This is a genomic window from Ruegeria hyattellae, from assembly GCF_041537925.1.
Classification (GTDB): domain Bacteria; phylum Pseudomonadota; class Alphaproteobacteria; order Rhodobacterales; family Rhodobacteraceae; genus Ruegeria_C.
Genome location: NZ_JBGOSH010000022.1, coordinates 1 through 46,567, shown reverse-complemented (window position 1 = coordinate 46,567; position 46,567 = coordinate 1). Strand labels below are relative to the sequence as shown.

The window sequence follows — 46,567 nt, the reverse complement described above, 5'->3', positions numbered from 1 at the left end:
TCGCCGCCATAGAGCTGGTCCGCCCCCTCGCCGCCTGATAGCGTGTCGGCCCAGCCGTCGCCCCGCAGCGTGTCGGCACCTGCGCCGCCCTCGAGCGTATCGCGGCCATCCTCGCCCTGCAGCAGATCCCGGCCATCACCGCCGTCGAGAAAGTCGTTGCCATTGCTACCGTTCAGCGTGTCATTGCCGCCGAACCCCTCGATGCTGTCATTGCCGGCGCCGCCATCGAAACTGTCGGCACCGTTCGTCCCGGCGATGACATCATTTTCGCTGGAGGAGAAACTCAGCGTGTTCAGCAGGATATCCTTGTTGGGACCAAAGGGGCTTGAGCCGGGGGGAATGCCATAGCTCTGCAGCGCATTGTCCAGGAAATTGTTCCAGGCGCCCAAGGTGTTGAGGTTCGGCAGGGTATCACCGCCGAGGCGGAAGAAATGCGCGGCATCAACGGTGCCATGTGTCGGGTGGTTTACCCCTTCTTCCTCGAGGATCAGGATCGTGGTGGTGCGCGCCACATTGCCTGCGGCCAACCAGTTGATCTGATAGATCTGGCTGTCGGGCCCCTCCGCATCCGGGTCGAGGTTCTGACCGTTGAGGCGCAACTGGCTCAGATCGATATCGATATCCACAAAAAGGTCATCTGGCGCCGTTCCGCCCGGTTCCAGCGGCAGAACAGTGTAGCGCAGCGAATTGGTGCCGCTGGTGGGTACCAGTTGGAGGCTGGCCCCGGTCTGGATGCCGACATCCGTGTCGGTTGCAGCATCGTTGAAAACCGTGAAGCCGGTTGCGGAATAGGTTGTCATAGCAATGTTCTCCCCAGAATATAGTTGCCTTTCCGGTGCCTGCCCGATCGCTGCAGCAAGTTTCTGAAATTGTTTTTTTGCTTGGGCAGGTCGAAGCGGTCAAAAATTATGCTGGGTTAAACTATACGGGCTGACACTGGTCAACGAGTTTGACGTTGACCAGTGTCAGCCCGGTTTGCAGTCGCTCCGGTAGGCTCGACGCTCAGAAGATGAAATCGCCCGCATCCAGCGCACCCTCGGCCACGCCCACGAGCGTCATCGTGTTGCCCAGCCCGTCGCGGATCACCGCCGTCCCGCCTCCCGACAGGTGGTTGGCCTGCAGATCACCGAAACCGGTGATCGAACCCACGCCGCTCAGGTCGATCCGGTCGCCGGCCCCGAAGCCGATCGCCCGATCGGCGCCGGTCGAGAAGACCAGCACATCCGCGTCCGCGCCACCGCGCAGCGTGTCGTTGCCCGCGCCGCCGCGCAGGGTATCGCTACCGTTGCCGCCATAGATCAGATCGTTGCCCGCGCCGCCCCAGAGTTCGTCCCGGCCATCGCTGCCACCCAAAGTGTCATTGCCGCCGCCCGCATAGATCGTGTCATTGCCGCTATTGGCCCAGAGGCCGTCGCCGCCGCCGCCGCCACCGATCGCATCATTGCCGCTGCCGCCGAGGATCACGTCCCGGCCGCTGCCGCCGCCAAGCCGGTCGTCGCTGCTGCCGCCATCGATCCTGTCATTGCCGTCACCGCCCCAAAGCGTGTCCCGACCGTCACCGCCCTCAAGCGTGTCTTGCCCGGCATTGCCGGTCAGTGTGTCGTTGCCGCCCTGACCGACCAGCCGATCATTGCCACCCTGGCCAGTAAGGGTGTTCGCCCCGCCATTGCCATAGAGCACCAGATCCTGCGGCGGCAGGGGGGCGGGATCTCCGCCACCGCCATTGCCGTTGTCAAGCTGCAGCGGTGCGCCGGTGCGGGCGAAGTTCTGGGTCACCATAACCGCGTCCCAGCCATTGTAATTGCCGCGCTCGATGCCGATGCCGATCACTTCGAAATTCGGGTTCAGGATATTGGCACGATGGCCCGGGCTGTTCATCAGCCCCTGATGCAGGTTGGCCACGTCATCGGCGATGCCGGTGGCACCGCGCTCGCTCTGCCAGGCGATGTTCTCGCCCCAGGTCCAGCTGCCGGAGAACTGAAAACCCGCATCCCGCATCCGGTCGCCGGGATCGGATCCGTCCTGTCCCGTATGCGAGAAGAAATCCTGCTCCAGCATGTCCTCGCTGTAATCTTCTGCTGAATCGTTCAGACGCAGCTCCAGCTGCAGCGGGTCGACACCCGCCCTTGCGCGTTCCTGGTTGATCAGGTCCAACATCAACCGTTCGAATGAGTCCGCCTGTGACATTTCAATGCTCCTCTGCCTGCCGTGGGGATGGCATGGGTCACCCGGCCGGCGCAATCGGGCCGGAATTTACGGGAAATATCCCGCTCATATAGGGCGTGGGCTTGGCAGGAATTTGCCGCAAATGCGGCCTCTCTGCCCGGCGGCAGAGGTTTGCGCACAGGGATTGGGAAAAGCGGCCGGAACGCGCCGTGGTCCGGCTCAGTCCGCGCTGAACAGATCGCGGGTAAAGACCTTCTGCACTACATTGGTCAGTTCCGGCGCGTGGCGGTTGGCGATGATCAGGTCGGCCTCGGCCTTGAAGTGATTGAGGTCGCGAATGACGGTCGAGCCGAAGAAGTCGCGCTCTTTCAGCGCCGGTTCATAGACGATGACCTCGATCCCCTTGGCCTTGATCCGTTTCATGATCCCCTGCACCGAGCTTTGCCGGAAATTGTCCGAGCCGGTTTTCATCACCAGCCGGTAGATGCCGACCGTGCTTGGCGCACGGGCGATGATCTGGTCGGCGATGAAATCCTTGCGGGTGCGGTTGGCGGCGACGATGGCCTGCATCAGGTTCTGCGGCACGTTGGCGTAATTGGCCAGCAACTGCTTGCTGTCCTTGGGCAGGCAATAGCCGCCATAGCCGAAAGAGGGGTTGTTGTAATGGGTGCCGATGCGCGGATCCAGCCCGACCCCTTCGATGATCTGGCGCGGGTCCAGGTCATGGGCCAGCGCATAGCTGTCGAGCTCGTTGAAATAGGCCACCCGCATGGCGAGATAGGTATTGGCGAAAAGCTTGACGGCCTCGGCCTCGGACGGCCCGGTGAGCAGGATCGGCACATTCTCGTCCAGCGCGCAATCGGCCAGCAGATCGGCAAATCGCTGACCCCGCGCCGACGGCTCGCCCACCACGATGCGCGACGGGTGCAGGTTGTCATAAAGCGCTCGGCCCTCGCGCAGGAACTCGGGGCTGAACAGGATCCGGTCGGTGCCCAGCCGTTCACACAGATCGCGGGTGAAGCCCACCGGAATGGTCGACTTGATCACGATCAGTGCGTCCGAATTCAGCGCGAGCGCCTGTTCGATCACCGCCTCGACCGTGGAGGTGTCGAAGAAATTGGTGGTCGGATCGTAATTGGTGGGGGTCGCCACGATGATGTAATCGGCCCCGTCAAATGCCTCGGCCGGGTCTGTGGTGGCTTTCAGGTCCAGCTCTTCCTCGGACAGGTACTGTTCCAGTTCCGGGTCGATGATCGGGTTCTGGCGGGCATTGAGCATCGCGACCCGCTCGGCGCTGACATCCAGTGCCGTGACCGCGTGTTTGCGCGACAGCAGGACTGCGTTCGACAGCCCCACATAGCCGATCCCGACGACGGCGATCTTCGATTTACCCATAACTACCCCTCACACACTTCCGCTACGTTCTTGCGGCAAGTCAAAGCACAGACCGGTCTCGTCAACAAGAAGCATCGCCCTTTCGGGCGGGCACTGTTGCGGCTTGTTCCACGGCGGGGCAGGGGCGGGGTCTCTGTTTCAGAATGCGACCGAAAGCCCGAGCCCGGCGCGCAGCCCTTCCTTCATGTCGGCCTTGTCCAGATCAAAGCCCTGATAGGCGACGATCCCGTCCACCCGCAGCCGGTCGAATTGCTTGCCGAGCCCGATCGTGGCCAGCGTACCGCTCTGGCGGTCGGTGCTGAGTCGGTGATCGGGGGCGGAATCGGCGTTGACCAGGTAATGCCCGACGCTCCAGTTGAGGTCGAAATCGGCAAAGTCGTGGCTGACATAAAGATTGGTGGACTGGCCTTCGGTATCGACTGCCGCGCCCAGCACCACGCCCTTGTTGGCGTAGGAATAGGTATTGTTGTTATAGGCCGAGTTTGGCCCGCAGAACCCCGAGCTGGAGGTGTCGGTGCGGGTGTCCACGGTCTCCAGCGTGGCGGTGGTGGGCACGCCGAACAGGCGCGTGTTCAACTCGGCACCGGCCATATAGAAGGTGCAGGAGGGCAACCCGCCCGACTCGTCCTCACCAGCGATCTGGCCATAAAAGCGCAGATTGCTGTCCTGGATATCGAACCCGTAGGACAGGCCCAGCCCGGCCAGCTGGTTGGCCTCTGCCGAGGATCCCGAATTGGTTTTGCCACGCAGCACGTCCCAGAATGTGCTCAGGCTTTGCGAATTCCCCTCGCCGCCCCATTGCGCGGTGCGGATGAACTCGATCTCCAGCCCTTTCGCGGGCCGGATGGCCAGGCGCATCCCCATGAACAGCGCATCATCGGGCTGTCCGGGACCGTCGGTGGTGCCGATCAGGAACTCGCCATCCCAGGGCCCCAGCCATTTCAGCACCGGCACGTCCAGCACGGTGGGGGTGGTCTTGGCGATAGAGACCGCATGCATCGCTGGCGCATTGCGCGACAGGAACAGTGAACTGTAGCGCGACGGCCCCCAGTTGCGCAGCTTCTTGGCGACCCCGATTTCGGCGGTGTCTTGGGCAAAGCTGTAGGCCAGCTCGTAGCGCGGGATGGTGCTGTCGCGGCCATGCTGCAGATGGGCGGCGGTGATGTCGAAATGGAGCTGTCCGAAATCACGCTGATAGCGGATTGCGGCGGAATTGAACGCCAGATCACCATAACGCTCGCTCAGCCCGATAAAGGGATCGGTGATGGCACCACCATAAAAGCTGAGCCCCGGACCCTCTGGCCCCATTTCTTGCTGCGCCCGCGCCGGGTCTGCCACAGCCCCCAGAACCACCAGCGCCGCAGCGGTACCCGCCAGCCAGCGGCATGCCCGTCCGGTTTGCAAAAGGGACGGGGCGGTGGCGCTTTCGCTGCGCGACCGGGTGCTCAACACGCACGGCGTCATCATGGAATATGGCCTGTTTAGGTTGCTGCCTAGGGTTATGGAATCGTTAGATCATAGCCATCACAGAGAATCAATTCAGCGCGGGATCGGGGTCGGTTCGGGGCGGTAAAAGGCGAATAATCGCTAAAGTGGTCCGGGGTTCAAAAGTACAACCTGTAAATCAAAACAGTCATGGGTGTTTTTTGTTCATTATCCACGTATTGGAAATTATAGCAAAAGTTCCACTTTGAGAGGGAACCGCTTGCTTGTTCGGTTCCCGACGCCTTGTTAGGTTCGTGGGACGTTTTTAAGACAAGTTTTTTGTAGTGTGATTGGTTTAGGGGTGCTCGGGGGACATGTGTGCGGTTTATACCGATGTGGAACGATATGACTGTCGTGTAAAAATGGCGGAGCGGCTGGCCTGCACCGCCAATGTCAGCGCGGCGTGTCTGGGGATAGTGGATTTGTCGAGTCGACGTCTGGTGGATGTCTGGGTCGGGCAGGGAAAGACCGGTTCGGCTCTGCCCCTGAGTGACACGGCGGATCTGGTTTCCGACAAGGTGAAGACATTTCTGTCCCAAAAACAGGATCGGCCCGTGCGCCGGGCTGCAAAGGGCGCAAGTGAAACCTGGCTGCGCTCGCACCGTTATCTGATCGGCATTGGCGCGCAGGTGGGAAATTTTGCGCCGATGGCCGCCTTCGTGAACGGTGCGGTCGGATCGGCGAGCCGGCCCGAATTGCAATCTCTGGCGCGGATCGGACTGACCTTTGCCGAGCAATTGCGCAACGAGCGGGCCGGGGCCGACCCGGCAGAAGGCCTGAACGGTCTGCAAGCCCAGATCCCCGATATCATCCTGCGCAGCCTGTCCTTCGGGGTCGCCGTATCGGATGCGGCTGGCGAGCTGCGCTACATGACCAGCCTGGCCGAGACTTGGCTGGCCGAGAATGACGAACTGCACGTGGCGCATGACCGGCTGGCCGCCGGCTTGCCGCAGAACCAGAAGGCGCTGCAGGCCGCGCTGAGCGCGGCTGCCGCGACACCGGGGCAGGTCTCGGTGGTGCAGTTGGGCGGTGCGGAAGCCCTGCCCAAGACGGTCATCGTACTGCCGTTCAGCCAGTCGCCCGGCCTGGCGCTGGTCGTGTTCGGCCATACCCAGGGGGACCGGGCGCTGCGCGATCTGATGCTTGAGACGTTGGGGTTGACCGTGGCCGAGCGGCAATTGGCCAAACAGCTTCTGGCGGGCAAGTCCCTAGCGGCGGCGGCCGAGGAAAACAACCTCACGATCTCTACCGCGCGCAGCTATCTGAAACGGATCTTTGCCAAGACCGGCAGCCACCGGCAGAGCCAGTTCATCACGCTCTATCACCAGTTGATGCCACCGTTGCGGGTTGGCAGCCAGGACACGGCGGAGAAAGCGCCATATTGATTTCCGAAACCGGTTTTGGCCTTGAAGGTTTCTGCGGTATTGCCGATACATTGTCGGCCTGAGCGATAAACCCAAGGATGCAGAGATGCCGCTATCCGATTTCCTGCGTCAACGTCCCTGGACGTCGCGCAGTTTTCTCCTGCCCGCCGAATTGCGCAGCTTTCCGACAATGCTGTCGCCGGAAGAACAGAGAATGCTGGCTTTTCTGGGCGCGGCCATGCCGTTGGAGACAGGGGAGATCGTGGATCTCGGACCGTTCATGGGCGGCTCTACCTCGGCGATTGGGGCCGGGTTGAACATGCGCGCCGACAACACGCGAAAGATCCACAGTTTCGATCTTTTCAGCGCCTCCGAACAGCAGAAGAAGCAATTCCTCTATTCCCGCGGGCACCCACGGCATGAGGGCATGGATATCTATCCCCTGTTTCAGAAACTGACCGATCCCTATCCCGTCATCTCCGCAAAGCAGGACATCCTGAAAGTGAACTGGGATGCTCCGATAGAGCTTCTGTTCATCGACCTCTCAAAGTCCTGGAAGATCAACGATCACCTGATCAAAACCTTCTTTCCCCATCTGGTGGAGGGGGCGATCATGGTGCAGCAGGATTACATGTTCTTCCGCAACCCATGGGTTGCCAGCACGATGTACAAACTGCGGGACCACGTGTCTTATGCTGGTCATACCGAATACAATTCGGTCCTCTTCGAGGTGAACAGGGCGCTTGATGCAGCGGCGCTGGAAGGCTGTCTTGAGGCCCATACCAGCCAGGACGAGATTCTGGCCGCCTTTGATTGGTCCGAACGGTTCTGCCAGACCTATCAAGCGGTCGAAATGCTGGACATGATGCGTTGGGCGGTCCGGAAAAACCACGCCGGGCGGGCGCATGACGATTTCGAAAAATGCGCCTGGCCATCCGTGCTGGGCGAGGCGCGCAGGCGTTGGCACGCGTAAGTCGCGAGACGTTAATCCGGATTGACCGCCGGGGGTTTTGCCAGGGTGGTGCGAAACGCGTCGATCCAGCGGAAGGCGTCCTGCGGCGCCATCATCAGCACCATCAGATCGTCGGGCCGGGCCGCGTGCATCATTTGTTCGACCAGCGCGTCGCTGTCCGGCCCGGTCAGGATCTGGCCATCTGACGCACCTCGCGCGATCAGCGTGGCCCGTGACAGCTGCCGCATCTCTTCTTCCGGGTCGTCGCCGATGAAATAGCCGTATTTCCGGATCACCCTGAGATCGGGCAGCACCGCGATCCGGTCAAAACTCTCCAGCAGATGTACGGCGTTATTTTCAAGCTTGTGCGGGCCGCTATTGCCCAGGATCTGCAGCGCCAAAAAACGCCGCCCGGTTACCGGCAAGGCCCGGACCACCCGGCACAGCTCGGCGACGGCGGGGTCGTTATGGGCATAATCGATCAGCACCGGGCAGGCGAAACCGTCGATCATATTGTAGCGGCCGGGGCTTTTCTCGCGCGTGTTGGCAAAGCTTGCCAGCGCCGTACGGATGGCCTCGCCGGGCAGGCTCTGGGCATCGGCCAGGGCAATGGCGAACATGGCGTTCATCACGTTGAAGCGCAGCAGCCCGCCCATTGTGGCCGGAATGTCAGCCACTTTCATCACCGGGACATGGCGCGGCCCGCGCGCCATCACGATCCAGTCGGCGCCGTCCCGCGTGGTCACGAAAACACCGTCGCCACCCCCCTCCAGATGGGTGGCCAGGGCCGGGGTGGCGGCCTTCATCGCCACCAGGATGCGGCGCGGCGCGGTGGTCATTTCAACCGCCTGCAGGCAGAGCGGGTCCTCGGCATTGACCACCACCGCTGTGCTTGCGTGCCGGATCACGCCGGACTTGAGCCGGGCCATCTCCTCGAGCGTGTCAATGCCGTTCTGGCCCAGATGATCGTTCTGCACATTCAGCAGCGCCGCCACATCATAGCGGTCGCAGGCCTGGCCGAACCGGATCAGCCCCAGCCGCGGCATTTCCAGCACCGCCGCCTCGACCGCCGGGTCGCCCAGCAGCAGTTCCGCCCCCGGCAACCCGCTGAGGTTCTGGGTATCTACCTTGTCCTCGCCGATCCAGGTGCCCACGGTGGTGCAGACCCCGGCGGTCTTGCCGGCCTTCTGCCAGATATGGTGCAGCATCATGGCGGTGGTGCTTTTGCCATTGGTGCCGGTGATGGCGGCGGTCGGGATACGGGCGGGCCGGCCGGCAAAGAGCGCATCCAGCACCTCGCCATTGACGTCGCGATCCGGCGTGCTCAGCCAGTGTGGGCGGAACCCGGGCTGGCCGTTCACCTCGCAGATCGCGCCGCCCCCGTCGCGGTAGCTGACCGAGATATCGGGGCAGAGGAAATCCACCCCGGCAACATCCAGCCCCACCAGCCGCACCGCGCGGATCGCCGCCACCCGGTTGTCGGGATGCACAAGGTCCGTCACATCCACCGCAGTGCCGCCGGTACTGACATTGGCGGTGCGGCGCAGTGGCACGAAACGGCCTGTCTCGGGAATGCTGTCAGGGGCCAGCCCGGCCTCTTTCAGACAGGACAGCGCCTCGTCATCGCGGCGGATTTCGATCAGCAGGCTGCGCGGCGCGCTGCTGCGCCGCGGGTCGGCATTGACCTGGTCGAGCAGCGCATCCACAGTCTGCTTCCCGTCCCCGGTGACCCCGCCGGGGATGCGCCGTGCGGCCATCATCATCCGCCCGTTCACCACCAGCAGCCGGTGATCGTCACCCGGTACGAACGCCTCGACCAGAACGCCCTGATCCTGCAGATCGCTGGCCGCGTGAAAGGCCCGGGTAAGGTCCTGATCCGAGGTGATGCCCACATGCACGCCGCGCCCCTGATCCAGCGCTACCGGCTTCAGCACCACCGGCCAGCCAAGCTCGGCGGCGGCGGCGCGGGCCTGCTCCGGCGTGCGCACAAAGCGTTGCTCGGGCACCGGCAGGGCGGCCTGTTTCAGACGCTGGAGGCTGAAATACTTGTCGCGGGCCAGCTTCTCGGCCAGCGAACCGGTCCGGTCGGTGAAGCTGCTGCGCAGCCGTCGCGCCCGCGCGCCCCAGCCGATCTGCAGCGTCTGCTGGTTCAGCACCGTTACCGGCATGTCGCGATCCATGGCAGCGCGTGCGAACCGCATCGAATTGGGCGCCAGCCCGCCGCGCCGTTCCTGTTCCAGGAACCGGGCCAGGTGTTGCGAAATCTCTGCCTCAGCTGTGTCCGGTGTCAGCAATGCGATCATCAGATCGGTGGCGTTGCGAAAAAGTTGCTGGCGCTGCCAGGGCAGGGCGAGGCGGATCCGGCCGGGGCTTGCTTCCAGCACCTGACCCTTGTGGACCGGCACCCGCGCCCGGAGTTGCAGCAACACGATCAGGGCCGCCGACAGATCGGCCTGCGCCGAGGGGCCGCGCCCGCCGACCAGCAGCGGCGCCACCCAGTCGCGCCCCGCGATATCGGGCATCTCTTCGGCGGGGGCCAGGCCAGGCAGCCCGTCGGGCTGCGCCAGACGCGCCAGCACCGGATCGGGGACCGGAGCGGTGACCTCCAGATCGAGCAGGGCAGTTCTGCCCGCGATGTCATGTTTGCAGCCGTGAAAGAACTGCAGTGACCGGACCTGAAGACATGCCTGCATGTGTCTGCTTTCGATTACAGGGCGAGACGCACGATCAGGATATTTTCCAAGGCTTGCGGCATCAACGCCTAACCGCCACGCAGACTGGCTGGGATCACCGGAAACGGTGCCCTAAAAATACCGCCGATTGTTTCCCGAAGTGATGAGATTTGGCTGAATTACGACAAAGGTGCATTAAATTTTGGCGAAATTTTGGCGAAAATGTTGACGAGTAGCGCCACTCTATTCCTTAATGGCTGTGATGCCTGACGAAGGGGTTTTTGAATCGGGCAGAGTGGTTGGGGAACCAAGAAGTATCTGTGAGTGATGGGAGAATTTCGCCTGTCATTAAGAGTGTTGAGTGTGCTGGTTGAAAAATTTGAAAGCTTTCGGCTGCCTATATTTCATCTCATGCAGTCTTAATCCGGATTGATTCTGGATCCCCCTATACCGAGCCCGCTGTTCGCGGGACGTATTTTGTAATGATGGTGCATACCTAGGGGGAAGCAACAGTGACGAATAATTATCAGGAATACGAGTGGACCGCTTTCACTGAGGCCGATCTTCTGGATCAGGGCGGCAACGGGTCAAGCATTGGATGCGGTGACACATTCACCATGCCAGGAAGCGCCAGCGTCTGCCTGTCCACCAAGGATAACGACTATTTTCTGTCGGGCGACACCTGTAAGGACGAGAACGCCAATGACTGGAGTGGTCAGAAAGCCTATGTCGACGGAGAGGCTGTTGGCGGCCAGATGTATGCCGAAAGCTATCATGTGCTGAAAGGCTCGGACGGTCAGACCTATTACATGATCGAGATTGAGATCGAAGGTCATGACGCCCCGGGTGCAGGCGACGATTATTTCTCGTTCTACGGCAAGGTGCCGCCGGCGGGAACCGAACTGACCGTGGTCAATACCTGCAATGTCCGGGGCAACTGGGTTGACTACAAATGCCTCAGCGCCGGGGACAAGATCGAAACCGGCTCGATCTCGGGCACCGTTTTTTGCGATCAGGATTGCGACGGGATCAATGGCGAGGTCACCGTGATCCCGGGCTGTGATTACACGATCGAAGCCGAAGACATGTACAGCAACGGGTTCAAGGTCGTCTCCGGGGCGCAGGCCTCGGGCGGTGAGCTTGTCAAGCTCTACTGCCCCGGCAGTTACGCTGCGCTTTGCACCACTTTCGACGGGAAAGCTGGTGTGTATGACGTCAAAATCCGCGTGCAGGATGAAAATGACGGGCAGAGCATCATCAAGCTGAAGGTCGACGGCGTGCTCGTCGAGGCGGTGCGCCTCGATGGTGATAGTGATGGGGCTGGCTCGAATAATGGTGGCTTCTCGACCTATGTCATCAAGGATGTCGCGATCGAGCCCGGTGATGATGTGACGCTCAAGGTACGCGGCGATGGGTGCGAGTATGTCCGCATCGACAATATCGTCCTCGAAGGTCAGGACACGCAGGAAATCGTGTCTGAGCCGACAAAGGCCGGTGTCACCATCAAGCTGGTCGATCTGGACGGAAATGTCGTTGCCACGACCGAAACCGATGCGGACGGCAATTATCGTTTCGATGACGTGCCTGTTGGCGATTACAAGATCATGGGCGTCGCGCCGGATGGCACCGAATTCACCATTCAGGACGCGGGATCGGATGACACGATCGACTCCGATGTCGACGAGAATGGCATGTCGGGTGTCATCAGCGTGACCGCTGACAGCGAAAGCGATGTCGATCTGGGCGTCTGCGAGAAACCCGATCCGGGCTCGCTGTCGGGCCGGTATTTCTGCGATACCGACGATGACAACCAAGACAACAACAATGGTGACGAACCGGGGATTGAAGGCGTCGTCGTCATGTTGCTGGATGGTGATGGCGTCCCCACCGGTGCAACAACTGTAACCGACGCCGACGGGAACTACTCTTTCGAAAACCTGGAACCGGGTACGTATGGGGTCAAATTCACCGATCCGGACGGCGTGTTGGACGGCAAGACCCTGATTGATGCCAATGTCGGGGATGATGCCTCGGACAGCGATGCGATCGGCGACACCACCATGTCGGTCATTGAAAATATCGAGGTCGTTGCCAATGCCGATACCGGCGACAACGATGCCGGTGTGCGCAACTCTGACCCGGGGACAGCTGAGCTTGGTGATACGGTTTGGCTGGATATCTTTGGTGACGGCATCCTGAACGACGAGGCGTTCGATCCGTTCTTCTCGGGCCGCGAGCAGGGGGTGCAGGGCGTGACCGTGCATCTGCTGGCACCCGATGGCACGATCCTGGATCAGCAGGTCACCGATGCGGATGGCAAATACCTGTTCACCGGTCTGAAGGCGGGCGACTACAAGGTTGGCTTCATTCTGCCGGCAGGCTTTGCCTTTACTGCGGCCAATCAGGGGGCGGACGACGCCCGCGATTCCGATGCGGTCACCATGGCCGGTGACCCGGACTATGCGATGACCCAGGTGGTCTCGCTGGCCGAAGGCGAATCCAACCTGACGCTTGATGCCGGTCTGCTGCGCTGTGGCCTCATCGAAGGCACCAGCCAGATCGACGAGAACTCGCCCGTTGGCGGTTTCGATCTGTTGGTGGGCTGCGAAACCAATGACACGATCATCGGGTTTTCGGGCGAAGACACGTTGCTCGGCAATGGTGGCGACGATGTCCTGAACGGTGACGCCTATGATGACCGTCTGGAAGGCGGCGATGGCGAAGATGATCTGAATGGCGGGTCCGAAAACGACATCCTCATCGGTGGCGCCGGAAACGACGACATCAACGGCGATGGCGAGGTCGACACTGCGGTCTTCGGCGGCAACTATGCCGATGCGACGATCGAGATCGTGGATCTGTTCACCGGCGAGCTGACGGTCACCTCCGTCGATGGTGTGGACCGGGTGCGCAATGTCGAATTCCTGCAATTCGACGATGTCACGGTTGCGGTCGAGGCGATCCTGCCCGGCGGCACCAGCGACGCGGTTGCCGCACCGGCTCCCGGCGGGTCGGTCAATATCGACGTTCTGGCCAACGACCTGGAACTCAGCGAAGGCACGCTGTCGGTGGCGCAGGTCAATGATGGTGGCTTCGGATCCGTCGTGATCGAGGCGGACGGCACCGTGACTTATTCAGCGGGTGCGAATTTCGACGGCTTCGATTTCTTCACCTATACCGTGACCAACGGCGTGGGCTTCGTCAAAACCGTCGAGGTTCAGGTTGGCGACGTGCCGACGCTTGATCCCGCAGATCCCGATGTGACCGTTCTGGTCGAAGCGCCGGGCGACAATGGGGTCACCTATGATGGGACCGGTGGCAATGACAACATCCTCGGCACACGCGGCGAGGACGTGATCAACGGCAGGGGCGGCGATGATGTCGTCGAAGGCGGTCGCGGTGACGACAATCTGCGCGGCGCCTCCGGCAACGACATGTTGCTTGGCGGCGAAGGCGATGACACCATCAACGCGGACGGCCAGGGCGATGTCGCTCTGGGCGGCATCGGCAACGACGTGCTGAACGGCCAGTTCGACGATGACATCCTGTTCGGCGGTGCCGGAGATGACTTCGTCCGCGGCTTGCAAGGCTCGGATTTCGTGTCCGGCGGTGCGGGCGACGACCGGTTCCAAAGCCCCAATACCGGCGCTGATACGGTCCTCGGCGGTGCGGGAGAAGACGAGTTCGTCTGGTCCGAAGCCACTGATGCCGGTGAGCGTGACTTCCTTGACGGAGAAAGCGGTGTCGACACGCTCGAGATTTCGCTGAACGGCGCTGATGCGCTTGCGGTTCAGGCCGAGATTGATGTCTATCTGGCGATGGTCGATGCCAATGCACCGGCACCGGGCAGCATCAATGATGGCAGCGTGCTGACCGATACGTTCAGCTTCACGACCATCGATTTGGACATCCGCAATATCGAGGATGTGCAACTGATCTGATCTGCAAGGTCCCTCCGGGGCCTTGCCATCCGAACGCAAACAAACATGCCCAGCCGATCCGGCTGGGCATGTTTGTTTTGTTGTGCTCCCGTCCGGAAAATCCGGCCAGGAACGGGCAACCGAGCACGCCGTTCAACGGTGAGAAGATCCCGTGGATGCGTAAGGAGCCGGGGTGTGGACGCGGGGACCTGACAGCGCATTCGCTGCGTGTAGGGGTCGCAACATGACACGGACAGGGGTGTCCAATGTGATCCGCAGGCGGCAAGCCAGGTCGAAAGACCCGCTGGTTGAATCAAGGCGCGAACACGCGGCGCTGGCGGATGTGAACCTGTCGTAGCTCTTCGCGAAATACCTGGCTCACCTATCGCTACCCGAAATCAGAGATTTCAACGCGATGGGCGATGCCGGGTGCCTCAATTTTTTTGCGAAGGGCATTTGGGTCCTGACCTCACGGTCCTGATGCAAGACTGCACGTACTGCCTGAACAGAGAACACCGCCCCTGACGGATCAGGGGCGGTGCCGGGGGACGAGTTCCAGGTCTGTTCGAAAACGGACCGGGTACTCGGTCCTTTCTCGTAAGCCGAATGATTATTCGGCCAACAGGTCCCAATTCAGTGAATCGGCCGCATACCAAACATTCTGGTCGTCATCGAGGTAACGGTCGACAAAGTCCGGAACCGTGGTGTTCGGCAGGGTGTCGCCGGCAAATCCGTCAAGCGGCTTGCGGCCTGCCGGATATTCCGGACGTGTCCCTTCCCAACCCGTGTCCGGGCGATCCGGGTCGCAGCTTTCGACGCTGATGCACTTGTCTTCGAAGTAGATGACACCTTTGCCTTCGCCGAAATCGGTCTTCTCGAGATAGTTCAGAAGCGCCGTATTATAGTCGGCCTCGTTGCCAGGCACATCTTCCGGCGGCAACAGATTCAGACCCAGCTCCGAGAACAGATCCTCGACCACAACCGTGTCACCGGTCAGGTCCGACCTGATCTCGATGTCGTCGCCGTTGACAACCCGGGCTTCCAACTCGCCTTCATGCGCCGTGTGGAACACCAGCCGGTCATTGTTGATGTAGCTGAAGTCCGTCACCAGGTTGTCCTGGCCGAAGCTTGCATAAGCAGCAAGGACTTTGGGACCTGCACAGACCTGATAGCCGAAGACGAAATCGTCGCCATCCGCACCACCGGTCAGAGTGTCAGCACCCTGGTCGGCGATCAGGCAGTCCTCGTTCTTGTTGCCAAAGAGCGCGTCGTTGCCGTCGCCACCCAGCAGGGTGTCGTTGCCCAGACCACCATAGAGGCCACCGAACGGAGCATCCGCCGGTACGGTGTTGCCGCGGAAGTCATCGCCAGCCTGACGGTAACCCGCTTCACCTGCGGTCATGTTGGCATCGTCGCCACCACCACCGAACAGGATGTCATCGCCGCTGCCGCCTTGCAGTTGGTCGGTCCAACCGACCTGCTGTCCCACGGAGAAGAAGACATTGTCGTCATCGCCGAACAGCACGTCATTGCCGCTCTCGCCGCTGACAACGTCTTCGTCCTCGCCGCCGCACAGTGTGTCTTCGCCGCTGCCGCCGCGCACCATGTCGTCACCGGAGCCGCCATCGGCCAGATCATTGCCGGACCCGCCGCCAATATTGTCTTCGCCTTCGCTGCCATGGATATGGTCGTCGCCAGAGCCACCCCAGATGCGGTCGTCGCCGCTGTTGCCGTCAACCGTGTCGTCACCGGCATTGCCACCGACATCGTCATCATCCGCGCCGCCATTGATGTGGTCGCCGTCGCTGCCACCGTTGATGGTGTCATTGCCGGTGCCGCCATCAATCTTGTCGGACGCCAGTTCTGCCGAGGCTTTGCCGCTGGCATTGTCGCCCCAGATCATGTCGTCGCCAGCGCCGCCGTCGATGCAGTCCTGGTTGTCGTTGCCCTGGATGTTGTCGTTGCCTGAGCCACCCGAAATGGAGTCGTCGCCGCTGTTGCCGCGAATGGCGTCATTGCCACCATCACCATAGAGCTCGTCATGACCGCGCTGACCGGCGATGAAGTCGTCATCTTCGCCACCCGAAATCCAGTCATCGTCATCGCCACCGCGCAGCGCGTCCTTACCGGTGCCACCCCACATGGTGTCTTCGCCGGCACCGCCGTTGAGCGCGTCCATGCCCGCATTGCCGGCCATCACGTCGTTGCCGTCTTCGCCGTACATGTCGTCATTGCCTTCACCGCCCGACATGGTGTCGTCGCCGGTTCCGCCAAGCATGTAGTCACGGCCGCCTTGGCCAAACATCAGGTCGGCGCCAGCGCCGCCATACATGCGGTCGTTGTCGTCACCGCCCATGACGCAATCGTCGCCGATTCCGGCATAGATCTTGTCGTCGCCGGCATTGCCCATCAGCAGATCGTTGCCGATTCCGCCGCTCAGCGTATCGTCGCCGCCATTGCCGGCACCCACGTCATTGCCAGCTTCGCCGATCAGACAGTCGTCGCCAGCGATCAGGTCCGAGACCGCACCGTCGCCGAGCATCACGTCGTCGCCGTAGCCGCCACCGATAACGTCATTACCAAGTTCGCCGCGCAGATAGTCGTTGCCGTAATTCCCGAGCAGCGCGTTGTCGTTGCTGTTGCCCAGAATATAGTCGTTGTCCCCCAGACCTTTGGCCTTGTTGAGGCCAGCATTGTCAGGATGCTTCAGGTTGAGATTGTCCGATTGCGGCGTGCCGATCAGGGCGGCGCCAGGAATCGAGTTCCATGCGTTGATTAGTTTCTTAGACATGTTTTACCCCCGGTAAAAAATGAACACTATTGCAATGAACAGGCCGGGCTTATCGGCCCGAATGCAAAACAACGCGTCGGCATAAATTCGCCGAGCGCCTCTCCACTGAGCCATTGATAGGGGAATCCTCGCTACCCCCATTTGGGGGCAATCACAGACGCCAAACCGGAAACAAAGCCGGTGGATTGTCTTTCCGCGGGTCAGGCGCGTGCCTGCGTCGGATTGATGAGGGCCGGGGTTCCCTCTACGGCAAGCATGGGCGGTGATCCAGCCGATTTCAGGAAAGAAAAATGGCAAAACAATGGCGCGGGGCGCCTGGTGGAATGGCGCGCACCGCGCCATGAAGGGCTACCACGGCCAGTCCGCGCCGTCGGTGTCCGGCTGTCATGGGTCTTTTTTGCCCAACCTGCCTGTCAACAGGGTTGCGGCCGAGCCCGCAAACCGAAACATCTCCCGCCGGGTGCTCGAAGGCGGGCAGGCGGCACAGGCTCCGGGTCTTGTTGTGACGCGCAGTTTGTTTCGAAAACCGTTTCATACATTTCCGATTGCACTCTGGTGTCGTATACCCTCGGTCAGATCATAATTTGTTTAGTGAATTGCAATGACCCCGGCGCGCGCTGCATTGATCAAGGACTGTCTTCACGCATCCACAGGGCGGGTCTGTGATGTTTTTCTGTCAGAGCCGAAAAAATACGTGGTCCTCTCTGCCGGAAGGTCGGGATCCAACCTTCTTGTGTCCTTGATAAAGAGCATCCCAAAAAACATTCAGCACGGCGAAATAATCGGCGAATTCCAGTTGCAGAGCATGGCGGTGCGCCGACGCATCAACAAGACCGGTCCCGCAGCATATCTCGACCGCCGGTTAAGCCGCATGACGACCGAGACACTCACCGGTGCCAAGCTGCTCTACAGGCATTTTGAGGATGATTATGGCGAGAAATTCGGCATTCCGGGGACCGGTGGCCTGCTCGATCATCTGCTGTCGAAGGACGAGATCCGAATTGTCCACCTGAGCCGCAGCGACAAGCTGGCGGTCTTGCTTTCCACGCGCCTGGCCTATGAGACGGGGGAATGGGTCGGCGGGTCTTATGGTGACAGAACCGTGCACCTGCCGGTGGATTGGGTGCGCGACCGGTTCGCCTGGCTGGAAGGGTGGGAGGACAGGATTGCCGCGACCTTTCCGGCGCAGCGCGTCCTGCAGATGACCTACGAAGAGCTTGTCTCTGACAAGGCGGGCGAGATGCAGCGCCTTTTCCGGTTCCTCGACGTCCCGGCGGCGCCGGTGTCGTCAAGCATGTCGAAGCAGAACAAACGCCCCAAATCCGAGGTGATCGAGAACTATGCCGAATTGAAAGAGGCATTTTCCGGCACGCCCCATGCCTCTTTGTTCGATGCATGAGGCTGGCCGCCGCGGCCTCATGCGCCCGGCGGCTTTGCATCCGTCCTGCGGGGCCGGGTGTCAGCCGTCCCGGAAGGCCTTGCTGAAATAGCTTGTCAACGGGTTGGCCAGATAGGCCAGCGGCGTGCGATCCTGAGTCCGGATGAAGGCGTCGACGGGCATGCCTGGGATCAGGATCTGTCCTTCGCCCAGCTTGCTCAACTCCTCTTCGGGCAGTTCCAGTTCCACACGATACCACGAGGCCCCGGTCTGATCGTCGACAAAGGAGTCGGGTGAGATCAGGGTCACCGATCCGAACAGATCTGGCGAGTTGCGCTGGTCGAAGGCAGACACGCGCATCACCACTTCCTGTCCCGGATAGACCTGATCCACATGGATCGGATCGATCCGTGCCTCGATGATCAGCGGCCGGTCCTGCGAGACCAGGAACAGCGTCGGGTCGGCGGGCCGGATCACCGATCTGCGGCCGAAGACCTGCAGATCATAGACCACACCCGAGATCGGTGCCCGTATGTCCAGGCGGCTGAGGCGCTCGATGAGAGATCGGCGCTGCTCGGCCAGTTCCAGCTCGTTGAACTGCAGGTCGCGCAGACGGGTGATGGAGCTTTCCCGGCGGGCGGAATAAAGCTGCAGCTCTTCGATCTCCAGCTCTGCGATCCGCTCCAGGGTCTGGGCCCGCTGCGCCACCAGATTGCCGAGCGTGCCAGCCAGTTGCGCCTCTTCGCGCTGCAGGGCCAGAACCCGCGAAGCTTGTGCCAGCCCTTTGTCCAGCAATGTTTGCTGATTGCCCAATTCGCTTTCGATCAGCGCCTGTTGGCGCTTGAGCGCATCCATCTGGGCATCGACGCCCTCGATCTGGTTGTTCATCTGCGTCCGCTGGGCGCGCAGCTGTTCGATTTCCTTGGCCTGGGCTTCGCGGCGGGCCTCGAACAGGCGCACCTGTCCGGCGGCCACCGAGGCGATCTCGGGGCGGCGCTCGACATTTTCCAGCAGCATCCGGTCGAACCGGACCTCGTCGGTGCCATCGCGCTCGGCTTCGAGCCGCCCGCGCCGGGCCATCAGTTCGAACAGTTGCCCTTCGACGATGGTCAGTTCCGATTGCAGCAGCGTGGGATCGAGCTTGACCAGGATGTCATCCTCGGCGACCAGATCGCCCTCTTCGACCAGAACCGCTTCGACCACGCCGCCATCGGGATGCTGGACGACCTGCCGGTTCTTGTCGACGACGACCCGGCCCGAGGCCACCACCGCGCCCGAAATATTGGCCAAGACCCCCCAGGCGCCGAAGCCGCCAATCAGGATGACCAGGGTCAGCACGCCCACCATCAGCGGGCCGGTCGAGGGGAAAATCTTTTTCTTTTTACTCATGTTACACCGGTCGGTTTGTTGGCGGCCTGCTGGATCTGGGCGTGGTTCTTGACCACTTCGGCCAGAACGCGCTCGCGCGGGCCCCAGGCCTTGCGCACGCCGTCTTCCAGCATCAGCAGCATGTCGCATTCCTGAATGGCGGCGGGGCGGTGCGCCATGATCAGCACCGCATGGCCGGCCTCTTTCATCTGACGGATCGCGGTATTGAGCGCGTTCGAGCCTTCGTTGTCGAGATTGGAGTTGGGCTCGTCCAGCACCAGTATCGCCGGGTCACCATACATCGCGCGGGCGAGGCCGATGCGCTGGATCTGGCCGCCGCTCAGCTGGCCGCCGGTGGTGCTGACCTGGGTGTCATAACCGTCAGGCAGTTTCAGGATCATCTCATGGGCGGCTGCCTTCTTGGCCGCGGCCACGATCTTGGCGTCGTCCGGGTTGGTACTCAGCCGGGCGATGTTTTCGGCAATGGTGCCGTCGAAAAGCTGCACGCGCTGCGGCAGGTAGCCGATATATTGGGCCAGCCTTTCGGGATCGTATTGCTCCAACGAGGCGCCATCGAGGCGGATCTTGCCGCCAGCCGGGGCCCAGACCCCGGTCAGCGCGCGCGCCAGTGTCGATTTGCCCGAGCCGCTGGGGCCGATCACGCCGATGGCCTGGCCGGGGGCAACGTCGAAATTCACCAGCCGCAACGAGGCCTGCCGGGCGTTCGGCGGCACCACGGTCAGTTGCTGCACCGCAAGCTTTGCTTTTGGTTTGGGCAGCTCGACGCGGGCGATCTCGGGCGGGATGTCGGATAGCAGTTCGGTCAGGTTTTCCCAGCCGCGCTTGGCGCGCTGCACCATGGTCCACTGCCCCACCACCAGATCGACCGGGGCCAGCGCACGGCCCAGCAGGATCGACCCGGCAATCATCGCGCCCGGGGTCATCTCTCCCTGCAGCACCAGATAGGCACCAAGCGCCAGCATCGCCGATTGCAGAAACAGCCGGAAGGTCTTGGTGGTCACCGAAAAGGTGCCGCCCATATCGCTGGCATGCAGCCCCTGTTCCAGCGCCCTGCCGCGTGCCTTGTGCCAGCGCTCGAAAGCGCTACGCTGCATGCCCAGGCTGCGGATATGCTCGGCCTCGCCGTGCAGGTGCTCGGCCATCCGGTCCGAGGTATAGCTGGCTGCGGTTGATTGCAGCACCGCGCCTTTGGTGGTCAGCTGGTTCAGCACCGTGATCAGGATCAGCAGCGTGCCGCCGCCGATGGCCAGCATGCCCAGCAACGGGTGAAACAACGTGATCCCAAGCAGAAACACCGGTGTCCAGGGAATGTCGAACAGCGCGGCAAAGGTCGGCGAGGCATAAAAGCGCTGCACCGACTCGAGATCCTTGAGCTGGTTCTCGGATTGTTTTTCATCCCGATGCAGCGACGCTTTCATCAGCATGGCGCTGAACACCCGCCGGTCGAGACTGGCCTGAAAACGCGCGCCCATCCGCGCCAGCAGCCGCCCCCGCGACCAGTCCAGCAGCCCCATCGCGAGGAACAGGAAGGCCATCAGGGAAAAGAGCGCCACCAGCGTTTCTTCGGACCGGCTGCCCAGAACCCGGTCATAGATCTGCAACATGAACAGCGGGCCGGTCAGCATCAGCAGGTTCACGAAGACGCTGAAGATTCCTGCGGTCCAGAGCAACCCGCGATTTTCGCGCCGCACATCACGCAGTTCGGCCTGCCCTGCCGCGCGATCAGAATTTCGCATCCGTTTTCTCCATTCCCCAATGCCGTCGGCGCACCGACCGCCCAGCCAAAAATATCATGTTTCGTTATGGCAAATAAACTTTGTGAATCGTCTCAGAAGGGTAGCGGTCGGAACCCATGTCGTCACCATCAGATTGCGCCATGCCGGACGGTTGTTTTTGCGGGATCAGCATATAGAGGGCGCACAGGCGCAAGGCCACCTCATATGGCGGCCAATTCGGGCGGAGATTTGCCGCCTGTCCCCTTCGCCGTAGCGATTGTCGCGGATTTCCGCACAATTGATGCATAAGCGCGCCATTGTGGCGCGGGGGGGCGTGGCGGATCAGGAGGTTTTCGCGGCGGGTTCGGGGGCCTGATAGCCCTCGACCCAGTGCCGGATCAGGGCGCGTGCCCCGATCTCGTCGCCACTGGACAGGGCCTCACGCAGCCCGCGCAGCACGCTGGCGATCTCGATTTCCGACAGGGTCTCCTCGCGGGCGCAGAAAATTTTGGGGTTCCGGGTTCCGGTCAGGTCGCCCGAGAGCGTCAGTTCCTCTTCGATCTTTTCGCCCGGGCGTAATCCGATCACCTCGATCTCGATATCGCCATCGGGGGTCGTGGTGTCGCGCACCGTGTATCCGGCGCTTTCGATTACCTGCCGGGCCAGTTGCATGATCGGCACCGGCTTGCCCATGTCGAGCACGAAGACCTCGCCGCCCTGGGCATCGGCCCCGGCCTGCAGAACAAGCTGCACCGCCTCGGCGATGGTCATGAAATAGCGCTTCACGTTGCGATCGGTCACGGTGACCGGCCCGCCGCGGCTGACCTGTTCCTGAAACAGCGGCACGACCGAGCCGCTGGAGCCCAGCACATTGCCGAACCGCACCATGGTAAAGACGGTCTGCCCGTGCCTTGTGGCCAGATCCTGTACCACCAGTTCGGCCAGCCGTTTCGAGGCACCCATGACATTGGCCGGGCGCACCGCCTTGTCGGACGAGATCAGAATGAAGCGTTCGATCCCCGCCTGCGCCGCCGCCCGCGCCAGGGTCTGGGTGCCCAGCACGTTGTTGGCCAACCCCGGCAGCGGGTTGGCCTCGACCAGGGGCACGTGTTTATAGGCCGCCGCATGCAGCACAACCTGCACCCCATGGTCGTCCAGCACCCGGCTGACCTGGCGCGGGTCGGTCACCGAGCCCAAAACCGGCACGATCTCGATCCCGCCATCCTCGCAGAGCTGGGTCAGTTCCTGATGCACGTTATAGAGCGCCAGTTCGCTCAGCTCATAGAGCACCAGCCGCGTCGGGCGGCAAGACAGCAACTGGCGACACAGTTCCGAGCCGATCGAGCCGCCGGCTCCCGAGACCAGCACCGACCGTCCGGCATAGCTGTTGGAGGCCTCGGCCAGCGTCATGTCCCGTGCCTCGCGCCCCAGAAAAGCCTGCGGGGCAATGGGCGTCAGCTTGTCGACCAGTTCCTCTTCGCCGATCAGCTGCGCGAAAGAGGGCAGGGCCTGCACTTCAAGCCCCATCTTCTGCAGTTGCCGGGCGATCTGGGCCTGCTTTGGCTGGCTCAGTGACGGCATCGCCAGCAGCACGCGGTGAATTTTGCGCCGCTCCACAAGCTCACCGATCCGGGCCGGGGAAAACACCGGCAGCCCCGCCAGCAACACGCCCTGCAGCGAGGCCTTGTCGTCGATGAAGGCGACCGGGGTGATGCTTTCATGGGCGCGCAGGGCCTGCACCAGCTGAGTTCCGGTGGTGCCGGCGCCATAGATCAGCACCCGGCAGCTGTGTTCGCCATGGCGGTAGATCGCGCTGACCACCTGAAACAGGATGGCGCGGGTCGCCACCATGATCAGGAAATAGATCAGGCCGAAAATGACATGGGTGCCCATCGGCACATGCACCGCCGCCACCCAGGTCAGCAAGGCGCTGAGGCAAACCATCGCCACCGCATGCAGCGCGGTCAGCCCGACGGCGTTCTGCTCATAGGCCTTGAGCTTGATGTTGGGCAGCCCCAGCCCGATCGACAGCAATGCCGCACCCGCGATCATATAGGGCAGGACGGGCAGGAACCGGACCAGCGTTTCGAGCGGTGTGCCCGGCAAAGGCTGTACGGCAAAGGTCAGCAGCAGCGCGACCGGGATCAGCAACAGATCGATGGTCAGGAAAATCCTGGCTTTCTGTTTGCGGGTCAGGGAATTCACGAAATCCAGCACTCTAGCGCTCCCGGGACCACTCCGGCCCCCATGAAAACGCTATCGGCTGTTGGTGTGGTATACAACGCATGGTTGCTGTTAATCTTTTGATTTCTACTCGCAAGCCTTCGCACAATATCGCAAGGACCGCCAGTCCCCAAATTAAATTCTGCCAAACCGTGAGCGCAGCAGAAAACCGCTCACGGAAATGTGTGCAGGCCTCTATTTTCCTTGTTATTCAGCGGCCTGGCTGGCGTGAATTGTTTCGGTGAGATAGCGGCTGAGGTCGTCACGCAACTCGTCGCGGGCCAGTGCAAAGGCGACGGTGGCCTGCAGGAAGCCCGATTTCGAGCCGCAATCGAAACGCTGACCGCGGAACCGGTAGCCATAGACCGGGTTGCCGGCCTTGATATCCTCGGCGATCGCGTCGGTCAGCTGGATCTCGCCGCCCGCGCCCTGCTTCATCTTGTTGAGATTGCGCAGCACCGAGGGCTCCAGGATGTAGCGCCCGATCACCGCCAGGTTCGATGGTTCGGTGCCGGGGGCGGGTTTTTCCACCATGCCCCGGGCGCTCACCACCGCGCCCATGTCTTCGGCCACGTCCAGCACACCATAGGAACTGGCCTTCTCGGGTGGCACTTCCATCGCGGCGACCATGTTGCCGCCGGTTTCGCCATAGGCATCGACCATCTGCTGCAGGCAGGGTTTCTCCGCCGCGATCACGTCATCGGGCAGCATCACCGCAAAAGGCTCGTTGCCGATCAGCCGGCGCGCGCACCAGACCGCATGGCCCAGACCCAGCGCCTTGTGCTGCCGGATATAGGCGATGGCGCCACTTTCCATATTGGTCGACTTGAGCGTCTCGAGCAGCTCGTCCTTGCCCTTCTTGCGCAGTTCCTGCTCGAGGATCGGATTGTGGTCGAAATAATCCTCCAGCGCGGATTTGCCGCGTGAGGTGACAAAGATGAACTCCTTGATCCCGGCCGCGCGTGCCTCGTCGATGGCGTATTGCACCAGCGGCCGGTCGACCAGCGTCATGATCTCTTTGGGAACCGATTTCGTCGCGGGCAGAAAACGCGTGCCCAGACCTGCAACGGGAAATATCGCCTTTGTTACCTTCTTACGCATGTAAACCTCAATTCGTCACCATAATCCAAGTTGGCCTCCGGGTGGCTGCCTTGTCGGGCGCAATCTTTTCCGCTCTGCAGCATCAGCGCAATGGGAAATCCCGGTTTTCTTCGAAATCACTGCTCTTTTGCCGATCGCGGCGCCGGATTATCATACTGCGACTATTCAATTCGGTCACCCGGCATTCACTCTGCACACATTGGGAACAAAGTTCCCGCCGCCGAAGCGGGAGACATTGACATGCCAATCCCAAGCCGGAATACAGAGCCAAAAGCAATTCAGGTGTCATAGATTTCATGGATTTTTCGGATAAAAGCGAGCGTTTGCAGTTCCTGAAGGAAAGCGAGGCGCGCTGTCCGATTCCAAATTGGGACAAAGAGCGGCTGGCGCGGCGACGCTGGGTTCTCAAGCACGCAGGAACCGGCGGCGTCGGGGCCGAGATCGGCGTGTTCCGCGGCCAGTTTTCCGCTTTGATCTGCGAAATCGCAAAACCCCGCGCGCTTTACCTTGTTGATCCCTGGACAACGCTGGGAGAAACCTTTGGCTGGGGCAAGGAATATACCAGCTTCGACAAGCTCACGACGCTCAGCGCGCGGCAGGAAGCCCAGGCCCGGGTGGCTGATTTTCCCGAGGTCACCTGCCACATGATCGAAGCAACCTATCCAGCCTGCCAGGACCGTTTGCCGGATCAGCTTGACTGGGCCTATCTCGACGCAAGCCACAAGTACGAGCCCACGCTCAATGAATTGCGCCATCTGGACAGCCATGTCACCCCTGACGGCGTGATCATGGGTGATGACTGGGATCCCAATCCCGAGTCGGCCCATTACGGGGTGTTCCTGGCCGTGCAGCAATTTGTTCGCGAGAGTGCCTGGGAGATCGTGGCGGCCGGACATGGACGCCAATGGGTCCTGCGTCGTCGAAACCCGTGACGGGCCGGGGCGTTTAGCGCGCTGTCCTGCGAAACAGATTGCCGATCGTCTCGAAGACCAGCACGAAATCGTAGCACAGGCTCTGATGGCGCTGGTAGATCAGATCCAACCGTGCCTTGGAGGGGACGCAGATCCGGTCATAGATCGCATCGGTTTCCTCCGGCGTCGCGCAGCGCGCCAGCAGGCCTGCCTCGTGCCGGTGATAGACGATCGAGGCCAGCCCAGTAACGCCGGGGCGCGATTTCAGCACCTGCGCGTAAAGCATCGGGTGACGTTCGACATATTGCCGCAGCGGCGGGCGGGGGCCGACAAAGCTCAGATCGCCGCGCAGGATGTTCCACAGCTGCGGAAACTCGTCGAGCCGGGTGCGGCGCAGCCAGGCACCGGTCGGTGTGATACGGGCTGCCTTGTCTCCGCCCGAAACACCGGCATCGCGATCCACCACCGTCATGGTGCGCAATTTCCACAGGTTGAATCCCAACGCGGGCGTTTTCATCCGCTCGGCCACATAAAACAGCGGCCGGCCCTGCCGGATCAGCAGCCAGAGCAGCAGCCCCAGCAGCAGCGGCCCCAGGATCGCCACCAGAAGGGCCGCGAAAAACAGGTCGAAAAAGCGCTTGGTCCAGGTCATGTGCGCCCCGTCTCTTGGGTCATAGTCTCCTCGTTCACATAAGGTTCTAATACGCGCCATTGTGCCACCATCTGTACAGGGTCAACCTGTTCTGCGGGGACCGGGGCGATCTGTTGCAGGGCGCGCGTGTCCAGCCGGACCTCGGCAATGGCGCTTCCCGGCGCCGGGCGCGGGGTCCAGCGCAGATAGGCTGCATCGAGCAGCGCCCCCATCTCGACCACTTCCGGTGCGGCGATGTTCAGGGTATCGGGCAGGCGCGGGGCGGCCAGGACGCCCGCCAGCACGCGGGCCAGGCTCTGCACTCCGATATAAGAGCGGCGCGGGCTGTGCCCGTCCCCAAACACATCCAGCTCAAAACCGGGCCGCCAGCCGCCCAGAATGGCATCCAGCCCGGCGATGTTACCGATCCGCAAGACGCAAAGTTCCACCCCCAGCTCCCGCGCCAGTGCTCTGCTGCGTGCTTCCATCCGAACTTTGGCATGGCCATATGCGCTCACCGGCTGCGGCGGCAGGTCTTCGGATAAAAGCCCCGCCCGGTCGCCATAGACCGCTGCCGAGGAGGCCAGCAGAACCCGTGCGCCGGTTCCCTCCGCCGCGCGGATGGCGGCCTCGGCCAGGGTGGTGTTCTGGTGCAGGTCTGCGCCGCGGCCAGGGATCACCCCCGCCAAGCAGAGCAGGGCTGACCGCCCCTGCATGGCCCCGCTCAGGGTGTCCGGGTCCTGCAGCGGGTCGAAGAGGGTCCAGTTCAACGCCGGGGCCAGCTTGGGGATCAGCGCCGGTTTGCGCCGGGCCTGCCACAGGACCGGCCCGGCGCTGGCCTGCCAGCATTGTTGCAGAACCCGGCCGAGCCGGCCCGTCGCGCCAAGCACCAGGGTTTCGGGAAGGGACATGACACTCCTTTGCTCAGATCGATATTTCCCGCGCCACCCGCGTCCTAGCCGGGCAGCGAGATCCAGCGGTCCGAGGGTACCAGGCTGTTCATCTGCCTGATATGTTCGGGCAGGCAGCGGGTCATGAAATCGTATGTGCCCACCACATGCGCGCGCGCCGCCGGGCCGATATGGGCATAATCGCCGGGATTGGCCAGCACGTCGATCACCTGATCGGCCAGTTTGCCGGGATCGAAGAAATCGACCAGCAGCCCGGTCTCGCCATGGCTGATCGCCTCGCGGACCGGGGCCACATCCGTTGAGACCACCGTGGCCTGCATCGCCATCGTCTCCAGCAGCGACCAGGACATCACAAACGGCATGGTCAGCGCGATATGGCAGCGGCTGAGTTGCACGATCCGGCAATATTCCGTGTAGGGCACCCGGCCCAGGAAATGCACCCGGTCCCAGTCGAGCATGTGGCCGACCTCCTCCTCCATCTCGCCGCGGAACCCGTGCGGATGGGTGCTCTTGCGCCCGTAAGAGACCTCGTCGCCACCGATCACCAGCACTCGGGCATTGGGGCGCGTTGCAAGGATCTTCGGCAGCGCGCGCATGAAGATGTGAAAGCCCCGGGCGCGTTCCAGGTTGCGCGCCATATAGGTAAACACCTCATCCTTGCGGGTGATCGGCTGCCCCAGACGACTCAGGCTCAGGCTGGCTTTTGGATCGGGACCCAGCAGATCGGTGCGGATGCCGTCATGACAGGTGTAGAATTTCGAATGGAAGCTGGTCGGGAACGTATTCTTTTGCCATTCGGTGGGGACATGGCCCAGATCCACACTCTGGATATTGGCGAAGGGGACCATGTTGCGGGCATGGTTGATGAAGGGCGCGTGCTCCGAAACCGGGTCGTCGGGGTCGAAGCCCACCAGCCCGCCCTGCATGTTGTAGAAATATTCGAAGAAGCCCAGGATCGGTACGTCCGGCCAGATCTGCTTGAAGAAGCTCAGCTCACCCCAGCCGGTATGGCCAAGCACCAGATCGGGTCTGAACCCGTGTTCGCGGTCCAGCTGCCGCGCCGCCATGGCCGCGCCAAAACCTGCGCCAGCGGCCTCCTCCCAGACCTTGGACAGGCCGTAGGCATCCTTGGCGGGGCGGTGATGGGGTTTGTAGACCACGGTTTTCACCCCCGCGAGCTGCGGTGCCGGGTTGCGCTGGGTCAGAAAGACCAGCTCATGCCCGCCTTGCGCGGCCAGCCACTGGAGCAGTTCACGGTACTGGCCCGGCATGTTCTGATGTACGAACAGGATCTTCACTTCAGCAGCCCCGCAAGATAGGCGCCATAGGCGTTCTTGGAAAACATCCCGGCGCGGGCGCGCAGATCATCATCGCTGATCCAGCCCGCCTCATAGGCGATCTCTTCGGGGCAGCCGGTCTGCAGGCCCTGGCGTTCCTCCAGCGTGCGCACGAAATTGCCCGCATCCAGCAGCGACCCGTGGGTGCCGGTATCGAGCCAGGCATAGCCGCGCCCCATGGTTTCGACCCTGAGCTGACCCTCTTCGAGATACATCTGCAGAAGATCGGTGATCTCCAGCTCACCGCGGGCCGAGGGCCTGACCCGACGCGCGCGCGCAGGCGCGGTGCCGTCCAGAAAGTAAAGCCCGGTGACCGCATAGTTCGAGGGCGGCTCGGCAGGCTTTTCGATGATTTCCTTGGCCTGGCCGTGGCCGTCGAAATCCACCACGCCATAGCGTTCGGGATCGGCCACGTGATAGCCGAAGACGGTGCCGCCTTGCGGCTGCGCATCCGCCGCCGCCAGCAGTTTCGGCAGACCGTGACCAAAGAAGATATTGTCGCCCAGCACCAGCGCGCTCGGGCTCCCCGCCAGGAACTCTTCGGCCAGGATAAAGGCCTGCGCCAGCCCGTCGGGGCTGGGTTGTACCACATAGGTCAGCGACACGCCCCACTGGCGGCCATCGCCGAGCGTGCGTTTGAACTGATCCTGATCCTGCGGCGTGGTGATCACACAGATCTCGCGAATGCCCGCCAGCATCAGCACCGACAGCGGGTAATAGATCATCGGCTTGTCATAAAGCGGCAAGAGCTGCTTGCTGACGGCCATGGTGATCGGATACAGCCGCGTGCCGCTGCCGCCCGCCAGAATGATCCCTTTGCGTCTGCTCACCGGATCTCTCCCAAATCTGTCAGAATATCGCGTAGACCTGCCTTCCAGTCCGGACGGCTAATGCCGAAAACGGTCTGGAGTGAGGAACAATCAAGGCGGGAATTGAGCGGCCGGCGCGCCTGGGTCGGATAGCCGCTGCTGGGAATGTCCTCGACCGCGCATTCGATGCCTGCCTGCACGAATATCTCGCGCGCAAAATCGGCCCAGCTGGCATCCGGGTGGCCCGCAAAATGATAGAGGCCAGCCTTGCTCGGATCGCGGCCCAGCTGCCCGGCCATCTCCAGACAGGCTGCCGCGATTGCGCGCGCGGTCGTCGGGCCGCCGATCTGGTCGGCCACGATGGTCAGGTGGTCACGCTCTGCCCCCAGTCGCAGCATGGTCTTGACGAAATTCGCCCCATGACATGATACCACCCAGGAGGTGCGCAGAATGGCCGAGGCACCGCCCGCCGCAACGATCGCCTGCTCGCCCGCCAGTTTCGAGCGCCCATAGGCCCCCAGAGGCCCGGTTGCATCCTCGGGTGTCCACGGGGTCTCGCCCGCCCCTGAAAACACGTAATCGGTTGAGATGGAGACAAACGGAATGCCCAGAGCCGCGCAGTCCCGCGCCATTTCGCCCGGGGCCGTGCCGTTGATCACGGTGGCCAGCGCCTCGTCTTCTTCGGCGCGGTCCACGGCGGTATAGGCGGCGGCATTGATCACCGCCTGTGGCTGCGCCGCCCGGATCGCCGCCGCGCAGGCGCCCGGCTCTGCCAGATCGGCCGCCGCCCGGTCCAGGCAGGTCACCTCCTCATGGTGCGCCAGTTCCCGCGCCACCTGTCCGGTTTGGCCGAAAACGAGAATACTCATGGGTGCGGCCTTAGAACCTCGGGCACCGGAAATGGTCGACAGGTGCGCGATTTGTGGTCAAAAAATCGGAGTCTCATGCCTCCGGCGGGGATATTTATGGCCAGATGAAGCATGCGGATCAGGCCTTGACCCCCAGCCGTTCGCCGACCCCCGACCGGTCCTGCAGCGCGCGCCACCAGGCCTCGTTGTCGAGATACCATTGAACGGTTTTCTCCAGCCCCTGTTCCAATGTCACGCTTGGCCGCCAGCCCAGCTCGTTGCGGATGCGGGTGGGGTCGATGGCATAGCGCAGATCGTGGCCGGGTCGGTCGGTGACAAAGCGGATTTGCTCTGCATAGGGCCTGCCTGCGGGTTTCTTGCGGTCGAGAATGGCGCAGATCATCCGCACCAGGTCGATATTCTTCACCTCGTTCTCGCCACCGATATTGTAGCTGCGCCCCAGCGCGCCCTTTTGCACCACGGCCAGCAGCGCCTCGGCGTGATCCTCGACATAAAGCCAGTCGCGCACATTCTCGCCCGCGCCATAGACCGGGATCGGTTCGCCCGCCAGCGCGTTCAGGATCACGACGGGGATCAGTTTTTCGGGGAAATGATAAGGCCCATAATTGTTCGAGCAATTGGTCAGCACCACCGGCAGCCCGTAGGTCTCGTGCCAGGCGCGCACCAGATGGTCGCTGGCGGCCTTGGAGGCCGAATAGGGCGAGCGCGGGTCATAAGAGGTGTCTTCGGTGAACTGGCCGTCACGATTGGGATCGGGGCCCAGCGAGCCATAGACCTCGTCGGTCGAGATATGGTGAAAACGGAAGGCCAGCGGCTTTCCCTGCCCCACCCAATAGGCGCGGGCAGCTTCCAGCAGCGTATAGGTGCCGGTCACATTGGTCTCGATGAAGGTGCCGGGCCCGTCGATCGAGCGGTCCACATGGCTCTCGGCGGCCAGATGCATCACCGCATCGGGGTGATGGTCGGCGAAGACCGCATCGAGGGCGGCGCGGTCGCGGATATCAGCCTCTACAAAGGTATAACCAGGTGCGTTGGCAACGGGGGTTACGTTATCCAGGCAGGCCGCATAGGTCAGCGCGTCGAGATTGACCACCTGATGCCCGTCGCGGATCGCTCGACGCACCACTGCGGATCCGATGAACCCGGCCCCGCCGGTGACCAGCAGCTTCATGCCGCACCCTCCCAGACAAAGGGGCTGTCAAAATCGGCCAGCGCGGGGGCAGCGGCGTCCTTGTCACTCAGCACCGGATCGCCGTGGACACCCCAGTCAATGCCGCAACTGTCCCAGCGCACCGCGCCGTCGCAGTCGGGGGCGTAGTAATCGGTGCATTTGTAGCAGATCTCGGTGCCGGGCTGGCGGGTGACGAAGCCGTGCAGGAAGCCCTTGGGCACCAAAAGCTGCTTGCCGTTCTCGGCGCTCAGTTCCACGCCCGTCCAGTGCCCGTAGGTGGGGCTGCCCTTGCGGATATCGACCACCACGTCGAAAAGCGCCCCGCGCCCACAACGCACAAGCTTGTCCTGCGCGTGGGGCGGCGCCTGAAAATGCAATCCCCGGATGGTGCCGGGCCGGGACGAAAGCGAATGGTTGTCCTGCACGAAATCCAGTGTGATCCCGTGTTCAACCAACAGGCGCTTGTTCCAGCTTTCGCTGAAGAATCCCCGCGCATCACCAAATCGTGCGGGGGTCAGGATCCGCACACCCGGCAGGGCGGTCTCGTCAACGTTCATTTCTGGGAACCTTCTCGAAACCTCTCCGGTTTTCATAGCAACGCATGTAGGGGATGTCACCGCGCCGTTTCAGATCTTTGTCATCGGTTCCACCGGCGCCGGGGCGGTGGTCGGAAAATACTCGGCCCCGAAAATCTCCGGATGCTGGATGGCAAGCGACACTTCGGTAATGTGCAACGAAAACTCTCCGGCCAGCCGCGGTGCGGTGCCATTGCGTATCGCCATGGCCATTTCGGCAATCCCCAGCGCGAAATCCATGGGATAGCCCCGTTTTGCCGTGGAGATGCCGCGGGACGGTTCAGGGCTGATCCGCCTGCCGAAATCAAGCCCGAAAAGCTTCTTGGCCCCGCGGCGCAACCGGGTTGCGGGCACCGGCGAGGACCGGACGCGCGCGGAGAAGTTCCAGGTCTCATCCAGGCTGAGCACACCATCCTCGCAGATGATCCGGAACTGGTGGTCATGCGGCGCCAGGATGCTGTTGGTCAGCCGCGCGGCCAGACCGCCATCGAACTCCAGACAGGCGGTGGTGAAATCCGGGGTCGAATAATCCGGCGGTGTGTGCGGGCCCTTGTCGCGGACAAGGCAACTGGCGAAAGAGACCAGACGACGCACCGGCCCGAACATGCCGACCATCCAGGTCAGCGCGTAGCCGGCATGTTCCAATGTGCATCCGGTCTGAAATTCGTTCTCTGCCGGCCAATAGGCACCCGACGCGGTTTTCCAGTTTTCATAGCCGATCCGGTGCACCATGCCGTCATCCATCTCGGCATAGATCAATCGCGGTTCTCCGCGCTCACCATGGCGCACGGCCTGATACAGTGTCTGTGCCGCAGGCCCCAAGAAGCTGGACGGTGCCGAAACCACCTGGAGCCCCTGTTTTTCAGCCAGTTCAACCAGATGGCGCGCTTCGCCCAGATCAAGGGCTAGGGGCTTTTCGGAATACACGTGCCGCCCCGCCTCCAGGCATCGTTTGGTGACCGTGTAATGCTGATCGGGTGGGGTCAAATTGACCACGATCTCGACGTCGGGATCAGCCAGCACCGCGTCGATGCTGCCGAATTCCGTGAGGTCATAATATTTCGCGAATGTCCTCTGCCGGGCTGTATCGATGTCATGGACGCCGCGCAGGTGCAGCAAATGGGTCCAGTTGGCAAGCGTCGCCTGGTACAGATCAGCCACATATCCGCAGCCGACAAATGCAATCCCGACATGTCCTGAACTGCTGGTCATCGGAGTGGATGCCTCTTGCCGCGCCGGAAGCGGGAAGTTTCTGAAGAAGTCAATTTATAAACACGTAAAAAATGCGTCGTCACTCAGGCAACCCCTTGCGGTCAGCAATTATGACCATTTCACCGGATGTTACAATCTTTGCCGGAGGGGCGCGCGACTTGTGTTGATCCGGGTGTCCTCGGCTTACGCTTTTTTGTCCGGGTGTTTCAAGTTTGAAAAGCGGGGCCCTGACGCGCGGACGCGCCTGCCGGGTCGGGATCGCAATGGTGCCCTGCGGCCGTCAGCCACGCGGTTTGCCCGATGGTGCCGAAGGGGTATGAGCCCACCTTTTTATGAACAATACCTTAATTTTAACCATATTGTTCCTTCTTCTGTTGACAGTCTTCCCCGGTGGGGCGCAAATCCCCGTTCAAAGAGCGTCCTGACTTTCCATAGATTTAAATCGGATGTAGTCTCGGAAACTGAAACTCGGTTGTTTCGGCAGATTATCTTCGCTCGGGAGTAGTGTTTTGGGCCGAATATTGCTTCTGTGGTCTGTAAGAAAAGAACCGTGTGGAAGCTTCGTTTTTAGCCTCGGAAGCCGATAAAGACGTATGAATAAAGTTATACCGCCTGACAGAAAACTGGACATGCGCTTGCCGAAAGCTGCGGAATCCCCACCCAAGACGCTTGAATTCTTGGATGTCGTGCAGGCGTTTCGCCATCGCATGGTTCTGATCACGATGATGGGGGTATTGTGTCTGGCGCTTGCGATCTACTACCTCACGACCATCACGCCGACCTACACGTCGGGCGGTCAGCTGCTGCTGGGTGGTCAGGGGTTGAGCGAGCAGAACTCGTTTGACCTGGTCGAAGCCCAGGTGCTCAGCAATGCGGTGATCGAAGGCGAGATCGCGATCATGCGATCCAACGACATCCTGATCAACGTGGTGCGCAAGCTGAAGTTGGACGAAGATCCTGAATTCAACCCCAGCCTCAGGGAAGAAAACGTGCCGAACCCGGCGCTCACCTGGCTCAAGACAACAGCGAAATCCATTCTGAGGCCGTCCCAGCCGGAAAGTGATGGCATTGCGACCGCAGGCGGGGTGGGGAACCAGGAAATTCTCGAAGCGGCATCGCTTAACGAGCAACTGGTCGGGGACCTGGGTGCCGCTGTCGGCATCGTCCGAAAGGGGTTGTCCATCCGCCAGCAGGGCACATCCTTTCTGATGTCGGTCCAGGCCACCTCCGAAAGTTCGCAAAAGGCGGCGGCTATCTCGAACACCGTCATGAGCGAATATATTCGTTTCCTCGCCGACAAGCGGTTCCAGGCGGCAAGCCGATTTACCGGCTGGCTGGAAGGGCGCGTGGAAGAGCTGGCCAACAATGTCGAGGCTTCGGAACGGGCCGTTCTGGAATTGCGCAGTGCAATGGAAGCCGATGCCGATAATGGTGCGCGCTTGGACCAGCAGATGCAGGAATTCACCACAAAGCTGGTGAATGCGCGCGCCGAGCTGGCCCAGGCCGAAGCTCAGATCCGCCGCGCAACGCTGGTGAACGAAGCCGAGGGTCCTCTTGCGACCGCCAATATCCTGACCAGCGATGCCCTTGTCGACTTTCGCCGGACGCTTGTTGAATTGAGACGCGAGGAAACCTCTGCAGCCTCGGGCTTTTCGGACGAGTCCGCGCAGGTGGCATCGATCCGGCGCGCGATCGCGCGCACCGAAGCGGATCTGGCCACCGAGGTTGAAAACCTGCTGCTGCAACTGAACAACCGCGTCGAGACCCTGCGGCTCAACGTTAGAACCCTGGAGATCAGCCTTCGGAGTTTCGAAGGCCTGAACCTGGAGCGGTCCAGACAGTTGATCGAACTGAACCAGCTGCAGCGCGTGGCCGATATCAACCTGCGTGTCTACGAGGATTTTCTCGGGCGCTACCGGGAAATCAGCGAATTCCAGAAGATCCCGATCTCGGATGCAAAGGTCATCCGCTACGCGACCCCGCCCAGCAGCCCATCGCATCCGCGCAAGAAGGTCGCTGCGGTCCTGGCCCTGATCGGTGGCCTGACGCTTGGTGCGGCATTGGCGTTGGCGCTGGAATGGAGGCCCAAGAAGCTTTCGGCGACCCGACAGATCTTCAGCGCGACGGGACTGGCCGTTTTCGGCAACACGCCGCGCCTCAGAAAAACCGGTTCGGTGCAGGACCTGCTCCGGCGATTGTCGCAGGATGGCGACCTGGCCCGGGCCGCCCTGAACCTGGCCGACAATATCAACCTGCATAATGAGCAGTCCCTCAGGTCCATCTTCTTCACGTCCTACAATGCAAATAACAGTAAGACGTTGACGGCCGTGCTTCTGGCCTGGGCGTGCGCCCAACGCGGCAAGAAATGTGTTCTGGTGGACGGCGATTTCCGGACCGCGCAGCTGACCGCAAGCCTCGGTGTGTCGGACAAGGCCAGTTTCTTGTCGGCTATCCACAGCCAGAAGCCTCTGAACGAATGTGTGGTGGCCACGAATTCCGATGGCGGTTTCGATTGTATCGGAACCCAGAGGTCCGCGGCGGATCCTTCGATCATCTACAGTGCCGAACGGGTTCAGGAACTGATCTCATTGCTGCGCAAAGTCTATGATGTCGTGATTGTCGACGCGCCGGGCCTTGAGGATGTTTCAAACAGCTTCGCCACTTTAAGCCCCCAGGATTTGGGTATTTTCACCATCGAAGCCAACAAGGTCACCTTGGGCAGCATCACCGATAGTCTGAATATATTCAGGGACATGAAGCTTGGCGGCGCCGGTATTATCCTGAACGGACCTGCTTGAGCCATTCGCAGCTGGCCTGCACGCGGCCAGGACCCGCATTTTCGGGTGCGAGACCGAAGCACGCCCCGCAACAGGAACAGATAGGACCGAGATTTGAGACCCATATCTGCGGAAGACGCTCAAAAGACCGGCTGGGACGTCATCTTGGTCGGGTCGAGCTTCGCTGCGTGCTTTTTTTCCTACAAGTTGAAGGGCAGGGGGCTGAAGGTCCTTTTTGTCGAACGCGGCCCCTTTATCGATCACGTCACGCAGCTTGAAAATCGCCTGAACCCATCCTTTCCCGGCGTTGCGCAGGAGAACAGTTCCGGGCAGCGCAAGGATTGGACCGTGCGCCATCAATTCGGTGGCTGCTCGAACTGCTGGTGGGGGAATACGCCGCGCCTGCAGCCCAGCGATTTCGAACTGAAATCGCGCTACGGCGTGGCCCAGGATTGGCCGATCTCCTATGCCGAGCTCGAGCCCTACATGATCGAGGCCGAATATCTGATGGACATCGCCGGCTCGGATGAGGCCGGGTATGCGCCGCGCAGCGCGCCCTATCCGTTTCCGCCGCATGTGCCGACCCGCGCCGAACGCAGGCTGTTTGCGGAGGAACCGAGCTGGCAGCCGATGCCCTGCGCCCGTTCCAATGGCGGTCGGCGCGCCAATTGCTGCGTGTCGGGGGCCTGCAACCTGTGCCCCATCGATGCGAAATTCACAATCCTGAACGCGCTGGACCTGTTCGAGGATGAGGGGTTCCATTACCTGCTCGACGCAGAATGCAGGACCGTCGAAACCGCCGCTGGCCAGGCGACGGGCATTGTCGCCAACGCTGCCGAGGCCGGTCCGGTCACGCTGCGCGCCGATTTCGTCGGTCTGGGGGCCAACCCGATCTACAATTCCGCCATCCTGCTGCGCTCGGGCATCGGCTCCGATCTGGTTGGGCGCGGCATCCATGAACAGCTGGGTCAGTTCGTCTGGGTCGATATCCCGTTCGACAATTATTATGGTGGAACCTCGCTGACGGGCATGGGCTATGGGTTCTATGATGGCGATTTCCGCCGTGAGGCGGCCTCGGTGATGATCGAAAGCTGGAATGCGCCACAATCGCTGCGGCTGGAGCGCGGAAAATGGCTGCACCGGCTCAAGCTCAAACTGGTGGCCGAGGATCTGCCGCAGGCCGATAACCGGGTTGTCCTGAAAGAGGACGAACCGATCATACAGTGGACCGGGCATAGCGATTATGCCTATGCGGGCCTGGCGCGCGCGCGCGAGATGTTGCCTTCGCTGATCCCGTTCGAACATGAGATCGTCAGATTTGGCGGGTTCGAGCCGACCGAGGCGCATATTGTCGGCGGAACGCCCATGGCAGCAGACAGCGCGGGCGGTGTCGTTGACAAGGCCTGCCGTGTCTTCGGGGTTGCGAACCTGGCCTGCCTCGGTGCGGGCGCCTTCACCACGGGGGCCGCCGCCAACCCGACGCTGACACTGTCGGCGCTGTCTCTTTATGCGGGAGAACGGCTATGAACAGAGGACGCCGGATGTTCCTGATCGGCGGTGGCGCCGCCGCCGCGCTGGTGGCAGTGCCGCTGTCACTGGGTGGCACGACCGCATTTCTTCGACGCACGCTTCGGGATCATTTCGGACCCGAGGTTTTGCAGCTTGAGGGCATCGATGATTTCGTCACCGAATTTGCCGCCCTTTCCGGAGAGGGCAGCCCGGCCAAAAGGCTGGCCGCAGAGATGTATTTTGCCTGGCACGGCGACAGGCTGCGCATGATCGGCCCGGCAGCCGCGCTGCAGGACCGGTTTCTGTATACGATCCTGACCAGAAGCAACATTATCGCCATCCAGCAGCAGCGGGAAACCCAATTCGACTATGGCTCGGTCGATCCCTGGCTGCCGGAATGCGATCCCTACCTGTCTGCCGTGGCTGACGAGACGCTCTGAGGTTCGGACTGGCCCGACAGGATCCGTCCGGCAGCCGAAGGCGTGCCGAAATCCGGTAGCCGGGCGCAGTCGGCAGGCAGGCTCATGGTATCGCCATGCCGCCACCCAACCAAGGACGACCCGCTTCCTGTCTGCAGCGTGAAATGCAGATCCGCATCCCGGGTGTCCTGCAGAAGCTTGACGATGTTGGGGTGCCGGACACCGGGCAAATTGGTTATGAAAACGCCCACCGGGGTACAGCGGACCGTCAGTTCAAAATCGGCGGGATCTCCGATCAGGGGTCTGCCAGTCCTGTGATCAAGGCTGAACGACGGCATATTCGTGCCGCGGGAATACAGAAATTCCGAAAACCGTGGTTTGTTATAAGCCAGATCGAAGTCACCCAGCCATTCGACAGCGCGCATTTCCTCTTCGGTTACAATGAGCGCATTGTCCGCGAGCCATGGTGCAAGCAGGGTCTCTGCATCTGTCCATTGCCAGCGCGTTTTGCCCAGCAGCATGTTTTCGTCTTTTCCCAGCATCAGCTTGGTACTGCGAATAAAGGCCGGATTGGCAAAGACGACAAACCCTGCTGCAATGATCAGCATCAGCCAGACGAATGGCTTTTTCCACGAGGCGGGCAACAGGAACGACATCGCCTCACCCGCGTCGTCTTTCAGTAACCGCCACAAAGCGGGAAAAACAGCCTGCAGGCCGATCCCCCAAAGCACGAAAAAGAACGGCATCGTCGGATACAGATAGCGGATGTTCTTCAGCCCGCCGAAAGATTGCAGCACGAAGGTCGTTGCAAACAATATCAGACAGAAAGAAGCAGGCACAAAATTTGCCCGCAACGCGATGATGGCGATGACCGGGAATAGCGGCCAGAAGGTCGGGTAGTTGTCCCGGAAATCCCGGTGATAGAACGTGGTGTCGTTCGCGGGCGGCCAGGGTTCCCAGTTATACGTGGTCCAGAGCCATTTGAGCTCGGCGGCAAAAACACCGCTCAGCAGGACTGCCGCGACCGCGACCAGCACGAGGCCGACCAGCCACCACAGCCGCGGATATGCCCGCAGCCAGCCCGGCGCAAACGCCAGAAGAACCCAGAGCCCGACTGCGCCTATGCCCACTGCCGTCAATACCTGAAGGTCGAGGGCAATGAGAAAGAGAACAGCCGCAGCGGCCAGGGCCGCCAATTGCCATGCCAGCGCCCTGAATTCGACCAAGGCGACATAGACGAGCAGGGCTCCTGCCACAAAAAGCATGCCCTGCAGCGAATAGAACCGGATATATTGCGAGACCTCGATGCCGTTCGGCCAGAACAGCAGAAAAACCAGCGCGATCAGGGCGGTCGCAATGCCGCTGACGCGATAGGCCCAGGCCACGACCAGCGACACCAGAAACGCACCGGGAAGGATCGACGGGATCAGGCGTGCGGCGGTGGCGGATTGCTCCCCCATGATTCCGAAACTCAGCGCGATCAACTGACTGAAGCGGGCGGCCCGGTCATAGAGACCGTCCAGAACGGCAAAACTCCGGCTCTCCTGCCAACTGACAGAGGGCAGATACTGATACAGCTCGTCATAGATCAGCGGATGATCGATCATGCCGATCCGGGTGAGCAGAGCCGCGGCAAACGCAACCACAGCGATCAGCACGAGCGCAACGAGGCCTGTTCCGGGATGATCCTGGCGAGTGTGAACGCGTTTCTGTTCCGGTTTATCGGTCACTGACATTTTCCTATGGGCCGTGCAGGGCTTTTAGAACGCCTGGGGTGCCAGGGTCCGCACAAGCCCGACCGGCCAAAATCGATTTCGGGCCTGCTTGAAGCTGCGGGGAACGGCATGTTCCGTCAAAGCACCATTCGGGTGTGCGATTGCAAATTGCGACCAAACTCCATTTCCGTCTGCCGCCACTTGGCATGTGAAATCACACAAGCAGACGGCCGCCGATAATGTGCAAGTGAAACAGGGCCTTCGCCATTCGTCAATTCGAAGGAGGCGCTGTCACCTTCCGACCGCCTCAATGGCGCGCGACGCGGAACAATATGCCCGCTGGGCAAGAAATGGACGCGGTTTCAGACAAACCGGCTCTTTCGTTTCGATCCGAGCACGCAGCAGCGTCACCGCGCAAATCCCGAATCGGCGGTCCGAAATGGCGGGTCTTCGTATGCGCCATTTAGGCCGCGAGGCGGTTTTTCGTTGTCGCTTCCGAACCGCGGTGTTGATATGAAAAGGAATTCAAGGACGGTATCGGAAAGAGGGGATGCATTGGACAGCGACGGCTTTGCGGAAAACGGACCATCCCGACAGGTCTGCAGCCTGGATGGTCATGCGCACCTCCATTCCGATTTCCCCATTGCTCAGATGCTGGACAGCGCCTGTCGCAACATGGGGTTGGCCGGCTTTGTGGTGCATCTGAGGGCCGTGCAGATCAGAAAACGCCTGATCTGACCCGTGCCCGCGACGCTTGGCCATATCGGGATCCAGTATCTGGCGACGAAGGCGTGCCTGCCCAAAGCCGATGTGAAATGGATCCTGGCCGGGTGCGTCGTGCCGGATGTTCCGTGGATCCTGCAACGGGCAGCCATCGGCGTGACCGGCGCATCGTCGGTGGAGCTGCGGCTCTATTTGATAGCCCAGAGCACCTTGCTGGTCACTGTGATTCTCTGTGCGTGTCTCGCGCTGTTCAGCCGGACATTCTGGTCCGCCTTTGCCGTTCTGGCGATTGGAGCGGTCCTGCATCTGGGCCTTGATGCCATGCAGACGAAATGGGCGAACGGGGTTGTTCTGCTGGCTCCGTTGCGCTGGGATCTGTCGAATTTCGGTCTGTTCTGGCCGGAAGATTGGTCGACCCATGCGCTTTACGCCCTGTCGGTTGCGGTTGGAATCTGGATCTGGATAAAGGAACCCAGATCCGGCAAGGACCTGCTACTGCCCGGCGGCTGGCGGGCGGCGGCGGCGGCGCTGCTGCTGCTCGCATATGCCGGTCTTCCGGTCTTTATGAAAGACGGCGCGCGGGCGGCGGACCTGCATTTTGCGGCAACGCTGCAGGATGTTGAAAACAGGGCGGGCAAGCCGATCGAATTCGACCGGAGCCGCCTCGATATCCGGCCTGACGGCGCCCGCCTGCATGTCTGGACAGGGGAAGAGTTCCGGTTGAGCGCGCCGTCGCCGCTTCGGGGTGACGTGGCATCGATCCGGGGGAGGTTCGAAACGTCAACGACGATCCGCGTCGCGGAGGTCCATATTCACCCTTCAGGCATCCGCAACATCGCTTCTTATATTGCTCTTCTGATGATCATCCTGTGGTGGGGCCTCTGCATCACGGATCGTCTCCGTATCTGATCCGGGCGCGGTTGAGGGCCGGCCGCGCAGGACCTCTTCGATTTCATAGCTGCGCAACCTTCGGCTGGACGAGAAGATGATGATCTCGCCCACCAGGCCCAGGGCCACGATCTGAATACCCAGAACCAGCATCAGCACAGCAAAGACCAGGGCCGGGCGGTCCGCGAGTGGGGTCCCGAAAAAGAGCCGCTCAATCACCAGGTACGCGGTCAGCAGCGCCCCGATCAGAATGAGTGGAACCCCGACGGAACCAAAAAAGCGCAAAGGCCGCCTGAGGTATTTCAGCCCGACAAACAGCGTCAACACATCGACCAGGGCCCCCACATGGGCATTCGGTTTGAACTTGTAGATATTTTGAACGTCGACATCCTTCACGACGGGCAGATCCACCTCTTGGACATCATAACCTTCCGAGGCGGCGATCAGCGGCAGGAAATGCTGCCTGACGCCCAGCTCGGCCACCCGCAGAAACACATCCCGGCGCCCGGCCCGGGCGCGGCAGAAGACATCTTCGAATTTCTGCTGAAAGAGCAGGTTCAGAAGGCCGTGCGTGGCGCGGGCCCGGAGCTTCTGCATGCCATTCCGGTTGAGTTCACCCCGCCGTCCCACGGCCATGTCGGCCGGTCCGACCGCTTCGATCAGGCTGCTGATGGACCCGGGATCAATCTCTGGCCAACATGGCAAGGTCAGGACAATGTCACCAACTGCCAAACCGATCCCCTGCTTGATCGCGGCGTCTTCGCCATTCCACGGCCGCTGCGGAAAGAGCTTCAGGTTCGGCCAGTGCGCGTCCAGCGGCTCCAGCACGGCGCGGATGCCGGAAGAGGCATGTTCGAACACGATGATCATTTCGTATGGTTCGGGCCGCGCGTCCAGAACGGTCCGATACGCGTTCAGCAGATCGGCCAGGCCTTTGCCGTCGCCCTCCGCGCTGACGATGACCGAGACCAGCCCGGTTGCGGTCGCCTCGGTTGCGGTCGGGTTCTGGTCGTGCATCATGTCAATCCCTCTCCGGCAGGGCGCGCGCGGAATGCCCCCCTAACCAATACAGTTCGGCGGGTCCGATCTGGCGATGTATCAGGGCACACACCACGCCGATTAAAAACAAAAACAACGTCAGCGATCCGCAGAGCATCGCAACCGACGTGTACACCATCACACTGCCCGACCCGGTCGCCCCCGTCCCGAACAGGATCGGCCAGGCGGACAGAAGCGCCATAACGACGGCGGCGGCGGCAAGCCCGGTAAAGCGGCGCATGGGCCGGCGGGCAAAAAGAAGCAGGGTCTTGATCGCGATCAGGTCCAGCAGAACCTTGAAGATCCTCGACAGCCCGTATTTCGACTCTCCGAACTGGCGGGCATGATGGCGCACGCCCACTTCGGCGATCCGGGCGCCGACGGGAAGTGTCATGGCGGGGATGAACCGGTGCATGTCGGAATAAAGCGGCACGCGCTTGATGACATTCGCCCGGTATACCTTGAGCGAACATCCGTTATCCTTCACCGGCAGGCCCGTGACCTTGCCGATCAGCCGGTTGGCGATCATCGAGGGCAATTTGCGTGACAACCACTTGTCCTGACGGTTGATCCGCCAGCCGATCACCATGTCATAACCCTCGTCGATCTTCGCCAGCATCATCGGAATGTCGGCGGGATCGTTTTGCAGATCGCCATCCATGGTCACCAGGACCGCGCCGCGCGCGTATTCGATACCGGCGGTCATCGCGGCGGTCTGTCCGTAATTCTTTCGGAACTTCAGCACAACGACCCGTGGATCCGCGGCGGCAAGCTCGGACAATTTCTGAAAGCTCGTATCCGTCGATCCGTCATCGACGAAGATCAGTTCGAACGGCAACCCGGCGGCATCCAGGGTGTCGGCGACCTTGCTGTAGAGCAAGCCAACGCTGTCTTCCTCGTTCAATATGGGAACAATTACAGAATATCTGACGGCCAATGCCTTACTCCCGCTCCAACATCTAACAATTCAAAATCTTAAACACGTTACCAATATGGGCCGTTGCTGCCGGGCGCGTTGACCCTAGCAATGGGGGGAGGTGAAAGCAATTCTTGAAAAGAGTGCGGCCATTCAACTGCCAATCACAAAAAGAGTGAACCTGTAGTGACCGCAGCACGGTGTCGTGTTCACGACAGGTGTAGAGAACTCGAATTTTTCGCGAGGTCATGGATAAGGTACTGTTTTATATAGTGATATTTTAAAAAGATTGTTCGATTCTTTTGGGGCCTGTCGCGTGTCCCGGCACTCAGGTTTTTTCGGAGAATTGGCGAAATGCCTTTTTAACGTCGAACAGCTTAGAACTAATCCTGCCTGCAACTGTGGAATTGTTCGCAATAATTGCGCAGTCCGGCTTGCATCCACTCCACTCTATTCGACGCGCCGGGTGTCAGAGGCATGACCCATCGCAGCACGGTTTCACCAAGGAAGATGGTCCCGGCACCGATTGGTATCCGCCTCGGGGCAGGCTGGCGAAAAAGTCCCTGCTTGCGGATATGGACGCGAAATCAAAGTGGGTCACAGTCTGTTTTGGATGATCCAGGCGCTTACGGGGCCAGGCGTTTCGACCGCCGCAAGAAACGGCATCCGGATACCAGGTGAGGCCATCTTTCTGACTTGGAAATACGCGTTTCACTTCTGTATTGTACTTTATGCACATACAGCTACTTGACCAAAGTAATTGGCGCGCGTTTGATACGCCGAAAATGCAGGCACATACCGGGTACGGGCATCTTTGCACCAACGAAGACGGGCTTGCGGACACGGCGGATTGGTATGTCAAAGAGGGATGGCTCTGATGGATGACCGGCACACAGGGCAAACCCGGCGGCGCGCGGATATGCTTGTCGTTGCGCCACATCCGTTCTTCACGCCCCGCGGCACACCGTTCAGCGTCTATTATCGCACGCTGGTTCTGGCCGAGGCAGGTGTCCAGATCGATCTGCTGACCTACCACCCCGGACAGGACGTGGATATTCCGGGCGTCCGGATCGTGCGGATCCCGCGCATCGGGTTTCTCGAACCGGTGCCGATCGGGCCTTCCGTCAAGAAGCTGTTCCTCGACGTGTTCATGCTGTTCTGGACTATCGGAATGCTCATCAGGCACCGCTACGGGCTGGTGCATGCCCATGAGGAATCCGTGTTCTGGTGTCGGGCCCTGAAACCTTTCTTCCGATTCCGGCTGATCTACGACATGCATTCCAGCCTGCCCCAGCAGCTAGAGAATTTCGGGTTCACGAAATCGAAGATACTGATCGGGATCTTCCGCTTTCTGGAAGACAGCTGCCTGAAGGCGGCCGATGCGGTGATCACGATCTGCCCCGACCTGCGGGACTATGCGCTGCAGCAGGGCGTCGCGGAGGATAAGCATTTTCTGATCGAAAACTCGATCTTCGACGATGTCAGGCTGGCGACGTCACCCAGCGCGCCCGTGGCGGTGGATTCGGATGCCGAGGATGTCGTGTTTTCCGCACAGACCCCAACAATGGTCTATGCCGGAACATTCGAAAAATATCAGGGCATCGACCGTGTCATCAAGGCGTTTGCGCAGATCACTGACCGGCACAAGCAAGCCAGGCTGGTACTGGCCGGGGGCACGCCCGAACAGGTGGCCGCGATGAAGGCGGTGGCCGCCGAGGCGGGCCTGTCAGATCAATGCGTGTTCACCGGCCGGGTACCGAAAACGACGGCGCTGCGGCTCAACAGAGAGGCGGACGCGCTGCTGTCGCCGCGCATCGACGGCACCAACACGCCCCTGAAGGTCTATGAACAGCTGGCCAGCGGAAAACCCCTGATAGCGACACGGATTTGGTCGCACACGCAGGTCCTCGACGATGACTATTGTTTTCTGGTCGAGCCGACGCCGGAGTCGATCGCCGAGGGCATGTGTGCGGTGCTGGACAACCCGGACGAGGCCGGACGGCGCGCCCGCAATGCCCGCGCGCTCTATGACCGGAACTACGCCCGCCCGATCTATGAGGCCAAAATACGCGCGCTGTTGAGCGCGGTTGGTTATAGCGATGCCACCCCGGTGCCATCCCCCCCGGAAGAAGGCCAGGCAGGGACGGTCTCTTCGGGGTCGGAATGAGGGGCGACGGGCCTGCTGTCAGGGCGGCAAATGCCTGAATTTGTTTCACATTGATTCCATTTTCCGACCCGGGGGCGGCGGCAGGCAGAAAATACCTGCGCGGGCTCAGGACACGAAGCGCGCCGGTTTGGGTCACCGTTTCATCTGCGGAAACAATCCCTGTGTGTTTATGGCACAGAGTTGATTTGCTCTCGGGGTCGTCTTAGCTGTAAAGATAGTGTTGGGGGGCTAAGATTGTTTGTTTATTTTAGCCATCGGTAGTGGTGTAGAATTGTCCTGGGGGGACTCTGCACCGTTTGTTTTGTAGTGGGTTGGGGTATATGTCGACATTTTTGGAAGAATTTGACGGTCCGTTGGAGGCCGATCTCTGGCTGGTTTCGGATTACGCGTTGCCCGGAGGATGGATCGACACCGCCTGGTCACCCGCCAATGTATCCGTTTCAGCCGGTCAACTCACCCTCTCGCTGGATAACCAGCCACTGGACGGCAAATCCTTCACCGGCGGTGAAATACGCACGATCGAGGATTACAGTTTCGGCAGCTACACCGTCACCATGCGGACCGCCAGCGGCAGTGGCGCCAACTCGACCTTCTTCCTCTATTCTCCCCAGACCGAGATTGACTTCGAATTCCTCAGCAGCGACCCGACCAAGGCCCTGCTGACCTATCACTTCGAAGGCGACAGCGTGGGCGAAATCGTCGACCTGGGCTTCGATTCCTCTACCGGAATGCACGACTACACAATCGAGTGGGGCCCGGATTCGATTTCGTGGTATGCCAACGGGGTTCTGCTGCATTCGGTGACCGACCCGGTTGATCTTGATGTGCCAACCGCCGATGCGCAGATATTCCTGAGCCTCTGGCATGGCACGCCAAGCTGGATGGGCGATCCCGACTTCGCCCCGTCCACATCCGCCATCTACGACGCCGTGAGCTTCGCTGCACGCACGGCGCCGATCGCGCAGGACGATTGGGTTGTTCTGGCTGACGGCAGCCCGTTCCAGCTGGACATGCTGGCCAATGACACCGATCCCGACGGCCCGGCACTTGCGGCCGACGATATCGTCATCACCCAGGCACCGGCCTTCGGAACGCTGTCACAGGATCCCGGATCCGGAGCGTTCACATACACCCCGGACGACGCGAATTTCGTGGGCGTGGACCGGTTCGAATACAGCGTTTCGGATGCGAACACTGAAATGTCCAACACCGCCTGGGTGACCATTCAGGTCGGGCTGGACCCGATCGACCCCGAGGCGGTGCAGCTGACCGGTGGCGATGACGACAACCTGGCGCTGATCAGCGGCGGGTCGGATATCTTCGACGGGCTGGCGGGCGATGACACGCTCTATGGCGGCGATGGCGGCGACCGGCTCTATGGCAATATCGGCAATGATGTGCTGAACGGCAATGACAGCGGCGACAGCCTGTATGGCGG

At 61.3% G+C, this 46,567-nt stretch carries 33 protein-coding genes; 12 read left to right on the top strand and 21 right to left on the bottom strand.

Annotation, left to right across the window (positions count from 1 at the left end):
• From AB1E33_RS27920 to AB1E33_RS27905, 4 genes are all read right to left on the bottom strand, one after another.
• A partial coding sequence (locus AB1E33_RS27920; RefSeq protein WP_372580497.1) for a calcium-binding protein occupies positions 1-800 on the bottom strand: 800 nt, incomplete at its 3' end.
• Between the two features lie 202 nt (positions 801-1,002).
• The gene (locus AB1E33_RS27915) at positions 1,003-2,187 is read right to left on the bottom strand and encodes a CAP domain-containing protein (protein WP_372580496.1); all 1,185 of its coding nucleotides are present in this window, start codon (positions 2,185-2,187) and stop codon (positions 1,003-1,005) included.
• A 198-nt stretch (positions 2,188-2,385) separates the two neighbouring features.
• Positions 2,386-3,561 (bottom strand): nucleotide sugar dehydrogenase, encoded by a 1,176-nt coding sequence (locus tag AB1E33_RS27910; protein ID WP_372580495.1) that lies wholly within the window; start codon positions 3,559-3,561, stop codon positions 2,386-2,388.
• Positions 3,562-3,699: 138 nt separating this feature from the next.
• Positions 3,700-4,638, bottom strand: coding sequence for a capsule assembly Wzi family protein (locus AB1E33_RS27905; protein ID WP_510762310.1), 939 nt, complete (start codon positions 4,636-4,638; stop codon positions 3,700-3,702).
• Between the two features lie 722 nt (positions 4,639-5,360).
• Here AB1E33_RS27905 and AB1E33_RS27900 point away from each other — a divergent pair.
• Both AB1E33_RS27900 and AB1E33_RS27895 read left to right on the top strand, forming a co-directional pair.
• Positions 5,361-6,431 (top strand): helix-turn-helix transcriptional regulator, encoded by a 1,071-nt coding sequence (locus AB1E33_RS27900; RefSeq protein WP_372580494.1) that lies wholly within the window; start codon positions 5,361-5,363, stop codon positions 6,429-6,431.
• An 85-nt stretch (positions 6,432-6,516) separates the two neighbouring features.
• The gene (locus tag AB1E33_RS27895) at positions 6,517-7,383 is read left to right on the top strand and encodes a class I SAM-dependent methyltransferase (protein ID WP_372580493.1); all 867 of its coding nucleotides are present in this window, start codon (positions 6,517-6,519) and stop codon (positions 7,381-7,383) included.
• Positions 7,384-7,394: 11 nt separating this feature from the next.
• Here AB1E33_RS27895 and AB1E33_RS27890 read toward each other — a convergent pair whose 3' ends face one another.
• On the bottom strand, positions 7,395-10,055 hold the full coding sequence (locus AB1E33_RS27890) for a Mur ligase family protein (protein WP_372580492.1): 2,661 nt from the start codon (positions 10,053-10,055) through the stop codon (positions 7,395-7,397).
• 491 nt (positions 10,056-10,546) lie between these two features.
• On the opposite strand from AB1E33_RS27890, the gene AB1E33_RS27885 reads away from it, so the two are divergent.
• Positions 10,547-13,975, top strand: a complete 3,429-nt coding sequence (locus AB1E33_RS27885; RefSeq protein WP_372580491.1) for an SdrD B-like domain-containing protein — start codon at positions 10,547-10,549, stop codon at positions 13,973-13,975.
• Between the two features lie 589 nt (positions 13,976-14,564).
• Here AB1E33_RS27885 and AB1E33_RS27880 read toward each other — a convergent pair.
• Entirely contained in the window at positions 14,565-16,745 is a 2,181-nt protein-coding gene (locus tag AB1E33_RS27880) for a calcium-binding protein (protein ID WP_372580490.1), read from the bottom strand.
• A gap of 733 nt (positions 16,746-17,478) precedes the next feature.
• On the opposite strand from AB1E33_RS27880, the gene AB1E33_RS27875 reads away from it, so the two are divergent.
• Entirely contained in the window at positions 17,479-18,144 is a 666-nt protein-coding gene (locus tag AB1E33_RS27875; RefSeq protein WP_372580489.1) for a sulfotransferase, read from the top strand.
• A gap of 60 nt (positions 18,145-18,204) precedes the next feature.
• Here AB1E33_RS27875 and AB1E33_RS27870 read toward each other — a convergent pair whose 3' ends face one another.
• The 4 genes from AB1E33_RS27870 to galU form a co-directional block, all read right to left on the bottom strand.
• Entirely contained in the window at positions 18,205-19,512 is a 1,308-nt protein-coding gene (locus AB1E33_RS27870; RefSeq protein WP_372580488.1) for an HlyD family type I secretion periplasmic adaptor subunit, read from the bottom strand.
• A complete protein-coding gene (locus tag AB1E33_RS27865) occupies positions 19,509-21,248 on the bottom strand; it encodes a type I secretion system permease/ATPase (RefSeq protein ID WP_372580487.1) in 1,740 nt (579 codons plus the stop codon). The genes AB1E33_RS27870 and AB1E33_RS27865 overlap by 4 nt, the downstream gene beginning before the upstream one ends.
• 321 nt (positions 21,249-21,569) lie before the next feature.
• Positions 21,570-23,444, bottom strand: coding sequence for a polysaccharide biosynthesis protein (locus tag AB1E33_RS27860; protein WP_372580486.1), 1,875 nt, complete (start codon positions 23,442-23,444; stop codon positions 21,570-21,572).
• A 213-nt stretch (positions 23,445-23,657) separates the two neighbouring features.
• On the bottom strand, positions 23,658-24,551 hold the full coding sequence (gene galU / locus AB1E33_RS27855; protein WP_372580485.1) for a UTP--glucose-1-phosphate uridylyltransferase GalU: 894 nt from the start codon (positions 24,549-24,551) through the stop codon (positions 23,658-23,660).
• A 296-nt stretch (positions 24,552-24,847) separates the two neighbouring features.
• Here galU and AB1E33_RS27850 point away from each other — a divergent pair, with 296 nt between their 5' ends.
• Positions 24,848-25,483 carry a class I SAM-dependent methyltransferase gene (locus AB1E33_RS27850; RefSeq protein ID WP_372580484.1) on the top strand — a complete coding sequence of 212 codons (636 nt, stop codon included), beginning with the start codon at positions 24,848-24,850 and terminating at the stop codon, positions 25,481-25,483.
• Positions 25,484-25,496: 13 nt separating this feature from the next.
• Here the strand turns inward: AB1E33_RS27850 and AB1E33_RS27845 are convergent, their stop codons facing one another.
• From AB1E33_RS27845 to AB1E33_RS27810, 8 genes are all read right to left on the bottom strand, one after another.
• On the bottom strand, positions 25,497-26,114 hold the full coding sequence (locus tag AB1E33_RS27845) for a sugar transferase (protein WP_372580483.1): 618 nt from the start codon (positions 26,112-26,114) through the stop codon (positions 25,497-25,499).
• A complete protein-coding gene (locus tag AB1E33_RS27840; protein ID WP_372580482.1) occupies positions 26,111-27,004 on the bottom strand; it encodes an NAD-dependent epimerase/dehydratase family protein in 894 nt (297 codons plus the stop codon). Before AB1E33_RS27840 ends, AB1E33_RS27845 begins: the two co-directional genes overlap by 4 nt.
• Before the next feature lie 44 nt (positions 27,005-27,048).
• The gene (locus tag AB1E33_RS27835) at positions 27,049-28,302 is read right to left on the bottom strand and encodes a glycosyltransferase family 4 protein (protein WP_372580481.1); all 1,254 of its coding nucleotides are present in this window, start codon (positions 28,300-28,302) and stop codon (positions 27,049-27,051) included.
• The gene (gene rfbA, locus AB1E33_RS27830; RefSeq protein ID WP_372580480.1) at positions 28,299-29,171 is read right to left on the bottom strand and encodes a glucose-1-phosphate thymidylyltransferase RfbA; all 873 of its coding nucleotides are present in this window, start codon (positions 29,169-29,171) and stop codon (positions 28,299-28,301) included. The genes AB1E33_RS27835 and rfbA overlap by 4 nt, the downstream gene beginning before the upstream one ends.
• Positions 29,168-30,019: a dTDP-4-dehydrorhamnose reductase gene (gene rfbD, locus AB1E33_RS27825; RefSeq protein ID WP_372580479.1), complete on the bottom strand. Its 852-nt coding sequence runs from the start codon at positions 30,017-30,019 to the stop codon at positions 29,168-29,170. Before rfbD ends, rfbA begins: the two co-directional genes overlap by 4 nt.
• Before the next feature lie 118 nt (positions 30,020-30,137).
• A complete protein-coding gene (rfbB, locus tag AB1E33_RS27820) occupies positions 30,138-31,190 on the bottom strand; it encodes a dTDP-glucose 4,6-dehydratase (protein WP_372580478.1) in 1,053 nt (350 codons plus the stop codon).
• A complete protein-coding gene (rfbC, locus tag AB1E33_RS27815) occupies positions 31,187-31,747 on the bottom strand; it encodes a dTDP-4-dehydrorhamnose 3,5-epimerase (protein ID WP_372580477.1) in 561 nt (186 codons plus the stop codon). The genes rfbB and rfbC overlap by 4 nt, the downstream gene beginning before the upstream one ends.
• A gap of 69 nt (positions 31,748-31,816) precedes the next feature.
• Entirely contained in the window at positions 31,817-32,977 is a 1,161-nt protein-coding gene (locus tag AB1E33_RS27810; protein WP_372580476.1) for a Gfo/Idh/MocA family protein, read from the bottom strand.
• 629 nt (positions 32,978-33,606) lie between these two features.
• Between AB1E33_RS27810 and AB1E33_RS27805 the strand changes: the two genes are divergently transcribed.
• From AB1E33_RS27805 to AB1E33_RS27795, 3 genes are all read left to right on the top strand, one after another.
• Entirely contained in the window at positions 33,607-35,775 is a 2,169-nt protein-coding gene (locus AB1E33_RS27805) for a GumC family protein (protein ID WP_372580475.1), read from the top strand.
• A gap of 93 nt (positions 35,776-35,868) precedes the next feature.
• Complete coding sequence (locus AB1E33_RS27800) at positions 35,869-37,281, top strand: GMC oxidoreductase (protein ID WP_372580474.1); 1,413 nt, start codon at positions 35,869-35,871, stop codon at positions 37,279-37,281.
• Complete coding sequence (locus tag AB1E33_RS27795) at positions 37,278-37,703, top strand: hypothetical protein (RefSeq protein WP_372580473.1); 426 nt, start codon at positions 37,278-37,280, stop codon at positions 37,701-37,703. The genes AB1E33_RS27800 and AB1E33_RS27795 overlap by 4 nt, the downstream gene beginning before the upstream one ends.
• On the opposite strand, the gene AB1E33_RS27790 is transcribed toward AB1E33_RS27795, so the two are convergent.
• On the bottom strand, positions 37,670-39,412 hold the full coding sequence (locus AB1E33_RS27790; protein ID WP_372580472.1) for a hypothetical protein: 1,743 nt from the start codon (positions 39,410-39,412) through the stop codon (positions 37,670-37,672). The two genes, AB1E33_RS27795 and AB1E33_RS27790, sit on opposite strands and share 34 nt — an antisense overlap.
• Before the next feature lie 540 nt (positions 39,413-39,952).
• On the opposite strand from AB1E33_RS27790, the gene AB1E33_RS27785 reads away from it, so the two are divergent.
• On the top strand, positions 39,953-40,135 hold the full coding sequence (locus AB1E33_RS27785) for a hypothetical protein (RefSeq protein ID WP_372580471.1): 183 nt from the start codon (positions 39,953-39,955) through the stop codon (positions 40,133-40,135).
• A gap of 3 nt (positions 40,136-40,138) precedes the next feature.
• Positions 40,139-41,029, top strand: a complete 891-nt coding sequence (locus AB1E33_RS27780; protein ID WP_372580470.1) for a hypothetical protein — start codon at positions 40,139-40,141, stop codon at positions 41,027-41,029.
• Here the strand turns inward: AB1E33_RS27780 and AB1E33_RS27775 are convergent.
• A complete protein-coding gene (locus tag AB1E33_RS27775) occupies positions 40,940-42,028 on the bottom strand; it encodes a glycosyltransferase family 2 protein (RefSeq protein ID WP_372580469.1) in 1,089 nt (362 codons plus the stop codon). The two genes, AB1E33_RS27780 and AB1E33_RS27775, sit on opposite strands and share 90 nt — an antisense overlap.
• A gap of 1 nt (position 42,029) precedes the next feature.
• A complete protein-coding gene (locus tag AB1E33_RS27770; protein ID WP_372580468.1) occupies positions 42,030-42,983 on the bottom strand; it encodes a glycosyltransferase family 2 protein in 954 nt (317 codons plus the stop codon).
• Between the two features lie 856 nt (positions 42,984-43,839).
• Here AB1E33_RS27770 and AB1E33_RS27765 point away from each other — a divergent pair.
• Both AB1E33_RS27765 and AB1E33_RS27760 read left to right on the top strand, forming a co-directional pair.
• Positions 43,840-45,129, top strand: coding sequence for a glycosyltransferase (locus AB1E33_RS27765; RefSeq protein ID WP_372580467.1), 1,290 nt, complete (start codon positions 43,840-43,842; stop codon positions 45,127-45,129).
• A 320-nt stretch (positions 45,130-45,449) separates the two neighbouring features.
• Positions 45,450-46,567, top strand: a 1,118-nt coding sequence (locus AB1E33_RS27760; RefSeq protein WP_372580466.1) for a family 16 glycosylhydrolase, incomplete at its 3' end; no start/stop codon positions are given.

Coding starts and splice junctions, on each gene's coding strand:
- AB1E33_RS27915 (WP_372580496.1), bottom strand. CDS start 2,187: ATGTCACAGGCGGACTCATTCGAACGGTTGATGTTGGACCTGATCAAC.
- AB1E33_RS27910 (WP_372580495.1), bottom strand. CDS start 3,561: ATGGGTAAATCGAAGATCGCCGTCGTCGGGATCGGCTATGTGGGGCTG.
- AB1E33_RS27900 (WP_372580494.1), top strand. CDS start 5,361: ATGTGTGCGGTTTATACCGATGTGGAACGATATGACTGTCGTGTAAAA.
- AB1E33_RS27895 (WP_372580493.1), top strand. CDS start 6,517: ATGCCGCTATCCGATTTCCTGCGTCAACGTCCCTGGACGTCGCGCAGT.
- AB1E33_RS27890 (WP_372580492.1), bottom strand. CDS start 10,055: ATGCAGGCATGTCTTCAGGTCCGGTCACTGCAGTTCTTTCACGGCTGC.
- AB1E33_RS27880 (WP_372580490.1), bottom strand. CDS start 16,745: ATGTCTAAGAAACTAATCAACGCATGGAACTCGATTCCTGGCGCCGCC.
- AB1E33_RS27870 (WP_372580488.1), bottom strand. CDS start 19,512: ATGAGTAAAAAGAAAAAGATTTTCCCCTCGACCGGCCCGCTGATGGTG.
- AB1E33_RS27865 (WP_372580487.1), bottom strand. CDS start 21,248: ATGCGAAATTCTGATCGCGCGGCAGGGCAGGCCGAACTGCGTGATGTG.
- galU (WP_372580485.1), bottom strand. CDS start 24,551: ATGCGTAAGAAGGTAACAAAGGCGATATTTCCCGTTGCAGGTCTGGGC.
- AB1E33_RS27850 (WP_372580484.1), top strand. CDS start 24,848: ATGGATTTTTCGGATAAAAGCGAGCGTTTGCAGTTCCTGAAGGAAAGC.
- AB1E33_RS27845 (WP_372580483.1), bottom strand. CDS start 26,114: ATGACCTGGACCAAGCGCTTTTTCGACCTGTTTTTCGCGGCCCTTCTG.
- AB1E33_RS27840 (WP_372580482.1), bottom strand. CDS start 27,004: ATGTCCCTTCCCGAAACCCTGGTGCTTGGCGCGACGGGCCGGCTCGGC.
- rfbD (WP_372580479.1), bottom strand. CDS start 30,019: ATGAGTATTCTCGTTTTCGGCCAAACCGGACAGGTGGCGCGGGAACTG.
- rfbB (WP_372580478.1), bottom strand. CDS start 31,190: ATGAAGCTGCTGGTCACCGGCGGGGCCGGGTTCATCGGATCCGCAGTG.
- rfbC (WP_372580477.1), bottom strand. CDS start 31,747: ATGAACGTTGACGAGACCGCCCTGCCGGGTGTGCGGATCCTGACCCCC.
- AB1E33_RS27810 (WP_372580476.1), bottom strand. CDS start 32,977: ATGACCAGCAGTTCAGGACATGTCGGGATTGCATTTGTCGGCTGCGGA.
- AB1E33_RS27805 (WP_372580475.1), top strand. CDS start 33,607: ATGCGCTTGCCGAAAGCTGCGGAATCCCCACCCAAGACGCTTGAATTC.
- AB1E33_RS27795 (WP_372580473.1), top strand. CDS start 37,278: ATGAACAGAGGACGCCGGATGTTCCTGATCGGCGGTGGCGCCGCCGCC.
- AB1E33_RS27775 (WP_372580469.1), bottom strand. CDS start 42,028: ATGATGCACGACCAGAACCCGACCGCAACCGAGGCGACCGCAACCGGG.
- AB1E33_RS27765 (WP_372580467.1), top strand. CDS start 43,840: ATGGATGACCGGCACACAGGGCAAACCCGGCGGCGCGCGGATATGCTT.